Raw genomic sequence first — 57671 nt, 5'->3', positions numbered from 1 at the left:
TAGATCGTCTTTTAACTCTTTAGCCAAACGCTTTTCTTCTAGCAAATTATCGATTAGCCGACGCTTCTCAAGACTACTTAAACGCGTACGTACACTTGTCTCAGCTTCTTCAACCATCTTTGCATCGTCATCGTCGACAAAATCATCATCAAAATCGTCGTCAATATCAGCGTCACTCATGACAAACTCCTATCATTTTTAGGCATGGGTATTAAAAATACATCAATATATATATGCCTTATAAAGTCTCTGTTGAAAGTTGTCAATCCTTTTTCTTAATATGTCACATTTAGCCCAAAGTGCCAAGACGAAGATATGAATTATCTAGCAGACAATTGTAGTATAAATTATCCAAAATAGTATCATTAAAAACAGCACTATTAAATAAGCGATTCATCTTCGTCTTCAATCATAAGAACGGCATTGCGGACATCAGCTAAACGCTGGATGAGCGAGTCATTACCACCATCGAATATCGCACACTCGCGCTCGTAGACAGTGGTTGGACGCATGATGCTGTGTACTTGTACATGGTTACTGATTTGTTTGAGACCAGCAGTTGGCAGTAATATCAACAGTTGCTCTTTTTTACCGATGCTCTGTAGTAGATGGGTCATTGGCTCTGACTGTGCATCATCGCTCACGCCTGCTTTTGCTGGTAGTGCAAAGCGTGATAGCTCGATATGCTTATCATGAATAATTTTATTAAGCATCAAGTACAGCTTGGCAAGCATCACCCCTGCCAGCGCCACTTTTGCATGGCTATTATCTGCTTTTAACACCACGCTTGCACCATCGTCCTCAAAGTGTGCTTCATTGGTCGCACTAACGCCCAGTAGTAATGGCTGTTTGAGTAGTTCAGTCACGGCTTGGTTGAGCAGTTGCGTACATAGGGCTAGATAAGGCAGGCGCTGCGCCGGTGCAAGGCGCTCAAGCATATTGAATTCATCATGAAAGACGATTTGCACTCTCACGCTATCGACTGCGCGTGTGGCAGACAATTTAGACGTCTGACCACCAGATTGCGAACTATGACGCTTCGCAGTACTAACAGCCTTGTCTTCAGTATCGCCTTCAGACGTAGCCGTTAGACTGCCAGTTTCGTCACCAGTTTCTTGATTTTGCTGATTTCTAAGATATTCGTTGACTTCGTTGTGTACATTGAATGTGCGCGCGTTCGTTACTTTATTCTCTGTAACGCTTTCAGAAGCACCACCAGCTAGTTGACCATCAGCCGGGTCGTTAACTGTGCCGCCTGTGCCGCGCTCAAGGTCACGGCTATAGCCGCGCTGATCGCCCTGATTGTACTGCTCACGATACAAGTCCTGAATATTACGGCTCAGCGCACTGATTTGCTCCTTGGTAGGACGAGCAAGATAACCATAGATTAGCCAAAGCAATAAATGCAGCAACATAGTGCCAATCACAAACGGCCACTGCATCGCGATAATTTCACCTTTACTAACGTCTTTTAACGTCAGGGCAACACTACCAATCACCGCATCGCCGTTGGTTGCGATTTGGCGAATCGTATCGCCTTGCTGCATCGGCGCGTTGCCTACAGGCACCAAAATATCGTCGTTGTTATCTTTAATCAGTATCCGTGTCACGTCTTGCTCGCTGGTATAGCGATTGGCAATCACACTGAGACTGACACGGTCTTTGTTTTCTAAAGATAACCTTGCTTCATCAATCAGCTGGGCGACCATCTGCTCGCCTTTTAACGCACGACTCTTGCTCAGCTGTTGGTCGGTACTGATGACCAATAACAGCGTCTGCAAACAAAAACTAACCAGAAGAATAATGGCAAACAACCCTTGCCGCGGCGCTAAATACGTCATGATATGTTAAACTTTTTTGGAGAAAAGAAATTAAAAAACGAGTCTGTTGCTCATTTTTTGGCTAATTTTTAAACAATTGTAATGCGCGAATATTGATCGATATTCACGGAAAATCGATAGTATTTCATTGAAATCAGTCATCATATAAAATGCTACTACGTAGAATGACACTCATTTATTGAGCTAAATTTGAACGATGATACTATCGCGCCCTGCCTCATGATTATCGCTGCTATTTTTGCCACAGCATCATTACCAAGTGGTCAGTTTAGGTCATCTACTATATCACCATAATAAGTCTTATAGCGTTAGTCGGTTTATAAATTTATCATAATAACTTTGTTGCATTTCAGCAGATTTTAGGCGCTGATAAGCATTTTTTGACACCCATGATACTTTGCATGTCATCTATAGGCGCTGCTCAGTAAAACTGTTATTATTCCCAATCTTATATGAGCATACAAGGGACAATTGAGCCATGCCAAAAAATACATCTTATTCGTTACCAAAAGACAGCAAAGCATGGCAACAAGCCGTTGACTCTATTGCAGCATTATTACCCGATGATACCAATCTACAAGATTTTGATGCGCTACAGTCGCTGCCTGTCTTTGCACTCATCGTCGTGCTACCAACCCAAGTATCCGCCATGGATATTCACCAATATGTTCAGTCTTGGGTCGATGAGCAGCCAAGCTGGCATTTGGTGACAGTCGCTGAAGATACAGATGCAAGCTTTGTCGATATTACGGTTTCTGATACAGAGCCGACAGCAGCAGATGCACAGCGTCTCCCCTTTACCAATGTTCAAGTGTACCGCTATCTGTTGGTACCTGTGACGGACACGCTGATGCACCCTGGCAAGAAGACGGCCGCCGCGCACATTATTGACGACCAGCTGACCACTCGTCTACGCCACGACTTGTCTGAAGCATATAACCGCACGCGCAGCGCGGATAGTACAGGCAACCTAGATATCGTCGATTGTCATATCTTGTCGGTCGGTCATATGCTACGTACTCACAAGCTTGCCTGTTTTGACATGGATTCGACGTTGATTGAACAAGAGGTCATTGTAGAACTGGCAAAAACGGCTGGTATTGGTGAGCAAGTCGAGGCCATTACTGAAGCGGCGATGCGCGGTGAAATTGACTTTGATGAATCATTTGCTCAGCGCGTGGCTTTATTAAAGGGTATCTCTACCGATGTGCTTGATGATATTTGCAACCGCTTGACGTTATCAGTCGGTGCCCGTACCACCATCAGTGCGTTAAAAGCATTGGGCTATCATACTGTGCTTGTGTCAGGTGGTTTCACTTACTTTGCCCGTTATATCGCTGAGCAATTGGGGATTGACGAAGTCCATGCCAATGCCTTAGACATCGAAGAAGGCGAAGTGACCGGTCATATACAGTTGCCCATCATAAATGGTGCCAAAAAAGCCGCTATCGTCGAGCACACTGCTGAGCGCTTAGGTATCGAGATGTCTCAAGTGGTCTGTGTCGGTGATGGTGCCAATGACTTGCCGATGATGGCGCTTGCTGATTTAGGAGTGGCTTATCACGCTAAGCCTATCGTGCAAGCACGTGCCGATGCGGCGGTCAATGTGACAGGACTTGAAGGGACGCTTTATGCGCTTGGCTACCCAGCCCTCGCTCCTACTAAGTAATCGTTAAGTATTCTAGATTATCCGCTAAGCTGGGTTAATGTCTGTCTCATTAATCTAGCTTTTATGCGTTAGCGCATGTTTCATAGGATGATGTTGCTTTGATCTTCAAGTACATTCACATTTAGTTGAAATAACGCCAGACATTTAGTTTTAGATAACACTTATTCTCATATATTAAAGGACTGTTCATGACGGCACCACAATCTCCACGGCCAAACCAGCCGTCAGCAGCGCAGCCATTAGACGCAAGCACGAACCCTGTCTCTGTCCCTGCGCATACGGATAACCCAAAAGAGCTGCTAGGAGTTTATGTCAAAGGCATGGCGATGGGCGCTGCTGATATCGTCCCTGGTGTCTCTGGTGGCACTATTGCATTGATTGCAGGGATTTATGAGCGCCTGATTAATGCACTCGGTAGCATTGGCCCCAACCTTTGGCAGATATTTCGACAAGACGGCGGAATCAAAGGACTGATTGCGGTTTGGCGACAGGTTGATGCGACATTTTTATTGTGTTTGATACTTGGTATTGCGACGAGTTTTGCTACCTTAGCTGGTATCATCAAGTACTTGCTGGACAATCAGCCACTGCTCATTTGGTCATTCTTTTTTGGATTGGTCGTCGCAACGGTATTTATCTTATTAAGTGAAATTAAGCGCTGGAATATAGGACGTGTGGCGCTATTTGCTGCGGGACTTATTGCTGCTGTGGTCATTAGTAGTCTGCCATTACTCGCAGCGACACCTAGCTTACCGTATTTATTTTTTGCAGGCGCGATTGCGATTTGCGCCATGATATTGCCTGGGGTCTCAGGATCTTTTATATTGTTGTTACTAGGTGCCTACGATACCGTATTGGAAGCCGTACATACTCTTAACTTTACGGTACTCTTTACTGTGATGGCGGGTATGGCAACTGGATTGTTATTATTTACCCGTGCTCTAAAATGGTTATTAGCCCGCTACTATCAAGCAACCTTGGCACTACTGACCGGTTTTATTGCCGGCTCTTTGGTCAAGGTATGGCCGTGGAAAGTAGATGTATTAGGTGCTCTTAACAGCGAAGCGGTCAATAACGTTATGCCATGGCAGTATCCTACTGGTCCGCACTGGCTGACCACAGTTGGTCTTATGCTACTCGGTGCTATTTTGGTATCGTTACTATCTTGGTGGGGCAGACGGACCAATAAGGCTTAACTGTTGGTCACCCCTGTATAAACATCTGATTAAAAGCTTTTGTTTAAACCATTATAACGGCTCCTACCCTCCCCAATATAAGCGCCCTTTTTTGCGGCGCTTAGCCTACCAGCTAACGATTAAAAATCGTAAAAGCTACCCAAAAAAAAGCAACTTTAATCTAAAAAATCAAACGTCAACGGTTGTCGCAAAGTCGCCTAGCGCCTCTTTAGCTTTGCTCAGCAACCTTTCATAATAGTTTCATTGGAGTTCACCTTATGAATAGCGAGATGAATGATGGCAATGACTATTTTTTCTTTTATTGGCGTAGAGACGTGGAGCAGCTCGGCATGGCTAGGCTATAGCTTGCTAGCAGGTATGATCGTGGCGCTCGCTCTATCATCGCAGCGCTGGCTGTTGCTATATCTGTTTGGTGGTATGGTCTACTGGTTGGCTGTTGAGATGATACAGAATATCTTGGTAGGTCGTCCGATGCTATCTGCGCTTTCAGAATGGCACCGTTATGTCATCGCGATGGGAATCAGCTGGTTACCTTTGGCAGGCTGGGTACTATACCGAGCATTACGCTACGAGGATGTGAGTGATGCAGTTAGTCGGCAGCGCGAGTTGGAAGCGGCTCGCTATGTCGAACATACGCCTGTTTACGATGATGATTATAAGCCGCGCTTTCATTGATACTGCCATACTGATATGAATACCCTACCCATGACAGTGACATGTAATGTTACAAGATACTTAACGCTTTCTACTTAAATCCTAAAGAGTTGAAATCACTCAGTAGTTTATAATCTAGTTATATATTTATTATAAAAACTGGTATAAAGTACGCTTTATTCTTATGCCCTACCTTTAGGAGTTCCACTATGTTCACTATTCCTGTATTAGATATCAAATCTGACCCATTAGACGCGTTGTTGGCCGTGGTTGGCTATCGTCTGTCGATGCTCGCTGATAGCGATAACGAAGACGTCAAAGCACTCTTTGCTGATCGTAATGTCACGATTGAGTTTGCCAGCACCGAATCTGATATCGCGCGTTCTTTTCGCTTTGATAACGGACAGTTTAGTCAACAAAGTGGTCATGCAAAAGAAGCAGATTTGACCATTACTTTCAAAGATTCTATGACAGGCGTCAAGCTATTGACCAAAGGCAGCCTACCTGCATTTATGACTGCCGTGCAAGAAGGCAAATTAAGCATCGAGGGTGACTACAGCCTAATGATGTGGTTTAACAAACTTGCTAAGCATATCGTGCCAGCCGTACCAGAAGAGTGTAAACCATACCTCCAAAAAGCCAAGCCTTATGCGTATAAAGCACAGAAATTTGCTGAGCATTGGGTAGGTTTTGCCAAGCATAAATTGGGCAAGTAAATAGCTGACCCTTTCTTATAAACGAGTAATGAATTGCATGATATTCACTGGTAAAATGGTTGAAATAGGATCAAATAGATAGTTACTATTTATATGCGCTATTGTGACATTTATACATACTCTCTAGCAGTGTTCTGATTTTCTAAAAAGGTTGCGGTATACTATACGGCAACCTTTTTTATTACCTTATAAATGACAATAGACACATACATTGATATTACCTGATACCATTTAATTTTATAAAAGGATTTACCTTATGGCAGGATTGCTTAGCATCTCTGAACCAAACGCCGATAGCACAACTGACCTACTCAACCAGCCTGATACTCACACATACAGTCGTGACGATATCGCTCAGTTGTTTGATTTGCCCTTGATGGACTTGTTGTTAAAAGCCCAGACCATTCATAGAGAGCACTTTGTCGCCAACGAAATACAAATCAGTACGCTACTGTCTATTAAGACCGGTAACTGTCCTGAGGATTGTGGCTATTGCTCACAATCAGGTCATCATCGCGATACGACGAAACTGCAGGCAGAAAAACGTATAGAAGTGGATAAAGTCATCGCTGCGGCCAAACGTGCCAAGGCAACCGGTTCATCTCGCTTCTGTATGGGTGCTGCATGGAAACACCCAAGCGCTAAAGACATGCCTTATGTGGTCGAGCTCATCAAAGAAGTAAAAGCGCTAGGACTTGAGACTTGCATGACGTTAGGTATGCTCGATACCAATCAAGCGACGCAACTCGCGGATGCAGGACTGGATTATTACAATCATAACCTAGACACCTCACGCAGCTATTACGAGCAAGTCGTCAGCACGCGTAGCTATGACGAGCGCTTAGATACCATCGAAAACGTACGCAACTCTGGTATCAATGTTTGTAGTGGTAACATCGTCGGTATGGGTGAGAGCCGTGATGACCGTATTGATTGGGTGCATGAGCTCCTAAAAATGCCTAAAGCCCCTGAGTCGATTCCTGTTAACCTGCTAGTCCCAATTAAAGGCACACCAATCGGCGATAAAGTATTGGCAGAAGGCCAATTATCAGTGCTAGAGTGGATTCGCACCATTGCTGTGGCGCGTATTTGCTGCCCGACTAGTTATGTACGTTTGTCTGCTGGCCGTGAAAGCTTATCAGATTCAGAGCAAGCCTTGGCATTTATGGCGGGTGCTAACTCTTTCTTCTATGGCGATAAGTTATTGACGACGGGGAATGCCAGTCAATCAGGCGATGACAGACTCATGCGTGAGCTTGGTCTGACAAAGCAGTTTGCCGCACCAAGAGCGCCAAAAGTATTGCCTGTGATGGATGCGATGAGTGGTCATCAATCGCAGGTGGTATTGGCCGATTAGTTTGTCTGTGTGCAGCTAACAAAAATGTATGAAAATAGCCTGATATTACACGGCTGATAATAAGAGATTAAGTAATGGCAGATTATTTTAACTGGATTAAAGCTGCACACATCATCTCGATGGTCTGCTGGTTTGCGGCGATATTTTATTTGCCGCGCCTGTTTGTCTATCATGCGATGAGTGACGATAGCATCAGCCAAGAGCGCTTTACTATTATGGAGCGCAAGCTGTATCGCGGTATTATGACGCCATCGATGATTGCGACATGGATATTTGGTCTATGGATGTTGGGACTGGGCTGGGATGTTTACAAAACCCAAGGCTGGCTACATGTAAAACTCCTATTGGTCGTACTGCTATCAGGCTATCATGGCGCTTGCGGCTTTTATCGCAAAAAGCTGATTGATAACCCTCACTATAAATCCCATAAGTTTTGGCGCTGGTTTAATGAAGTGCCTGTTTTTGCCTTAGTGATTATCGTCATTTTAGTGGTCGTTAAACCATTCTAAAATACAGTCGAAATGCTAATGACTGATGATCTACAAATAAAAAGCGTCCGCCACTTCTATAAGTAACGGACGCTTTTTCATTCGTTTTTTGGACTTTCTACCAAATATTATAAATCAAACACTAGGGCGCATGATTTGATAGACATTGCTCAAATCATAAACACGATAACGCGCCGGCTCACGGCGGTTTTCACCAGCATAGCTTAATATCAATGCTTGCTTAGCACGCTCATCGACCCAACCGACAAACAGTCCACTGTGCTCAATGCCATTGTAGCCATGATTGATATAGTAAAGCCAGTCACCTGCCTCAATTTCACTACTATTAGCATAAGGGCCTTGCGCATACGTGCCTTTGTGTATGGTATTGCGCGAAACTCCCGCTCGATTAAACACCGCATTCAAATAATCCCAGCAGCCGCCTTTGATAATCGTCCGCTCGTTCAGTGCCATTTTACGTGCCATGCTGACCACTTCGCGGGCAGCCATACTGCTTTGCGTCTCCGCACTACTCAGCAGCGGTAAATACTCGCTATCGACATTGTCGTAACTCCCTGATAAAAATGCTGGCAACACGGTGGGTGACTGACGCTGCACTTCAGGGTAACGATAGGTGCTGTTCATCGTTGACTGATTGCCATCATTACTTATATTAGAGTAATTGTTATACGTTGGCGAAACTTCTGCATAGCTTCGAGATGAGTTAGCACGTTGAATGGTAGAGTGTGTACTGACTTTGACGGAGGGAACTGCTGGGTAAGCAGACGTATAGCGCGCACTAGAGTCAGACTGTACGGACTTTTGAGCGATGAGTGCGCTCATACTATCTGCATGGGCTTGTCCGATGATGCTACAAGTGAATAATAATAAACTGCACGACGCTGCGACTGACGACATAGGCAAACGCGACATGACTAACTCCTGATCAAAAAAGTATCAATGACAGTATGGATAATAGTGAAGACTGAATTTTGTAATCTTACTTATAAACCATTTAGACAAGCATCTGCAAGAACTATTCACTTCAGATAGGCGATAGACGGTATAAAAATCATGACGAATGGTCATAATAAAGAAGAGCGTTAAGAAGGATCAAATAAGATAAAGCGCGGTGGTGTTAGATAGGATAGAGACTGGAGTGACTTTCTGATGAATCAAGCGACTGGGGCGTAAAAATACTAGTCACTACTCATTTTGATATTTACGTGGCGTTTTGTCAGTGCTTGCCCTTCTAATATGGCTTTAGTCACTTTCGCCTCTTGGGTACTCTCAAAACCAGTAATATAATATTTGCGTGCCTCACTGCTATCGACAATCTGTAGCCCATCACCGATGAGCACAACTTTATCGTCGTCAGTCAAATGAATATGTTCACGTTTGCCTAGATTATCATGTACCAGCTCATCAGCTCGCACCCACAATGTACCACTGCTAATCATGCCACTCATGGCTTTTTTATGCTGCTGACGTTTTTTGTTAAAAATAAAACTACCGACGATAAGCAGTGCCAGCGCACCAATAGCCAATCGCTCAGACAACAAACTCATTGCCATAGCAACTGCCACCGCCCCTATCAGTAATGCAGATCCAAACCAAAACATACCGTTGTCAGCATTATTCGGCTGACCCTGTAAGGTGATTTTAGCGCCATCATCAGTCAGCTTGAGCATGCATTGTTACCTATTGCGAAATGTGAAAAGTGTTTTTTATGAAAAAACTGCCTATCAGAAACCAACAGGCAGTTATTAAAACTGAGAATAAAGACAGCAAGTTTTATCCAAATACCAGACTACCAGCCAAGTGCAGTCTGCTGCATTTTAATCAATTCAGCAATGCCTGTCTCAGCCAATGACAGCATAGCGTCTGCTTGAGCGCGAGTGAATGGCTTTTCTTCAGCAGTACCTTGAAGCTCAATGAACTCACCTTTTTGAGTCATCACAACGTTTAGGTCGGTATCACAGCTAGAGTCTTCTTCGTAGTTCAGATCCAGATAGGCTTCACCATCTTTCATACCAACAGAAACCGCAGCAACCAGTCCAATCAGCGGATCTGCTTTGAGTTTTTTGCTCTTTTGGATAGTCTCTAATGCATCAATCAGCGCAATTGCCGCACCAGTGATACTGGCTGTACGAGTACCACCATCCGCTTGCAACACATCGCAATCAAGATAGATGGTGTTTTCACCAAGCTTACTTAAATCAATCATGGCACGTAAGCTACGACCGATCAGACGCTGGATTTCTTGCGTACGGCCTGACTGCTTGCCGCGAGCCGCTTCGCGTTGATTGCGAGTATTGGTTGCGCGTGGCAGCATGCCGTATTCGGCGGTTATCCAGCCTTTACCTTTACCTTTGAGCCAGCGTGGTACACCAGATTCGACACTGGCCGTACATAGCACTTTGGTATCGCCAAAACTGACCAATACTGACCCTTCAGCATGCTTAGTATAGTGGCGCTCAAAGCTGATAGAGCGAAGTTGGTCAAGCTCACGATTGTCAATACGCATAAAAATTCCTAGTACAATATTATAAAAGCAGTGTCATAAAAGTACGCTATCAGTGGCTAATGAGCAGACCGACAGGTATTTGGTAGACTAAAATCTTAAGATATCCTAACGTGACAGCGGCGCAATAGCAAGATTCACACCCGCCATTGCGCCGTCAGTTAGGCAATAATTGACGATAGAATCTATTCTAAGCCTTCCATCTTACGCAATTCTTTACGTAGGATTTTGCCAACGTTCGACTTTGGTAATTCGTCGACGAACTGTATGTGACGTGGACGCTTATAGCCAGTCAGTTGTTTTTTGCCGTACTCAAGCAGCTCTTTTTCGGTGACATCGCCTTTTTTGACCACAAATAGTTTTGGCTCTTCACCGCGCTCATCATTAGGCACGCCAATGGCACCGCACTCTACCACAGCTGGATGCTCGCTCATGGCTTCTTCGATTTCATTTGGATAGACGTTAAAACCAGATACCAAAATCATGTCTTTTTTACGGTCAACAATTTTGATAAAGCCTTTTTCATCCATGATGCCAATGTCACCCGTTTTTAGGTAGCCACTAGCGGTAAAGGACTCGGTCGTTTCTTCTGGACGGTTTTGATAACCGATCATCACCTGTGGACCTTTAACGCATATCTCACCGCGATCACCCAGCGCTACGACGTTTTCTTCTTCATCGATGAGCACGACATCGGTGCTAGGTGCAGGGATACCAATCTTGCCAGTAAACTCTGCGATGGTCATTGGATTGAAAGCGACGACTGGTGACGTCTCAGATAAACCATAGCCTTCAACGATAGGTAGACCTGTGATCTTATGCCACTCTTTGGCAACGCTCGGCAATACGGACATACCACCGCCGATAGAAGCTTTTAGATTAGAGAAATCTAGGTCTGCAAAGCTGTCTTTGTGTACCAAGCCATTAAATAACGTATTCACAGCTGGGATAAAAGAAGGTTTGTATTTACCCATCTCTTTGATAAGCCCATCGAGATCGCGCGGGTTAGGAATAAGCAAGCCTGTATAACCCTGGTACATGCTACATATACCGCATACCATAAATGAGAACACATGATACAACGGTAGTGCCGTCAAGATGACATCTCTGCTGTCTATATCATCTTCGAACGCACTATTCATCAGTGCACTAACCTGTAGCATATTGGCGACTAAGTTACCATGAGACAGCATTGCCCCTTTCGCCACGCCTGTCGTCCCGCCTGTATATTGTAGTAATGCCACATCACTCAAGTTCAACTCAGGGCGCGCATAATTACTGGCAGAGACTGCGCCCAATGCCTCCTTAAAGCTCACGCTATTTGGGATTCGATAAGGAGGAATCATTTTTTTGATATGACGAGCGACGAGGTTGACCACGACCCCTTTGACCGTACCCAACATATCGCCAATCTTACAGACGACAACATGCTCAATCTGCCCTTTGTCTTCGGCATCTTGATAGGTTTTCGCAAAATTCTCAACGATGAATAAGGCTTTGGCACCACTGTCATGGAGCTGATGGGACAATTCGCGACTGGTATATAAAGGGTTTACATTGACGAGTATCATACCGGCGCGAATGACGCCTAACGCGATGATTGGATACTGCAAGAGGTTGGGCATCATGACCCCAACTTTATCGCCTTTAACCAACCCTAGCGATTGCAAATAACTGGCAATCTGGCGGCTATATAGGTCCAATTGCTTAAAACTAATCGAAGCGCCCATGCAGATATAGGCCGTTTTTTGGCCATAACGGCTAAAATTACGCTCAAACACATCAAGTAAAGAGGTACTGTCCTCTGGCATCTCAATCGTAGCATCAATGCTATAACGCTCATAAGCGCTCAACCATGGACTATCACTGGCGATGGTCGGCATAGTAGGGAATGCATTGTCTTGATAAATGTACTCAGATGCATTGCCTTTATCACTGGTGCCAGCGTTGTTGTCTGTTGTCTCTTTATTGATATTGTCCGTCATAATTTTCCCTAAATATTACTGTTAAAAACATAGAATACTTTATATAAAAACTCTGTTTTTTTGATTGTGTAATGTTTGATGCAGCATAGTGAAATCGTATTAAATGAGCTCACAGGTCAGCGTAGCTATATCGTTTTTATCATAATCGCTTTGCAAGTCATATTGAGTAAAATCATCACTCTATTATAAATAAATGCAAAAACCTCTTGGCTGGCACTATAGCAGTTTTACTAAAAATTCTCTATCTATACTCCTTATGCCGCACTATTCACAACAGGCACAAAGACAAAAAATGATAAGGCAGCACGAGGCAACCTTATCATTTTGGGTATAACAATAACTAAATCTACTTACTCAGCATATTACAAGTACCAATCAATCATAGAGGTATTTATAAATAGCCAGTGATAAAATCCTATCTAAAGATAAACCTTCGTAGATTAACCGTGGTTTTTTTCTTCGAGTGCTCGTAGGTCTTTACGTAAGATTTTACCGACGTTAGATTTTGGTAGCTCGTCAATAAACTCAACATGGCGAGGACGTTTATAGCCAGTTAAGTTTTCTTTACCGTAAGCGATGACTTCATCAGCAGTCAGACTGGCGTCACTACGTACCACGTAAATCTTCGGTACTTCACCGCTCTTCTCATCATCGATACCGATCACACCACATTCCAAAATCTTTGGATGTGTCGACATGGCGTCTTCTACTTCGTTTGGATAGACGTTGAAACCAGATACCAAGATCATGTCTTTTTTGCGATCGACAATCTTAAAGTAACCGTCTTCATCCATCACGCCAATATCGCCAGTACGGAAGTAACCATCCGAAGTCATGACTTCAGCGGTCGCATCTTCACGCTTCCAGTAGCCTTTCATCACCTGCGGGCCACGGATACTAATCTCACCACGCTCACCCAAGGCCACTTCATTGCCTTCTTCATCCAAGATAGCCATATCAGTGGCAGGCATTGGCAGACCGATGTTTCCTGAGAACTCACCCGTACCATGTGGGTTCGCTGAGGCAACTGGCGAGGTCTCTGACAGACCATAACCCTGCACGATGATATTGCCCGTGACCTGCTCCCATTTGGTCGCCGTGTCTTTGAGTACTGCCATACCGCCGCCCATAGACATCTCAAGCTTGCTATGATCTAGCGATTGGAACTCTTCGTTATTGGCAAGCGCGGTAAACAAGGTATTTACTGCTGGGAAAAATGCTGGTGGATAGTCTTTATATGCTTTGATCAAGCTTGGTAGATCACGTGGGTTTGGTACTAGCAGACCGATACAACCACGATATAGGCCAAACATACCGCAGACCGTAAACGAGAAAATATGATATAGCGGCAGAGCCGTCATAATCACTGGCTGCTCATTACTTTTCTCAAACTTGTCAAAAGCATCGCCTAGATAGGTATCGCTTTGGATCAGGTTAGCCACCAAGTTACCATGCGTTAGCATAGCGCCTTTGGCCACCCCTGTCGTACCGCCCGTGTACTGAAGTACAGCGACATCATCGAGGCTGATGTTGTTAGGACGTTTATAGCTCTTAGCAGAAAAACGGTTCATTGCTTTTTTGAACTTAACGCTGCCTTTGATATGATAATCAGGCACCATTTTTTTGACGTGACGTACCACGGCATTGACGATAAAACCCTTGAGCGGGCTCATCATGTCACCCATTGAGGCAACTACGACATGATCGACGAGGTCTTGACCGATATCTTCATAAGTTTTGGCAAAGTTCTCAAGCAGAATCAAAACTTTGGTATCTGAATCTTTTAACTGGTGTGACAGCTCTTTGGTGGTATAAAGTGGGTTGACGTTGACCAATGTCATGCCAGCACGTAGCACCCCTAGCACCGCAACTGGCAGCTGTAAAATATTAGGCATCATCACTGCCACTTTATCGCCTTTTTGTAGTCCTAATGACTGAAGGTAAGCGGCAACTTGCTTACTATAGAGATCCAACTCTTCGAAAGATAGCTTAACATCCATACAGACAAACGCTGTTTTGCCTGCATGATTGATAAAGTTTTGCTCAATGATATCAATCAATGAGGTATTGGCTGGTGGCATATCGATATCATACTGAATGCCAAGTTTTTCGTATGTTTTGAGCCATACTTTGTCGTTGCGACGAATAAGGTTACCTTGATTTTCCATAATCTTTTCTCTCCTAGTAATAATACATTACCGTCAACTCATGCAAATCACAGTGTGATAAACAGACGAAAAATCAGAGCGCAGTCTCACCATCGTAATGGTAAGCAAGGCTGCGATATAATCGTAGGGTGATGAGCAAACAATGTAGTGGTAAATAGCCCTTTGTTCATTAACATACACACTTTATATAGACTACTCAATACAAAAGATTGTTATACGAGTTCTCAAACTGGCTTGACGACTGATATTTTTATTAATATCAATTATTTATATTAATAAAAACTGGCCATGTCACTGAATTTTACCCACGGTATCTCTTTTATTTCAGTCACAACATTTACATAATAAAACTGCCTTCGCGTGTGCTCTCAAGAGCATCAACTGGCCCAGTGAGCGTCATAGAGTTACGGCAAGCTCCCTCTTTGTCCCTGCCCGGTCGAGATGCGCTGACTCTTGTCACCAATTCGGCACTGTCATTCTGAGATATTTATTAAAAATAAAAAAACAAATGTTAGGTTTACTATACTTAACTTTATCTATAAAAGCCACGTACGAGAACATAGTAAGCAAAGTCTATAAAAGCCAGCATAAGCACGTCATGAGCTGTCGTATATTCTGATACATGTCTTTTTAATTGGATCAATATCCTTTACGATAGCACTATCTTATTTTTGCATAAGTATCGCGCCGAACCTAAATGAGCATACGGTGCGGTTCACATTCATACTATGCCTGACTATATAAACCATACTAATTAAAAACTCATAAGCGAAGTCTATTTTATGTCCGATGTTATTGATCCTACTGTTGCCCCAATCATTCCTAATGAGCCGATGGATACTCGCTCAGTGGCAGAGTTCACTGAGCAGGCCTATCTCAATTATGCCATGTACGTCATCATGGATCGGGCATTGCCAAATATCGCTGATGGCCTCAAACCTGTTCAGCGCCGTATTGTCTACGCCATGAGCGAGCTTGGGCTAAAATCCTCTGCCAAGGCGAAAAAATCTGCGCGTACGGTCGGTGATGTACTCGGTAAATACCACCCACATGGTGATAGCGCGTGTTATGAAGCCATGGTGCTGATGGCACAGCCGTTCAGCTATCGTTATCCGCTCATCACGGGTCAAGGTAACTGGGGTAGCCCTGATGATCCTAAGTCCTTTGCAGCCATGCGTTATACCGAAGCAAAAATGTCTGCTTATGCCAATACATTGCTCGCAGAATTAGGACAAGGTACGGTCGATTGGCAAGATAACTTTGACGGTACGATGCAGGAGCCAACCACTCTACCTGCCCGCTTGCCTAATATTTTATTGAACGGTACCACAGGTATCGCGGTCGGCATGGCAACCGATATTCCGCCGCATAATCTCAACGAAGTGGTACGCGCAGCGATTCGTTTATTAAAGAACCCTGAGCTGTCTGTTAAGCAGCTTACCCAATCGATACCAGCACCTGATCTGCCAACGCCAGCGGAAATCATCACTAGCAAAAAAGACTTGCAAGCAATGTATGAGACGGGGCGGGGTAGTTACAAAATGCGCGCGACTTTTCATATCGACCCCAAAGAGAAAAATTTAGTCATTATCGATGCGCTGCCCTATCAAGTCTCAGGCAATAAAATCCAAGAGCAAATCGCCAAGCTCATGACCGACAAAAAACTGCCTTGGATTACCGATATTCATGATGAGTCAGATCATGAGAACGCTTGTCGTATCGTATTGGAATTGCGCTCAACGCGAGTCGATGTTGATCGTGTCATGAGTCATCTATTTGCCAGTACTGACCTAGAAAGCAGTTACCGCGTCAATATGAATATGATTGGCCTAAATGGTAAGCCGCAGGTTAAAAACCTAAAAGAAATCTTAGAAGAATGGCTCATTTGTCGCCGCTCAGTCGTCACTCGCCGTCTGCAATATCGCCTTGATAAAATCGATAAGCGCTTACACATCCTTGCAGGCTTATTGATTGCTTATCTCAATATCGATGAAGTCATTCGCATCATTCGTGAAGAAGACGATCCAAAAGCGACATTGATGCAGGACTATGACCTGACTGACATTCAGGCCAATGCTATCTTGGATATTCGTCTGCGTCAGTTGGCAAAATTAGAGGAGATTGAGCTGCGCCGCGAGCAAGATGAACTTGCTGCCGAACGTGCCATCATTCAAGAGTACTTGGACAATCCAGATAGTCTGACCAACTTGATGATTGAAGAACTCACCGCCGATATGAAAGAGCACGGCAATGAGCGCGTGTCACCATTGGCAGAACGCGAAGAAGCACAAGCACTAAAAGAGTCTGATCTGGTGCCGAGCGAGCCTGTCACCGCTATCCTGTCCAAAGCAGGCTGGATTCGCGCGGCCAAAGGCCATGACGTCGATGCCGCTGGTATGAGCTATCGCTCAGGCGACAGTTATCAAGCGCATGTGCGCGGTAAATCTAATGAAAAAATATACGTACTCGATAGTACGGGACGTAGCTATAGTATCGATGCGCACAATCTTGCCTCCGCGCGTGGTCAAGGCGATCCGCTGACCAGTGTGTTGAAACCGCCAGCAGGCGCTAGCTTTGAGCAGTTATTAACGGGTGACAACAATCAGCGCATTATCCTTGCCAGCTCCGCCGGATATGGTTTTATCAATACACTAGGTAATCTTGATAGCAACCAAAAAGCAGGGAAAAATATCATTAACCTAGCAGCTGATAGTCGTCTACTTCCTGTTGCGCGCATTGATGCTCCAGTAGATACGACTGCTAATGCCGACGGTGAAACGACTAATACAAGTGTAGCGCCTGACCATGTCGCTGTGGTGACCAATGCGGGATATTTACTCATATTTGCCCTCGACGATCTGCCTGAACAGGCTCGCGGTAAAGGGAATAAACTGATTAAGCTAAAAGATAATGAAGAAGTGCTCGCTATCACGCCACTTAGTTTACAAAACAGCCTCGTCATTACTGCTGGCAAACGCCATGTGACGCTAAAGCCAAATGATTTGGCCAACTATACGGGCAGTCGTGGTAATCGCGGTGGGCAGTTGCCACGAGGCTTTCAGAATGTAACGAGTGTTGAAATAGCAGGATAATTCATAAGCTTAGTTCAGTAGAATGAATTAAGGAGTAGCAAAACATGACTTTAAACAACTATTCAGTTGACCCGTTTCATAGGTAAATCAAACACAGCTCACTCTCAGCAAAAAGCCGCCCATACACAATGTATAGGCGGCTTTTTTACGCTAATCAAAATAGACAACTTACTTGAGACTTATTAAATTCAGTATCTTCAAAGATCGTTTTTAGGAAACTTGTGATTTGGGTACTTTTCATGAGGTAAGGATTGAAGTCAGCACCTGCTGAGAAGCTTTTTAAGGTATATTCCTCATCTTCAGCACTTGATGTTGAATATTTGATCAAAAACCCATTCCATCTCCGTACCTCTATCTCCTCAACCCCAGTGATATGAGGCAATAGATGAGGGTAGTCCTTGATCAATATTGCCAAGACTTCATTGATAATAGGCCTTGAGCCTTCAATATTTTGAATTAAGTAGTTATCATTAATAGCAAGTGCAGAGGTTATATCACTTTTCTCATTGTTTCTGCGCCATCGCTCAAGAATTCGAGTTAACTCTATTCCGTTATTTTTTTCGCTATTTCTTCCGATATAAGTGAGACTGAGAAGAATATGCTCGCCATTTCTATTATTTTTTTTGAAGTATGGCTCGTCGTTATATGCATAAACAACCTTATTTGCAAAACACTTTTCTAAACTAGAACAAATTTTAAACTCAAAATATTAATCTCCAAATCTTGCTGATCGATCAGAATTACAACAACAGCTCACTCACATCAATTAAGTGCTTGCTCTATTGCTTAACAAGCTCTTAATTACAGAAAATCAAAGTTAAATAACATCATGAATTTGTGGTTTTTTTTCATCAAAAATTGCTTTCAGAAAATTTTCAATCTGCGCACTTGTCATTAGATATGGATTATAGTCAGAACCTGCTGAGAAGCTCTTCAAAGTATACTCTTCATCTTCAGCGCTTGAAGTAAGATGTTTGATTAAAAAACCACTCCATTGACGCGACTCTATTTCCTCTATGTTAACAATATTAGGAAAGATGGTTGAATGCTCGTCAAATATCTTTGCTAAGGCAGTATTGATAGCAGGCCTTGTCCCTTGAAAACTTTGAACAAAATAACCCTCACTAATAACTAAAGCTGAAACGATATCGTTTTCTTCAAAATATCTGCGCCAATACTCAAGTGCGCGAGTCAGCTCGATTCCTGAATTTAGCTCGACATTTTTGGCGATATATGTCATGTGAATAAGAATATGCTCGCCATTTCTTTTCTTATTTTCTGGAGTATGGCTTGTCGTTATAATATTCATAAGGAACCCTATTTGCAAAATACTTATCTAAATTAAGATACACTTTATTATAAAATATAATCAATGAAATTGTTACGTTTTGACCGAATTTTTACCATCTATTATTATTTTTTAAATTATGACATGACCTTTTTGATGAGATAGGACACCAATATTTACTGCCGCGAATTTTACTACAAATGTTGGTAAAAACTGTGTGATTGTATTATTCTAATAGCTCAAAAGCCTAATCTATATTTGACTATAATTACTATTGTTTAATCCCAAAATAACAATAACTAAGCTTTCCTTGATCGAAAATCTCGAGTTTTCGATGTTTTGAATAAAATAATGATCATTAATGACAAGCGCTGAAGTGATATTGCTTTTTTCGTTATTTTTTCGTGCCATCTCAAAGGTACGAGTCAGCTTTATGCCATTATCTTTCTCACGATTTTTACCGATATATGTGATGCTCACTAGAATATCTGCACCGTCTTTATTTCTCTCCTCTAAAACTTCAGTACCAGATTTTGAGATGTCATCAATAACTTTATGCATAAAGAATTTCAATGATCAAAAGCCGCTTTAAATTAAGATACCCTTTAATCTAAAGTACAATCAACAACATTTTGTATTTTTTAGTAGGTTTTTACCCGTTCTCGCTCTTTTCTAGAGAGACAACGTTGTAGTTTCAATAAGATAGCGTACTGCCCTCTATCGCTACATCGCAGTATTACAGATTCTGGTACATTCAGTGCGGTAGTCTTGTCTGATAAAAAATAAAGCTGAACTATTTTTCCCTATAACACTAATTCAGCCCCAAAATAGGAATCACCAAATCTTCTTCATCAGTGAGGTGTTGCGACAGTAGCTCACTGGCATCCATTAAGCGCTGATGCAATTGCTCACCCAGTGCTTTATCTTCAGTATTGCTTGATGCTAGCCTACTGTTTAGCACTTGCAACTCATTAAGTAGTGCATCCAGATACACATGGTCACGATCTAATATCTCAAAACCTGCTTTTAATTGGGGGTACATGCGAATGAACTGTGGAAAGTAGCCGGTATCTTCAATATTATGGTGTTGGTGTAATTTAAAAATATATTGATTAATCCGTGGTGAGATTTGTGAGCGGTATTCTGACCATTCAATATCACCGGCATGATAGGCGTCACTGATTTGAATAAGAGTGTGTTGACGTTTACGTATATCAGCGTGAATACTTAACCAAAATGATGTCTTATAAATATAGTCTGCATTAAACCATTGATTAGGCGGTAGCTTCTCGTATAAAAACAGCCAATCAGCCTCTAACCGACTGGCAGGATGGCGTGGAGTCGGAGCAAGCCGCCCCTCATCTGCTATATCTTTAGCTTTTGAGTTTTGAGTGGAAGCAGTCATAATATTGTCCCTATAAATTATTTTACTTATTCAGTTTTCTCTATAAATGCTTAAGTCGTTATCAATAAACCCTCTTTCAAGAACTTAGCTCAGAAAACGACATAGTAATTTATTAGATAAAATTCATTAGATAAACTAAAAAATATTTAATTTAAGTGTAGTCTATATATAGACTACACTTAGAATATCAACGGTATCTTCGGTAATACGTTAGCAAGTTTATGAATCATCAAAGTGAATAGCGTAAGACCAATGCGTTACACAATCTAGTCAAAACTCTCATCGTTTTTGGCTAATGAGCCTGTAGGATAAAACGAATAATACAGTCGCTCAGGTATTAGTAATCAGCTACTATTACCTTTAATAGCAGCGCTTAAAATGTAAAGGACAACCATGTTTATCGAAGATAAAATTGCTCAAGAAAGTATGAATACCAAAGTCTCTACACCTAAAATCATCTTTTTCGATATCGATGACACCTTGAGCCGCAGCGGCGTCATTGCCGAACATAATAAAGCAACCCTTGAGCAACTGGCAGACACTGATATCAAGTTGGTGATTTCAACTGGGCGCTCCAAGGCCATATTGCCTGAGGATATTCTAGCATTGCTTGATGCAGATATATTGGATGCCATTATTTGTATGAATGGACAGTATAGCTTTGATAAAAATGGCCGAATCAGCCACTATCCATTGTCTGGTGAGCAAACAGATAAAATCGTGCGTCTGTGCCAGCAGAGCGACTTGATTCATAAGTTTGACTCTGCCACTCATATCGCTTGGTCAGGTGAAAATGATCGTTTGCGTGAATTCAATGCTGTCACACCCAACTCTATTCTTGACCCTGAGTATTACAAGTCAAATATCGTCTATCAATGCTCAGTATTTTTTAATAATCAACAAGAAAAAATGCAAGATATCGACTTTGCGCAGTATGATTTAAAACTGGTGCATTGGCATCAAATCGGTGCAGATATATTGCCAATAGAAGCATCAAAAGCGCGCGGAATCAAAGATGTCTGCGAGTACTATGCGGTAGATGTCAGCGAGTGTATGGCGTTTGGCGATGGTATGAATGACTTAGAAATGTTTGATTTGGTTGGGTTTGCCGTAGCGATGGGGGATGCGCAGCCTGATCTGATAGCGCGTGCTGATTTCGTCACTGGGACGATCGAAGAGTATGGCATACAGACAGTGCTTGAACCGTTCTACGCCACCTCGTCAACCAAATAAAAATCTTATTTGAGCATGTATTACGTACCTATCAATATCCTGTCAAAGCATCGTTGAACTACCATCAACAGTCATTGAATCTTCGGTGATAGCGGCGCTAGGTTATTGCGTCGCATCCTTTGTTTCTATGGTATGGCTAATTATTATGTTAAGTTCTAAGTTCTTGGCGCTATTTGACGCTTGAACCTTCGCTTATCCTTACACTTGTAATAGCATAGGTCTATATGGCTATTATTTGCCCCATCCTTATCAATGCTCTAGAAAACCCACCCAGCATTGACGGTTTTTAAACCAATTTTTATCACTCATTTGATTAGTATTATTAGCGACCTTTATTAGCATAACTAAGCATCGTCTTGATAATAGCCCTTTAAATTGTACAAAGTAATAACCATAATAGTTTTATTAGCGACATGAGGCATTGACTGCCTTATTATTTTTGTCAACTTTTTGATTTGCATTATTTTATTTAGGAGAGATATTTTGACCCATTTATCATCGTTCCATCCAGACAACCCAGCTCGTATCGGCCGTATAGTACCAAAGGCATTATTAGCGACAGCTATTGGCTTAGCGTTAGCTAGCTGTAGCAACTCTGACAATGCGGCAGATGGTAGCGCTGCGGCGAGCAATGAGACGCTCAATTTGTATAACTGGTCAGAATACATGCCACAAGAAATTTTGGATGGTTTTGAAGAAGAAACTGGCATCGCAGTCAATTACACGACGTTTGATTCAAACGAAGCGATGTACGCCAAACTTAAACTACTCGATGATTCGAGCCAGTATGATTTGGCAATTCCATCGACTTATTATGTCGAAAAGATGGCTAAAGAAGGGCTGTTGCAAGAGTTAGATAAGTCTAAATTAAGTAACTTTAAAAACCTCGATACGTCATTTACTAACACCACAGTCGACCCTGACAATAAATACTCAATACCGTACATGTGGGGTAGCACCGGCCTCGCGATCAATGGTGATAGTGTCGATCCTGCAACTGTGAATAGCTGGAACGACCTATGGGATCCTAAGTATAAAGGTCAGGTGATGCTTACCAACGATGTGCGTGAAGTGTTCGGTATGGCGTTACTGACACTAGGCTACTCGGGCAACAGCAGCAATCCTGACGAAATAAAAGCGGCTTATGACAAGCTTACGACGTTAATGCCAAACGTCAAAACGTTCAACTCTGATGCCACCCGTATGCCGTACATCGAAGGTGAGACGTCTCTTGGCATGACGTGGAATGGCGAAGCAGTCATGGCGAATGACGAAGGTCTAACGAGCCTAGCTTATAAATACCCGACTGAAGGCGCTATCTTGTGGATGGACAACTTTGTCATTCCGAAAAATGCCAAACAAGTTGATGCAGCACACAAATTTATTGATTACTTGCTACGTCCTGAAAACGCCAAAATCGTGAGTGAAGAAATTGGTTATGCGTCACCAAACCAGGCAGCACGCGAGCTGATGGATGAAAGCGTTCGCAACAATCCAACGATTTACCCATCTAAAGACGTGTTAGCAAAAGCGGAATTCCAAGAAGATGTGGGCGATGAGGCACTACACGTGTATCAACAATACTGGGATAAGCTAAAAACGGGTCGCTAATAGCCATGGTTTAATACCTTTAAAATAAAGTAAATCTCTAAGAATAAAAACGCTGATCCTAAATGTTCAGCGTTTTTTGTGCGTTATAAATGCAAATCTGTCTCGCCACCCTGCTCTTTCATCCGGCGCTGCTCACGGCGCTGATAACCCAGCCCAGATGCAGCAAACCAGTGTAGCTTAGAGGTTTGTAACAGATCACTTAATTGCTGCAACTGGGTTTGCAACGTTTGTGTTAACCAAAAATACCCCTGCCACTCAAATGCTAAGTGCTGCACAGTTGGATATTCTGACACAGCAATACGAGTAATCGGGCGAAACACTTCATCGCTTGGACTACGGAGTACCGCCGCCATATGCTGCATGGCTTGTGTCAATTCATGCTGATAATGTATCAGTAACACATGGTTTTCTTCATCGATTTCGATATTCGCCAAACGCGGAGCAGCACTTAACAATAAATCAATTGTGCCAATGATATTACGATGGGTACGCTGAATCGTCTCTAGTGTCTCTTTTTCGATTCCTGACTCACTTGCTGTCGCAGCGATGTGTGGTCGCACAGCCAGCAGGCGTTTATTAATCTGTTGTAGCGCTGTTACCAACTTCCTATCAACAGGTACTTCTTTAATAGGAAAGGCGATTGGGTTTGATTTTTGACTAGCGTTTTCCATTACCCCATCCGCTGCATCAATATGATGACCCACGCCAGCATAGAGACTGCTACAAGCGTCAAGATTACTACTCAATAAAAACCGCCACATCAACGTTGATTTGAGCGGTAAAATCAGCGTCACTGCTACCGAAACGCCCGTACCCAGTAAGATATTTAGCGCGCGGTAGATGCCATCTTGACCGATGCTGTTGTGACCCAAATCAGAGACAATCATCAACATAGTGATACCCGTCAGCAGCCCTGTATACCCAAGCTTTCTGACGGCTAAATAGCCAATGATGCCGCTTAATAGACCGATGAGCGCGTAGTCCACCCATGGCCATGCACCTGCATTTTGAATGAACCACAGCACCCCAAGAGCAGTACCTATGCCTAGTAGAGTACCCAAGACACGCTCTTTGGCTTTGGTATAGATAGCGCCTTGATATTGCAGTAATCCCAAGATAATAAAAACCGTAATGGTCGTCCACTCCCCATGTGGCAGGTTGGTGAGTTTATTGACCAGTAGAGCCAGTATGACAGCCGTTCCTAAGCGAATGGCGTGCAAGACATCGGCATGTTGATAGCGAACATAAGGCTCAGTAAATGGAGCAGTAACACGCTGGTAAAGGGTTGATTTCACGCAAGGCTACTCTTTTTGGTTAATAAGCGAGATAAATGGTAACGCACATAGGTTACGCACAAACATGCTAGCAGTCGAGCCTCGATTTACAAAGTATTAATCAAAAAAAACGCCTTTTGTCTATTAAAAGACAAAAGACGTTCAAGCTCAAACCCTGCTGATGAATAGCTAAGTTTGAATTAACCTCACTAAACCTCTAAAAAGTCTAGTATACCTTCTGCTGCTTCGCGGCCTTCCCAAATAGCCGTCACGACCAAATCAGAGCCACGCACCATATCACCACCTGCAAAAATTTTGGGATTCTGGGTTTGGAACTTAAAGGTTTGTTTTTCTGCAGCCAACACACGACCAGAGCTGTCCATTGCCACTTGCTGCGACTCGAACCAATCAGCAGGACTTGGTCTAAAGCCAAATGCCATAATCACGGCATCACATGGGATAATTTCTTCAGAATTAGGAATCGGCTCAGGACGCTGGCGACCGCGGTTATCTGGCGCACCCAAGTGCGTCGTGACGACTTTTACCCCATTGACCTTGCCATTTAAGCCAATGATTTCAGTAGGCTGACGATTGAATAAAAACTCAACTCCTTCCTCACGAGCATTGACTACTTCGCGGCGTGAGCCAGGCATATTTTCTTCATCACGGCGATAAGCACAGACGACTTTTTCAGCACCTTGACGAATACTGGTACGATTACAGTCCATCGCCGTATCGCCACCGCCTAATACGACAACTCTTTTGCCTTTAAAGTCGATATACTCTTCGGTGTCTTTTTCCCAGTCATTGCAACGGTTGACGTTGGCAATCAGGTAATCTAGCGCATCATAGACGCCTGTCAGCTCTTCACCAGCGAAGCCGCCACGCATATAGGTGTATGTACCCATACCCATAAATACCGCATCATAGTCAGCCAACAGCTCATCAATGGTGACGTCTGTACCGATCTCTGTCTCTAGACGGAATTCCATACCCATGTCTTCAAAGATCACACGGCGATTGCGCATGACGTCTTTTTCCATTTTGAACTCGGGGATACCAAATGTTAGTAAGCCACCAATCTCAGGACGTTTGTCAAAGACGACAGGCTTGACACCATTTCTGACCAAGATATCCGCGCAACCTAGACCTGCTGGCCCTGCACCAATGATAGCGACTTTTTTGTCTGTCCAAACGACTTCAGACATATCCGGACGCCAGCCAAGCGCAAACGCGGTATCGTTGATGTACTTTTCAACATTACCAATCGTCACTGCCCCAAAGCCATCGTTCAATGTACAAGCGCCTTCACATAAGCGATCTTGTGGGCAAACTCGTCCACATACTTCAGGTAACGTATTGGTGCGATGGCATAACTCAGCGGCTTGGAATATCTGGCCTTCGGTGGCCAGTTTTAGCCAGTTAGGGATATAGTTGTGTACTGGGCATTTCCACTCGCAGTACGGGTTACCACACTCAAGACAACGATGCGCTTGCTGGGCAACAGCTTCATTTTCAAAAGGCTTATAAATTTCAACAAACTCTGTTGAGCGCGTTGCAATGTCTTTTTTGGTTGGATCAAATCTCGGTACATCTAAAAACTGAAAATTATTTTCTAAGCGTTTTGCCATGGTGCTATCTCTTTTATAGAAGGCTCTTTTGCAGTAGGTGGTGACAGTCAAGCGATGTGTTGTTTGTCTAAAATCTAAGACATATATCGCTGCTGTCACGTACCTGCTGAAAACCTGTGAGTTAAAACGTCTCTAAAAACGGAACGCTGGCTACCCTAATCAAAGTCATTGTCGATTCCTCAATACAATCTCTCAAGACAATCTATTGGCACGACCGACAATGAAAAATCGGCTATTGTGGGTCGGCCATGGTAGTTTTAAGAAGACTTGCAATGTTCGCCGCTTTTGGCTTCACCAAATAGAATTTACGAACATAGTGCTCAAAGTCGTCCAATATCGTCTGACCCCATGCACTGCCTGTTTTATCTACATGAGCTTCAATCACTTGCTGTAAGTGAATGCGATGCTCTTCTGTTTGCTCGCTTGAGATACGGTTGAGATCGATCAGCTCATGGTTGCAACGATCAAAGAAGTCGCCTTCCATGTCGAGTACATAAGCAAAACCACCCGTCATACCAGCACCGAAGTTGAGTCCAGTACGGCCAAGAATCGTGACGATGCCGCCAGTCATATATTCACAGCAATGGTCGCCTGTACCCTCGATGACTGCATGCGCGCCAGAGTTACGAACGCCAAAACGCTCACCCGCTGTACCGGCAGCATATAATTTACCGCCCGTTGCACCATATAGGCAAGTATTACCGATGATAGCGGTTTCTTGTGCCGTAAAGTTTGAGTCTTTAGGTGGATAAATGACAATCTCACCGCCAGCCATACCTTTACCCACATAGTCATTGGCATCGCCTTCAAGCTCGATGTTTAAGCCACCAGCATTCCACACGCCTAAACTTTGCCCTGCAGTACCTGTCAGACGAAGCTTGATCGGCATATCGCTCATGCCAAGGTTGCCCCATACTTGCGCAATCTCACCAGAGATACGAGCACCAATAGAGCGGTCACAGTTGCCAACGAAATAGCTATAATCACCACCTGAGCCTTGGCGAATATTCACGAGCATATCGCTAATCATTTGCTCAGCGAGCAAGCCTTTATCAAACGGCTCGTTACGCTCCACTTGACACGTTTGGGCTTTGCCCACACTGGCTGGGTGACTAAATAACAATGGCGTTAAATCAAGATGACGCTGCTTATCAGTGTTACCTTCTAAGATATCTAGCAAGTCAGTACGACCGACTAGCTCTTCCATACTACGAACACCTAGCGCTGCTAACCATTCACGTGTTTCAGTTGCGACAAATTTGAAGAAATTAATCAGCATTTCTGCTTCGCCAATGAAATGCTCATCGCGTAGCTTGGCTTTTTGGGTAGCAACCCCTGTTGGACAGTTGTTCAAATGGCAGATACGTAGGTACTTACAACCAACCGCAATCATCGGCGTGGTACCAAAGCCAAAGCTTTCTGCACCAAGAATAGCAGCCTTGACGACATCCAGTCCTGTTTTCAGACCACCATCGGTCTGAACACGTACCTTATCACGTAATCCATTCACTCGTAGAGACTGATGGGTTTCAGCCAGACCTAGCTCCCATGGCGAGCCTGCATGATGGATAGACGATAGCGGAGACGCTGCTGTACCACCATCATAACCTGAGATCGTAATCAAATCGGCATAAGCTTTGGCAACGCCAGTTGCAATCGTTCCCACACCTGGACGTGAAACCAATTTAACGGATACCAATGCATCTGGATTGACTTGCTTTAAATCAAAAATCAACTGCGCCAAATCTTCGATAGAGTAAATATCGTGATGCGGCGGCGGTGAAATCAAGGTCACGCCTGGCACCGAATAACGCAAGCGTGCAATCAGCGCGTTGACTTTACCACCAGGTAGCTGCCCACCTTCACCAGGCTTGGCACCTTGGGCTACTTTAATCTGCATCACTTCTGCTGAGCGTAGATACGCAGGCGTCACGCCGAAACGACCAGAGGCCACTTGCTTAATCTTTGAGTTACGCAATGTGCCATAACGTGCAGGATCTTCGCCGCCCTCACCAGAGTTTGAACGGCCACCAATGGTATTCATGGCCATTGCGATCGACTCATGTGCCTCAGGAGACAGTGCGCCTAGCGACATGCCAGCTGAGTCAAAACGCGTCAAAATCTCAGAGATATCCTCAACATCATCGACATCGATACTGTTATCGGTCTTTAGCTGCAACAAGTCACGCAAAGTCGCGACTGGGCGGCTATTGACTAGATTGGCATAATTCTGGTAATTCTCATAATCGCCCGTACGTACGGCCGTATGCAGGCTGTTAATCACGTCAGGGTTAAAGGCATGGTACTCTTTATTGAAGACGAACTTGAGCAAACCACCCTGATCTAATGGCGCACGACGTTTAAACGCGTTGGCAGCCAGTTGCGCTTGGTCAGCGGCAAGATCTGCAAAGGTAGCGCCTTTGATACGGCTTTGTACACCTTTAAAACATAAGCTTACGACTTCTTCTGATAAACCAACTGCTTCAAACAACTGCGCGCCGCGATAAGAAACAATGGTAGAGATACCCATTTTTGATAAGATTTTTAGCAAACCTTTATCTAAGCCTTTGCGGAAATTAACACGGGCCTGAATCGGATCACCAAGTAGCTCACCAGTCGCAACCAAATCATCAATGACATCATATGCTAGATACGGATACACACAAGTTGCACCGAAGCCAATCAATACCGCTATTTGATGCGAGTCACGGGCAAGGCCCGTCTCAATGATTAAGTTAGCATCGGTACGGATACCTTGCGCGATTAGATAATGATGCACAGCGCCAGTAACCATAATGGCGTTGGCTGGTACTTTGTCTGCATCGATATTTTTATCAGACAGTACAATCAAGGTGTTGCCTGAGCGGATGTTATCTGCCACTTGCTCACAAATAGCGACGATAGCATCAGATAGCTCTAGAGTACGGTCATAGTTCAGATCAATGCGAGCCATCTTGAACGCTGGATCATCCAAGGTTTCAAGCTGCTGCATTTTGCTAGCTGACAATACTGGCGATGACAAAATAATACGGTGAGCATCTCTCGCAGATGGTGCAAATACGTTGGTTTCAGCACCTAGGCAGGTCTGCAATGACATCACGATTGATTCACGTAATGGATCGATTGGCGGGTTGGTCACCTGTGCGAATTGCTGACGGAAAAAATCACCGACATGGCGGATTTGCTGTGATAGCACTGCCATTGGCGTGTCATCACCCATCGAACCTACTGGCTCTTGACCGTTTTCAGCATTAGGACGAATAATCTCTGTACGCTCTTCATTGGTGATGTGATACATCTTTTGTAAGGCTTTTAGCTTATCGCCACGACAAGCTTGCGCTGCTAAGGTTTCCTCTAAGCGCTCATCATCACGGACACGTGTCGCTTCTTCACGCAGCCACTTTCGATACGGATGCGCATTTTTCAGCAACGTTGCAACAGCAGTCGTATCCATCACTTGACCTGTCAACGTATCAATAACCAGCATTTGACCTGGGCCGACACGACCTTTTGCCAACACATCTTGTGGTGAGTAGTCCCAAACACCAACCTCTGATGCAACGGTGATATAACCGTTCTTGGTCGTCACCCAACGTGACGGACGCAGACCGTTTCTATCAAGCATACAAACGGCATAGCGTCCATCTTGAATCACAAGCCCTGCAGGACCGTCCCACGCTTCCATATGCTGCGAGTAAAACTCATAAAACGCTCGCAAATCCATATCCATGCTATCGACGTTCTGCCACGCTGGTGGAACCAAAATCGACATCGCATGGAACAAGTTCATGCCGCCAGACATTAGCACTTCAAGCATATTATCTAGACTTGATGAATCAGAACCCGTGCTATTCACAAGCGGCGTCAATTCATTCAAGTTCGGCAGTTTGTCTGACTTAAGCTTTGGCGTGCGTGCTTTAGACCAGTTACGGTTACCTGTGATGGTATTCAATTCACCATTATGAGCCAGATAACGGAACGGCTGTGCCAATGGCCATCGTGGCAAAGTATTGGTGGAGAAACGCTGATGGAAAACCACGATGTGTGACGCCAAGCGCTCGTCTTGTAGATCCAAGAAAAATGCTGGTAAGTCTGATGGCATGACCAGACCTTTATAAATAATGGTCTGACAGCTTAATGAACATACATAAAACAATTCATCATCAACCAGACGCTGCTCTGCTTTTTTGCGTGCAACAAACAGCTTACGGTTAAAATCATCAGCCGCTAAATCATCTGGCGCATTGACAAATACCTGCTTAAAATCTGGTAATGTCTCACGGCCGATCTCACCCACAATACTCAAATCAAGTGGCACATCGCGCCAGCCAGCGACTTCTAATCCTTGGGCGGTAATCTCATCGCTCAATATTTGCTGACTATGCTTGGCTTTATCATCATCCAAATTGACGAACACCATACCAACGGCAAAGTTGTCTGTAATTGCGAATTGGTGCTCATCAGCGATCTGTTTAAAGAAATCGGTAGGGGTCGCTAATAGTAGACCGCAACCATCACCAGTTCTACCATCGGCCGCCACACCACCACGGTGTGTCATGCAACTTAAACTATGAATGGCGGTTTTTACCAAATTATGGCTGGCTTCACCCTTAATATGAGCAATTAGACCAAAACCGCAATTATCAGAAAAATCATCTGGCGTGGCCAGGTGTGTTTGCGAGGAAATCATTGACATAGCTTGTCCTTTTAAGTAGACGGGCAACTTACATCTCCAATGCGGAGCATAAGCTGGTACCCGTAAGCAGAACGGGCTGATAGTGGATATTCGGATAGTTGAATTAGTAAATGGTGCGAGGCTCAATCGACATCATGCTCTAAAAGCAAGTAAACCTTTGACCCTCCTGGTCATCAGATAATGTCGTGACATATGCGTCGTATATTAGAGATAGTAAATGGCAGCCCTTTGAAACAGAGTAATGTATACCCCTAAATGCCAATTGCCTAATCAGTAATACGTTATGTCGTTCGCTTAAGCATCGTGTGTTATGTCGTCATATCTAGCAATGAGAGCTGGACATCCAACCATTTAATAACCGTGCATGTAGTCCTTCTTGAATATCTGACGCTCTGTATTCAAGCGCCTTATTCACTCTAAAAAAAGTGACAATAAGAGAGGTTGCGTCACTTACAAGCACTTTAACATAGCCAGTAAGTAGCCGCGCTTGAGACAACAAACCTTAGCAACACACCTTATAGATCGTTGATTTGTTACTAAATGCTTGTTTAATAATAGTTTTTTACGATAACTATACAGAACGTCGCCCATAGTTATATTAGTTAATGATTCACAAAAAATCTAGTCTTTTCTATCGATTCATCAGCCATAATTTGTATAAGGTCTCATTACTATTAGTTATAGGACGATTAAAAACCCATTAGAAATATAATATAAAGCGCCTACGTAGGGTTGCCTGAGGCAATGGATGAGATGTGTCTACCTTGAACACTTTGCCCCAAAATAGCGACAGTAGCCACTAATATATTAAAAAAACGAAGTATAAAAAACCCCACTAACCAATTAGCTAGTGGGGTTTTCGATGACAGAAAATGCGTATCAGTTGCTTTTATCTTCTATGAGCGTCTTTATACTATCACCATTATTGTTTTTAGGAGTGTTTGCATTATTGCTAGCACCATTGTTACTTGTGCTTGGCGGTTTTGGCGCAGGTACGACGGGTGGTTTTTTGATACTGCTATTGTTATCCGTTCCTGATGCTACTGGTTTTTTATTATCCTGCTTAGGCTTGTTGGCATTGCCTTCGTTTTGAGTTGGCGCTTCAGGGACTGACTGTGACTCATTACCAACCGTCCGCTCTTCAGTAACGGATAACGTTTCAGAAGTATCAGCTGACTGGCGAATACTCTCATCTGAAATACTTTCGTTAAAGCCTCCTTGACTATCGCGACTGGTATTATTATTGGTGGCTTGGTCATTGTTAGTATTGTTGACTGCTTGGGCTTGCTGACGTGCTGGTATTTCACGCTTAGTCGGTTTTAGATTGACAGCGCGCGTGCGCTTCGTGCTTAAGTCTTTTACTGGATCAGGACGCTCGTAGTTATCAATAATACTGACGTATCGATTGATCTCTTCCGGTAGCACACGCACATTGGCAGGCAGTTTAAAATCTATGAGCTTTGCTGCCCCAACGGCCTCCTGTGGACTACTCATGATTCCATAAGTCAGCATATAACGAACTTGATTTTCACTATCAAGATAGCGGAAATAAGCAAATTTATCACGATCTTCACGGCCCTCTAAATAACTGACAATCACGTCATTTTCAGCGACATTCATCACCTGCACGGTCCACTTACCCTTGTTGGCAAGTAGGTAACGCTTGTCTTTAAACTCGTCAGGATAATTACGCAAGTCACGGACAGTCGTATCAAAACTAATCGGCTGTACATCGGTATCAAGCTCGTGAAGTGACTCGATTTTTAATGGTTGCTCAAACTCATCAGCCAACATTTGCGGTGCTGATACTGGTTCGTTTTCAATTTTGGCACCCATCGCTGGCGTTTGGCTTAGCATCCAGACTAACGCTGTCACAACACCTAATAGTAACGTCGCGACCAGCCAAATCAGGGCTTGACGACTGTATGATTGGCCAGCGGTACGCGTCTTCGATTTTGATGCTGCCATGGGGAGGTCCTTGGTAAAAACATATTTAAGAGCATTACATCAATGCTCATTCAAATAGAAGTGCAGTTAGTGAATCTGCTGTACATATCAATTTTTAGTACGAATACTCACTAAAATTTTGATACATTATGCGCTGTGTTGTGACAATACTTCGAGCAACAGATCGTCATCGAAATCATTGGTCAATACTGCACTCCCTATTGATTTTAACAAAATCAGCCGGATTTGTCCGTGTTTCACTTTTTTATCGTGCCCCATCAAGTCCAGAGCCGTTTGTACATCAATGGCAGGCGGTTTGATTGGCAGGTTACCTAGCATCAACACACGCTTAATGCGCTCAACCTCATCAAGGGTCAACCAACCAATTTTTTGGGACAGTTCAGCCGCTTGCATCATGCCCGCCGCTACCGCCTCACCATGCAACCAATTGCCGTAGCCTTGATGGGTCTCGATCACATGACCAAAAGTATGCCCAAAGTTCAATAGAGCACGCACACCTGACTCTCTTTCATCTTGAGCGACCACATCTGCTTTGTATTGACAGCAGCGCTTCACCGCTTCGCCAAGTACTGCCAAATCCAACGCCATCATTGCAGGTAAATTCTCTTCAAGCCATGTCAGGAATGCTTCATCCATGATAAGCGCATATTTGATAATTTCAGCGATTCCTGCTGACAGCTCACGTGCAGGCAACGTTTTGAGCGTACTCATATCAGCGAGCACCATTTGTGGCTGCCAGAATGCGCCAATCATATTTTTGCCTTGCGCATGATTGATGCCCGTTTTGCCGCCAACGCTAGAATCGACTTGCGATAATAAGGTCGTTGGAATTTGGATAAAGTCGACCCCGCGCATAAAACTTGCCGCAGCAAAACCTGTCATATCACCCACCACGCCGCCACCAAGTGCGATAAGCGTGACATCACGATTGAAATGCTCTGCCATTAGCGCATCATATATTTGGTCAATGCTTGTCTGGTTCTTATATTGCTCACCATCTGGTAACACGCAAACTTTTACCGTAAACTGCTCTGCTAGCTCGTCTTCTAGAGCTTGCAAGTACAGAGGTGCCACGGTGTCGTTAGTCACAATCAATACTTGGCAACCCTTAATGTAAGGTGCGACTTGCTTTGCCATACTGCTATCTTTTGACGTCGCATCTTCAGTAATAATGATTGGATAATCATGACTTTGCGTACGAACTGTCAAGCTATCATGAAACAGTGACGTTGCCATGAGACACTCCTTAAGCATTTATAATTGGGTAAAAGTAGCTGAGTATACCTACCTATCATATCAATAGATAATATAGGTCTACTCTTTATTTTCTTTTGGTGTTGTGTCAGTACAATCAAAAAATGCGTTCAGCTGCTGCATTAATTGGCTGACCATATGACGCGGATAAGTGTGACCAGTGGGCATAATAATATGCGCGACCTGACGATATAATGGATCGCGAATACTATATAGATCTTGCAGTATTTTTCTAGGATTAGGCTGTTGTAAAAGAGGCCGTGACTTGTCTTTAGAGGTGCGGGCCATTTGCACATCGACTGGGGCATTGAGATAAACCACGATGCCACGCTGTCTTAAGAACTCTCGGTTTTCAGCAGCCAATACTGCGCCACCGCCAGTTGCTAATACAATTTGGGGGGCTTGAGTCAGCTCATCAATGGCACGCGTTTCACGCTCACGAAAACCCGCTTCACCTTCTTTGGCGAATATCCAAGCAATGTCAGCACCGGTCTGCGATTCGATATACCAATCACTATCTACAAAAGTGCGACCTAACTGCTTGGCCAGTAACTTACCGATCGTCGTCTTCCCCGCTCCCATCGGACCCACTAAAAACACCGACGGCAATTCCTGCACCATAATACTCACTCAGCTAAATTAGCTATCATACAACGTCATTGATATTCTGGCTAGTAATGCGCTGTGATTATTGTTAGTAATATTTAGAGCTTATCGTCCATTAATCCATGCATATAGCTCGCAATATTAAAGGTGCTAAGTTTATGCACAAAAAAAAGTAAGCACTAAGGCTTACTTTTTTAGTGAATAATCAACAGATTTATGATTAATTCAAGCGACTTGTGCCATCATTGATCAATTTTGGTGTTACAAAGATAAGTAACTCCTCTTTATCATTACTACGCACATCTCGGCGGAATGCGCGACCAATATACGGTAAATCGCCTAAAAACGGTACTTTGTCCACGCCATTATTGGTACGGTTTTTAAAGACACCACCTAATACCACTGTTTGACCATCTTCAACGATCACATTGGTTGAGATAGAATCCTCAGAGATAGCCACCTGATTGTTGATAATAGTCGGCGTACCGTTAGTAATAAGTAATTGCAAACCAATCTTGCCATCAGGCGTGATGTTTGGTGTCGCCTCTAAACTCAGTGCCGCTTCTCTAAAGCTAGTCGTCGTTGCACCGCTAGCTGAGGCTTCCTGATAAGGGATCTGGGTACCAGAAGAAACTTTTGCGGTTTGCTTGTCAGCCGTCAACACTTTCGGGGTCGAGATGACTTCACCGCGGTTATCTGCTTGCAATGCTGACAATTCAAGATCAAGCATCACATCAGATAAACTTAATAGGCCAAAGGCGATACTACCAGCTGCTGGATTAGTAACACCCAAATCAACGTTTAGGTTATCAGGACGGCTGATGTCATATGAAGGATAAGAAACCGTTTGTCCATTGACAGTCGTGGTCTCTACGTCAAAATCTTTTAAGTCCCATAAAGTTTGATCACTACCACCAACCAACAAGCTACGATTATTGGCTGCACCATTTGATAAGATTCCCCAGCGAACCCCAATCTCTTTACTAAAGCTGTCAGTTGCACTCACGATACGCGCTTCAATCATAACCTGACGTACAGGAATATCAATCTTTCCAATTAAGGTACGAATATTTTCAATACTATTCGCCACATCTTTGATGATTAAAGTATTGGTACGCTCATCAATCGTTACAGTTCCACGATCCGACAATAACGTATTATTGTCATTTCCACGATTTGTAAGTCCGCTCGTGCCCCCTATACCGCTACTACCAGATGAACCACTTCCTTGAGAAATCAAAGTCAGGACATCTTGTGCTTTTGCATAGCTCAAACGTATATATTCGGTACGTAAGGGTGCATAAGATTGAACGGCTTGCTGCGCCTCAAGCTCACGTGCTTCTTGTTCAGCGAGTTCAGTAGAAGGCGCAACCAAAATCACATTACCATTTTCGCGCTTGCCTAGATTTTTACTTTTCAGAATAATATCGAGTGCTTGATCCCAAGGCACATTGATCAAACGCAAGGTGATGTTACCAGCGACTGAATCACTCGCAACGATATTCATCTCGGTAAACTGCGCTAAAATATCTAACACGCTGCGAATTTCAACGTCTTGGAATTCCATGGATAGCGGTTCTCCACTATATACTTTCTCCTCAAGAGTCGGTTCACGTAGCAGTTCAGGCTTGTTGATACTAATATTTAACTGATTGCCCGATTGGTAAGCTTGATACTCGTAATCATCAGACATGTTAATGGTGATGACACCATTTTGTCCTTGGTTTTTAGTATCGATGCTACTCACCAGACCACTATTAATATTTAATCGACGTAGCAAGTTTCTTGGGACCGTACTGCCTGTTAAACGTACGACAAGCTTATTACCTTGGCGTTGTACATCCACCGGAATGGCTTCGTTAGCAAGTACCATGCTGACGTTACCGCCACCATCATTACCTGCCGAAAAATTGACTGCACTGAGACCATCATAGCTGTACTGTTTACTTACTTGTGCAGAAGCAAGCTGTGGGTTCAACAATGGATTAACTCTCACCACCATCGTGTCAGCTGGCACGTCGTTTTTTACGACTGTCGTACTAGTGGTGCGAACAGTCGCAACAGGAACCGTACTAGTCTCGACGATTGGCGTGACGACTGCAGTGGTGGTGAGACCGCTAGAGTTATTAAGGACATCTTGTATGGGGTCACTGGTGATCACTGGACGATCAGGATCTGTAATGGTCAGTAGCAGATCGTTACCCTCAATCGCTGTTGTATAATTGCCCGATTGTTTTAGACCAACGATAAGACGTGTCGTACTATCGCTACTCAACGTGGTGACATCATTGACCATACCAATATTGTATTCGTTAAAACGACTGGCAAGACCGTTTTGCACTTGTTCAAAGTCTAATACCAAGCGGCTAGGATCATCAAGCTGGTAGGCTGCAGGCAATACTGGTAAACCTGTGAACCCCAAACGCATTTGTGTCACTGCTGGTGCAGTTTGTACTACAGACACATTATTGATGCGCTGTGCAGCGTGGGCGCTACTACTTACTGCCACCATGCTGACTGCCAGTGCTGAAATGGCAAAAGCAGAAGAAACGCGGTTGCTCATCATCATTACCTTGTTATTGCGTACTGTCATTATTTATTCCTCAAAAAATCTGCCGACTTAGCTTATAGGGGATACCAGCGACTGGGGTTTTTCAATAAACCCAGCGCGGCTGTCTGGCACAATTTCAATCAAGTTAATCTGGGTCGGCGTGATTTCAACAATACGGCCGTCATTCAATCCAAGATAATCACCCACCTTCACACTAGCAACTGAACCATCAGGACGTTGTACCAGTGCGTATCGCTGACCTTCAGGCGACACTACCACACCTCGAAAAACCAGTTGCGATAACTCGTATTGTTCAAGTGGTTCTTTTACACGTGTAATGTCTGGGCGCACGCCATCAATAGAAGTAGTAGGACCCTCTACATTCACCAAGCTCGGTGGTAAAAACGGGCTGCGCTGTGAGCTTGCACTATAGACGAAGTCTTCTACCAGTTCAGCTTTGGGTGGTGGTTCGATAGGCTGCGCTGGCTGGTTACGGATATCAGTCATCGCTTGCTCTGCCATACCGATACGATCCGTACAGCCAGTCATAGCTAGCGCTGCGATACTTAAAGTCAACAGCATGGGTAGTTTTTGCATACTCATTAGTTACCTCCTGCATTTGCATCAGTAGCGGCGGCATCACCTGCAGGAGCCGTTTCATCTTCAGGAGTCGCTTCTTTTGAACGATAGGTTTTGGTTTGCAAGACTAGATTAAGCTCAGGTAAAACATCTAAGCTCGGTTGTGGATTACTCACCTCAAAATCATGCATGGTGATGATACGAGGCAGTGCTGCAAGGCCACTGATAAAACTACCAAACTGATGATATTCACCTAAAGCCGCAATGCGAATCGGCTGCTCAATGAAAAATTCATTTTCAATTTCAGGTTCGACAGAGATGTCTTGAAAACGAATATTACTGCCGACACCTGTCATATTGATACCTTCTACCAGCTCTGACACACGCGTATCTTTTGGCAACTGGTCTAACAAGGTATTAAACTCCGTTTCCATCTGAATGACCTGTGCTTGATAGGCTTCTAGGTGACGCGCACGCGATTCCTTTTCGCGATAGCTTTCAAGCAAGGTCTGTTGCTGACTTTCAGCAGCATTAATCTCATCGATTTTGCTACTAATCGGTAGCGCCCATGATAGGGCCGCTATAAAGGTAATAATAAGACCGATCACCGTCACCTTCACTGGTAGCGGCCAGCTGCCATAGTTTTCAGAGTCTAGTGACTCAAAACTGCGACGAAATTCATTAAGATCAAACTGCTTCTTTGGTTTTGAAGCACTTTTTTTGGTCTTAATTAGGCTTTTTTTACGGACAAGCTTCATAACTCCCCTCCCACACTATCTTCCGCAGGGACAGGCGTCTCTGATTGTACTTTAGTCGTCACCACGAACTGTACATAACTGTCTTCAGGATAAACTGGACGCGGTGGCTCACCAGCCGTAGTGACTGTATTATTCAGTACAGGGGCCGCTTCATAAGCGCTAATGTTCTGTTGAATATTGCTAACTGCTGAGTTACCCATCCATTTACTACTGTCCAAATTACGAATCAGGCTAGATACAATATTTGGGTTATCAGCCAGACCAGTCAACGTTAATACATCGCCTTCGCGTTTGAGATTGGTTAGATAAAGCGCTGGTGGAATTGCTCTTGCCAGATCATCCCACAAACGTACTGGTACGGGACGCCGACCTTGCAAATCTTGAATGACCTGCATACGTGAGATAATATCTTCACGGCGCTGCTCTAAACTATCAATCTCAGTCAATGCAGTGTCTAATCGTGCATTTTCTTGTTCAATTAAGGCATTAGCATCAAGCTGTTCATCAAGCTCATTGTTAAAATAGCTCCATGAAGCAAAAGCTGCCAATAAAGTGAGCAAAGTCACCGCAACTATCAGAGTCATAAACTCTTTGTTGCGACGTTCACGCTCTTCTTGTCGCCATGGTAAAAGGTTAATACGAGCCATTAGTCAAAGCTCCTTAACGCAAGACCGCATGCGGCCATTAAGCCTGGCGCATCAATGGTCAGTTGCTCATTATCAATGTTAGGCGCAATGGTCATATTGGTAAATGGATTGGCAACACTAACGCTCACACCGAGTTTTTGTTGTGCCATCCCAGCGAGACCTGCAATGGAGCTACTACCACCCGCAAGTACCATGTGGTCAATACTACTATACTGACTTGATGAGAAGTAAAACTGTAAGGAACGAGTGATTTGCTGAATGGTATTTTCTATAAAAGGGGTCAAAACTTCAGGATAGTAGTCATCAGGCAATGTGCGCTCACGTTTGCTCAGCGTTGCTTCTTCAGCTGACAGCCCATAACGGTTTTGAATCGCTTCTGTTAACTGAACACCGCCAAACAATTGCTCGCGACTATAAATAAACTCACCATTTTTTGCGATATACAAAGTGGTTTGATTATGGCCGATATCAACCAAAGCGACCAGTTCTGGCATATTGGGCAGATTGTCTGCCATTAGTCCAAAAGCACGCTCTATTGCATGTGATTCGATATCCATAACCTTGGTTTGCATACCACCAAAGGCCAACGCATCAACACGCTGATCAACGTTTTCTGAGCGAGAGGCCGCAAGTAGTACTTGTACCATATCCTCACTCACTAAAGATGGACCTAGCACCTCAAAATCTAAATTGACATCTTCTAATGGATAAGGCACATATTGATCAGCATCCAAACGTATTTGTGCTTCACGCTCAACATCGCTTAGCATCATATCCATATCAATAATTTTGGTAATGACGGCAGATCCTGATACGGCCGTTGCTGCATTGCTGCCCGCAACTTGGCAACGTCTTGCTAAACTCGCTATAATGTTGCCAACCGCTTCTGTATCAACTAGGAGTTTGTCGACGACTACACCTTCCGGTAGTCTCTCAATACCGTAGGATTTTAGGTGGAACATGCCTTGTTGACGCTGTATGTCCACTATTTTTACTGAAGTGGCACAAATATCCACACCAATCAAATGTCGACTTTTTGAAGTAAATAGCCTCACAAACTCTATACCTTATATTAAGTGTACAATCTGATAGTTATTTGTAATAATTGAATACAATACTTTACTTAATTGGTAGATTCAAGCGTTTAAAAATATATTAAGGCCTACTTACACATTTATTATGACCTGTTGATTTTGTTCAAGGTATAATAAGTTATCCGCTACAAATTCTAATTAATAAGTCTTATTATGGCCAAAAAAAATGCTACCGCTCGTCTCATTCATTTCTTGGTGGGACTTTTTGTCGCTTGCCTAGCATTGGCAGTTATCTTAGCGCTTGCTGTACCTATTGGTTTTTATGGTATGGCGATGTATTTATCGCCAACTTTGCCAAGTATTCAAGAGATAAAAACTGCCAATTTAGAAATGCCATTGCAGATTTATAGTAGCGATGACAAATTAATCGGCCAATACGGCAATCGTTTATCGTTACCAGTCACATTTGATGAAATTCCTGAAGATTTGACTCACGCTTTTTTAGCGGCAGAAGATGCTTCTTTCTTTCAGCATAGTGGCATCAGTATTAAAGGTCTTGGGCGAGCGGTCACTGAAGTGGTGACTGATGATGACAGTCAGACTGGTGGCTCAACTATTACGATGCAGGTCGCCAAAAATTACTTTTTAAGTCCTGAGCGTACTCTAAACCGCAAACTAACAGAGCTGTTTGTGGCGCGAAAAATGGAAGATGAGCTGAGCAAAAATGAGATCCTTACTCTCTATGTCAATAAGATTTATTTGGGTGAAGGCGCTTATGGTATTCGCGCTGCTGCCAAAAAATACTATAGTAAATCACTAGATAATCTTACTATTGCTGAAATGGCAATGCTTGCCGGTTTACCAAAAGCCCCTTCTAAATATAATCCTGTTGCCAATCCTAGCCGCGCGTTGACTCGGCGTAACTGGATTATTGGCCGTATGCATGAGTTGGGCTATATCACAAAAGCTCAGTATGATGAGGCCGTTAACTCCCCCGTTGGCATTAAGCTATATCAAGAAAAACTCGACGTTAATATGCCCTATTTGGCAGAAATGACGCGTGCGACTCTAGTCGAGCGTTACGGTGAGCAGGTGATGCATGGTGGTTGGCGTGTTCGCCTGACTGTTGATAGTAAGGCACAAACCGATGCAGAAGCGGCCATATTAACAGGCTTAGTAGCTTATGAGCATCGTCATGGCTGGCGCGGTGCGGAAGCAAATGACGAGCCTCTCGAAAACTTTCAACGCTATAGCAATATGTCTCCTGCCAAAGTCACCAAGGTCAACTCTCGTAGTTTTGAAGCGACATTACAGTCTGGTGAAAGCGTAACGGTCAATTGGTCTGGCATGAGCTGGGCACGCAAATACATCTCTGCCAATCGTATCGGTTATTATCCTAATAATGCTAGCCAAATAGTGAGCAAAAACGATATTGTTCGCGTGATACCTACCGCAAATGGTAATTGGCAGCTAGGACAGATACCCAAAATACAAGGTAGTCTGGTTTCATTGAATCCAGAAACTGGCGCGGTTAATGCATTAGTAGGCGGTTTTGATTTCAAACATAGTAAGTTCAATCGAGCCTTACAAGGATGGCGCCAACCTGGCTCAACTATCAAACCATTGGTCTATACCGCCGCCTTGGAAAAAGGCTATCATCCAGACAGTATTGTTTCAGATCGCCCTATTCAAGTAGGCGACTGGAAACCTAAAAACTCTGATGAACGCTTCTTAGGTGACATTACCTTACGTCGTGGTTTGTATTTATCGCGCAACTTGGTTTCTATCCGTCTCCTACAAGCTATTGGTATTTCTGACGTGCGCAATCTGTTAGATGAGTTCGGCCTAGATAAAGAAAAACTGCCAACAACTTTATCATTGGCTCTAGGGGCAGGACAAGCAACCCCATTGCAAATGGCAACGGCGTATTCAACCTTTGCCAATGGTGGTCACCGCATACAACCTTACTTTATTGAGCAAATTTATAACTATAAAAATGAGTTATTATTTCAGGCCAATCCACTTCAGGCTTGCGCCTTATGCTTTAATGAGCAACTTGAAGCGGTTAATAAAAACCTGATAGAAGAATATAACAAATCATTAGAAAATGAAAACAGTACTACTGAAGAATCAGCTACCGAAAGCGCAGAGCTAGAAAATAGTGAAAATGTAGAAGAAACTGATGAAGGGATCGACCTTACTGTCTATGACGCGGGTCCACAATCAGATCGCCTAAAAGCACCTGTCGTACAGTACATAGCAGCCAAACAAGCACCAAGAATATTAAAGCCTAGAGTAGCATTTGAAATGGCAGATATTTTACGTGATGTGGTGCAGCGTGGTACTGCAGTACGAGCAAAAGCCTTGGGCCGTGATGATATTGGCGGCAAAACCGGTACAACCAACGAAGCCAAAGATGCTTGGTTTGCAGGATTTCATCCTACCAATGCAACGGTTGTATGGATGGGTTTTGATCAGCCAACATCTATGGGTCGCCGAGAGTATGGTGGTGTGGCTGCCCTGCCCGTCTGGATGGACTTTATGAAAGCTCAGCTCAAAGACACGCCAAACCAATGGGTGTCTATCAATAACCGCTCAAAATCTAAAAAGCAGCAGCAGCAAATTATAGAAATGACTGATGATGGTATTATAACTGATGATAACGACATCTCTGATACCAACGCACCAGCAAAACCAGTCAAGACTCAAACTCAGCAGCGCAAACCGGCAGCCCCCGAACCCACTGCAGACGCTAGCAGCTCATCAGTAGCTCAAACAAGTAGCAGCCGTAGCAATGATAGTGTGCCGCAAAACCCTTTATCGGTCACACCGGTCCAGCGTATGCCCCCGATGCCAGAATAATCTACCAGTATCTCTAATTACCGATATAAAAAAAGGCTTGTTCAGTCATCACTGAGCAAGCCTTTTTTGCAGATATTATATTTCGGATAGGCTCATCCTGCTAAAACTCAACCATCCCTGCACGTAGCTGCTCGATCAGCTCTAAAAGCTGATTACGCCATTCTCTTATCGTTGCCTCATCAGGTAACCATTGATTTGACAAAGTAACGACATTTACAATAAGGTCGGGCGCAGATAAATCGCTACTTGGTTTTTCATCCACAACCGTATCTGGTGGTACCGCATAGAGACAACGCTCATAAGCGCGCTCTATATTTGCAATAAAGCCTTGCTGCTGTAATTGCTGCAAGCGCTGGATCTCAGGAGATACCTGCGTGCGCTCGCTTAGTGCTTGCTCAATATCTGACAAAGTTGGTGCGGTCATATTTAAACTATAAAAATGACCTAGCTCTTGAGTGAATGCCAGCAACGCACCATATAAATGAAAAATAGCGGTTTCGCAATGGGCTTGATATAACTGCTTATCGCTAGTATTGCCTGCTGTTTGGCAGGATAGACGACAAAAATACAGTTTTTGATTGGTACGATCTGCTTGATATTTGGCAACGCGAGTTTTACCTGCCATTTGTGACTTATCCTTCTATAGATAGTAAATTGAGGCTTGTTTTCCAGTGTACTATTTTTTTAGATAATAGCACCATGTCTTTCTCAGTTTTTATACACACAAAAAAGCCAGCGACTTAGGCTGGCTTTTTCTTAAATTGGGAATGAATCAAAATACTCAATACGATTAATTATTTTGATTTAACTCTTGAGCAAAGGCTTCATCAAAACTTGCAAAGTCTTTGCTATCAGTGCTTGCAGTCATATCAAACGCTGCATTAAGATCATTGTCTTGTAACTTCTGATCCGCTTTCTCTTTGCGTGCCTTGTGATAAGCAAGACCCGTACCTGCAGGAATCAAGCGACCAACGACCACGTTTTCTTTCAGACCACGTAGCTCATCCACTTTACCAGTCACAGCAGCCGCCGTTAGTACACGGGTGGTTTCCTGGAAAGAAGCCGCTGAGATAAAGCTTTCAGTTGCCAGACTTGCTTTAGTGATACCTAGTAATTGACGCTCAAACTGTACTGGGAATTTGTCTTCCGCTTCTAGTTTCGCATTCAACGCTTTGATATCTGCATACTCGACCTGATCACCTTTGAAGTGGCTTGAATCGCCGCCGTCAGTGATTTCAACTTTACGCAACATCTGACGAATGATAACTTCGATGTGCTTGTCGTTGATTTTTACACCCTGCAAGCGATAAACGTCCTGTACTTCGTTGACGATATAATCAGCAAGTGCAGTCTGACCTTTCAAACGCAAGATATCATGTGGGTTCTGTGGACCATCAGCGATCACTTCACCACGTGCTACCGTCTCGTTTTCAAAGACGTTGATTTGACGCCATTTTGGAATCAGCTCTTCATGTACTTCACCGTCTTCATTGGTAATAATGAAGCGGTTCTTACCTTTAGTCTCTTTACCAAAGCTTACGACACCAGTCATTTCTGCCATGATGGCGTGATCTTTTGGACGACGTGCTTCGAATAGATCAGCAACACGTGGTAGACCACCGGTAATATCTTTTGTACCAGAAGATGCTTGTGGTACGCGGCCTAGAATCGAACCTGCTGCTACTTTTTCACCATCGCTCACGCGGATGATGGTTTCAGCTGGTAAGAAGTAAACCACTTCTTTGCCTTCGTCAGTGTTCAAGATAATCGCAGGACGTAAGTCTTTTGCTGAGCTTGAACGGTCACGCGTGGCTAGAATCTCAAATGAGCTCATACCAGTCGCATCATCAACCTTCACTGTGGCAGTCATACCATCAGTGATATCACTGAAGCGTGCTGTACCAGCAAATTCTGTGATGATTGGATGCGTATGCGGATCCCATTTAGCGATAGTTTGACCGCCTTCTACTTGCTCTTCGTCTTTCACAAGTACGCTTGAACCATATGGTACTTTATAGCGCTCACGCTCACGGCCAAGCTCATCGGTCAATGCGATTTCAGCTGAACGCGATACGATGACTAAGTGACCATCGGTATGCTGTACTGTTTTCATGTTTTCAAAGTGCGCTTGACCAGCATTACGTACAGAGATGCTGTTGTCTACAGAGGCTGAACTCGCAGCCCCACCTACGTGGAACGTACGCATGGTCAACTGAGTACCTGGCTCACCGATAGACTGAGCGGCCATAACACCGACTGATTCGCCGATATTCACTTTATGACCACGTGCAAGGTCACGACCATAACACTGTGAACAAACACCATGCTCAACATCACAAGTAATAACTGAGCGTACCCAGATATCATCAATTGCATTGCTGTCAAGGACGTTAACCCAATACTCATCAATCAAAGTACCAGCTGGAACCAATACTTTATCAGCATCATCGTTATACGTCACATCACGTGCAGTCACACGACCAAGTACTAACTCACCTAGTTTCTCAATGATTTCACCACCTTGGATATGTGGCTTCATGAGTAGGCCTTCTTCAGTACCACAGTCATCACTCGTGATAACCAAATCTTGTGCCACGTCAACCAGACGACGAGTTAAGTAACCCGAGTTAGCTGTTTTTAGTGCTGTATCTGCTAGACCTTTACGTGCACCGTGAGTTGAGATGAAGTACTGTAGTACCGTCAAACCTTCACGGAAGTTCGCTTTAATCGGAGTTTCAATGATTGAGCCATCTGGTTTCGCCATTAGGCCACGCATACCGGCCAACTGACGAATCTGTGCTGCACTACCACGAGCACCAGAATCCGACATGATAAAGATCGAGTTGAATGATTTCTGCTCGTCTTCCTCACCTTGCGCATTGATGACTTTATCTGTTGCCAAGTTATCCATCATCGCCTTAGCGACTTTGTCATTGGTACGTGACCAGATATCAACGACTTTGTTATAACGCTCACCAGCAGTTACGAAACCTTGCTCGAACTGATCTTCGATTTCGCGAACTTCGCCTTCTGCCACTTCGATAATTTGCTTTTTCAGTGGTGGAATAACCATGTCATCGATACCGATAGACACGCCAGATAGCGTCGCTTGTGCGAAACCAAGATACATCAATTGGTCAGCAAACATAACGCTTTCTTTGACGCCAACTTTACGGTAGCAAGAGTTGATCAAACGAGAGATATTTTTCTTCGTCATCTCTTGGTTACACTCATCAAACGTCATACCTTTAGGCATGATGTTCCAGATAAGCAAACGACCAGCAACCGTATCTTTAATACTGGTTTCTTTGGTCTCGTTACCGTCTTCATCAATTTGCGTCTCAGTGACACGCACTTTGATCTTCGCGTTTACATGTAGGTCGTTTGAACCAATTGCACGCAATGCTTCATTAACGGTCGCAAAAATCATGCTCTCGCCTTTGGCATTGATAGACGAGCGACTGATGTAATATAGACCTAGTACAACATCCTGTGATGGTACAATGATCGGATCACCGTTCGCAGGTGACAAGATGTTGTTGGTAGACATCATCAAGGCACGTGATTCAAGCTGTGCTTCTAGGGTCAATGGCACGTGAACGGCCATTTGGTCACCATCGAAATCGGCGTTGAATGCAGTACAAACAAGTGGATGCAACTGGATTGCTTTACCTTCGATCAATACTGGCTCAAATGCTTGCAAGCCCAAACGGTGAAGGGTTGGCGCACGGTTAAGAAGTACTGGATGCTCACGGATAACCATGGCCAGCATATCCCACACTTGTGGCTCTTCACGCTCTACCATCTTTTTGGCAGCTTTAATCGTAGTCGCTAAGCCATGAGACAATAGTTTGTTATAAGTAAATGGCTTGAATAATTCTAGTGCCATTTTTTTAGGTAGACCACACTGATGTAGACGTAGCGTTGGGCCTACAACGATAACCGAACGACCAGAGTAATCGACACGCTTACCAAGTAAGTTCTGACGGAAACGACCTTGCTTACCCTTGATCATATCTGCCAAAGATTTCAATGGACGCTTGTTACTACCAGTGATGGCACGACCGCGACGACCGTTATCAAGCAACGCATCCACTGACTCTTGCAACATACGTTTTTCGTTACGTACGATGATATCAGGTGCGCTTAGCTCAAGCAGACGCTTAAGACGGTTGTTACGGTTGATCACACGGCGATATAGATCGTTTAGATCTGACGTCGCAAAACGGCCACCTTCTAGCGGTACTAGCGGGCGCAAATCTGGTGGTAGTACTGGCAAGATGTTCATTACCATCCACTCAGGCTTATTATTAGAATCACGGAATGCTTCTAATAATTTAAGACGCTTAGACATCTTCTTAAGCTTGGTCTCAGAACCTGTTTGCGGAATCGCTTCACGCAGCTCGTCAATCTCAAGATCCATATCGATATCTTTCAATAGGTCTTGGACAGCCTCAGCACCCATCTTGGCAGTGAATTCATCGCCAAACTCTTCAAGTGCTTTGTAATAATCTTCGTCGTCAAGCAACTGATACTTCTCTAAAGAAGTCAGACCAGGCTCAGTCACGATATAGCTTTCAAAATATAGAACGCGCTCAATGTCACGCAATGTCATATCTAGCAATAGACCGATGCGGCTTGGTAGTGATTTTAGGAACCAAATATGCGCCACAGGACTGGCTAGGTCGATATGACCCATGCGATCACGACGGACTTTAGCAGTGGTAACTTCAACACCACATTTTTCGCAGATAACACCTTGGAACTTACGGCGCTTATATTTACCACATAAACATTCGAAATCTTTTACTGGACCAAAGATTTTGGCACAAAAAAGACCATCACGCTCAGGCTTGAACGTGCGATAGTTGATGGTTTCAGGTTTTTTTACTTCGCCATGTGACCATGACTTGATGACGTCAGGTGAGGCTAAGGTAATTTGAATGCTATCAAACTCTGTATTACCGTTGCCGGTAGGGCTTTGCATGATATCGAGTAAATCTTTCAAGTTGCTTCTCCGTTATCTTTATAATCATCTGACAGCGTACCATTGACGCAGATAAGATGAATGAAGGCAATGAATAGGGTTGAGACAAATCACTAAAAGCAGCAGCAATAAAGCAGACTGCCTTTAGTGGACAACTAAGTTAAACAACGGGCTAGTTGCTTTGTTTTAACTCAATATTAATACCCAGTGATTTGATTTCTTTGGTCAGTACGTTGAACGACTCAGGCATGCCTGGATCCATATACTGCTCACCATCAACGATGTTTTTGTACATACGAGTACGGCCTTCAACGTCATCCGACTTCACCGTTAGCATTTCCTGCAACGTGTAAGTCGCGCCGTATGCTTCTAGTGCCCATACTTCCATCTCACCGAAGCGCTGACCACCAAACTGAGCTTTACCGCCGAGTGGCTGCTGCGTCACTAGAGAATAAGAACCCGTTGAACGCGCATGCATTTTGTCATCAACCAAATGGTTAAGCTTGAGCATGTACATGTAGCCGACGGTTACTTTACGGTCAAACTTCTGACCTGTACGACCATCATATAATGTCTGCTGACCATCACGATCCATACCAGCAAGCTCAAGCAAATCTTTAACTTGGCTTTCTCTTGCGCCGTCGAATACTGCTGTGCCCATCGGTACACCGCCACGTAAGTTGTCTGCTAGCGCCATGATGTCATCATCACTTAAGCTATCAAGGTCAACTTGCTCGCCGCCAACTTGGTTATAAATTTTGTCCAAGAAGTCACGTAGCTCTTTGATCGCTGCTTGAGATTTGAGCATACCGTCAATCTTCTCGCCCAAACCTTTTGCTGCCATACCCAAATGCGTCTCTAGAACCTGACCGATGTTCATACGAGATGGTACACCAAGTGGGTTCAACACGATGTCAACGGTATTACCATTTTCATCATAAGGCATATCTTCAACTGGCATGATGCGCGATACAACACCTTTGTTACCATGACGACCAGCCATCTTATCACCAGGCTGAATACGACGCTTAACCGCTAGATATACTTTAACGATTTTTTGTACGCCATGTTGCAAGTCATCACCAGCAGTCAATTTGCGTTTTTTCTCAGCAAACTTCACATCGATGTCTTTTTGCTTATCAACCAAATAATCAGCGATTTGCGTTAGACGCTCAGAGATTTCTTCTTCTACTGGCTGGATATCAAGCAAGGTCTCGAGGCTCATATCTTTCATATCAGCCAAAGCCATAACCGTACCAGCTTTTAGACCAGCACCGCCGCTGACTTTTTGGCCATCTAATAGATTACCGATACGACCACGTGCTGCTTCTTCAAAGATACGTAGCTCTTCTTTCAAATCTTTGCGATAGCTATCAAGCTGCGATTTTTCGATCGCTCTTGCGCGTGCGTCTTTTTCAACGCCATCACGAGTGAAGACCTGTACATCAATAACCGTACCTTTACTTGAAGTCGGTACGCGTAGTGAAGTGTCTTTCACATCCGCCGCTTTTTCACCAAAGATAGCCCGTAGTAGTTTCTCTTCTGGCGTTAGTTGTGTTTCACCTTTTGGCGTCACTTTACCAACTAGGATATCACCAGCGTCAACTTCAGCACCTATATAGACGATACCTGCTTCATCAAGACTTGATAGTGCTGCTTCACCAACGTTTGGAATATCAGCCGTGATCTCTTCTGTACCTAGCTTGGTATCACGAGCCACACAAGTCAATTCTTGGATATGAATCGTAGTGAAACGATCTTCTTTCACGACTTTTTCAGATAGCAAGATTGAATCTTCGAAGTTGTAACCATTCCACGGCATAAATGCGATGCGAATGTTCTGACCAAGTGCTAGCTCACCAAGATCCGTTGATGGACCATCAGCCAAGATATCACCCAAAGCAATTTCGTCACCTTGGTTAACGATGATACGTTGGTTGATACAAGTGTTTTGGTTAGAGCGCGTGTATTTGATCAAGTTATAGATATCGATACCCGCTTCACCAGCAGTCATCTCGTCTTCGTTTACACGAACAACGATACGCGATGCATCAACATCTTCAATCACACCGCCACGCTTAGCGATCACACAAACACCAGAGTCACGAGCAACGTGACGCTCCATACCCGTACCTACTAACGGCTTATCAGCACGTAGCGTAGGAACAGCCTGACGCTGCATATTCGAGCCCATCAAGGCGCGGTTAGCATCATCATGCTCTAGGAACGGAATCAGACCGGCTGCAACCGATACTACCTGACTTGGTGATACATCCATATGCGTTACTTTTTCTGGCGGCATACGAACAAATTCACCATAGCTACGTACACTGACCATCTCGTCAGATAACGCGCCATCTTCAGTCATCGGAGAGTCAGCCTGTGCAATCACAGTACCTACTTCTTCGATTGCTGATAGATACTCAATAACGTCAGTCACTTTACCATCAACCACACGGCGATAAGGCGTTTCTAAGAAGCCAAAGCTGTTGGTTTTAGCAAATGTGGCTAGTGAGTTGATCAAACCAATGTTTGGACCTTCAGGAGTCTCAATAGGACATACACGGCCATAATGAGTATCATGTACGTCACGTACTTCAAAGCCTGCACGTTCACGAGTTAGACCACCAGGTCCTAATGCTGATACACGGCGCTTATGGGTAACTTCAGACAACGGGTTGTTCTGATCCATAAACTGTGATAACTGGCTCGAACCAAAGAATTCTTTCACTGCAGCGGCAACTGGCTTAGAGTTAATCAAATCTTGTGGCGATAAGTTGTCTGATTCAGCTGAGCTCAAACGCTCTTTTACTGCACGCTCAACACGTACTAGACCAACACGGAATTGGTTTTCTGCCATCTCGCCCACTGAACGAATACGGCGGTTACCTAAATGGTCAATATCATCGACATCGCCACGACCGTTACGAATTTCGATAAGCTCTTTTAGAACATTAACGATGTCATCGTTAGTCAATACACTGCGTTCGCGCTGTACATCTGGATCATCGGTGTTTTCAAATGGCAAACCAAGACGACGGTTGAACTTCATACGACCGACGTTAGATAAGTCATAACGATCTGCGTTGAAGAACATGCTTTCAAATAGTTTTTCAGCAGTTTCAACCGTTGGTGGCTCACCTGGACGCATGACTTTGTAGATTTCGATCAATGCTTCTTCACGGCTTGAGGTACTATCAGCACGTAGCGTATCGGCAATATAACTACCTTGGTCGATATCGTTCGTGAATAGAATGCTGAACTCTTTGATGGCACCACTGGCTTCAAATGAGTTCAATTTTACCAATAACTCGTGGTCGATTGGCGTGTTCGCTTTAGCGATGATTTCATCATTAACAACGATGTCTTCAGCTAAAATACGCTCATATAGATACTCATCAGGCACAGCAATTTTCGTCATTCCTGCTTCTTCAAGCTGACGGATACGGCGTGCGTTGATACGTTTGCCCTGCTCTACGATAACGTCACCTTCAGGTGATACGATATCAAACTGAGCCATCTCGCCACGTAGGCGATCAGCAACGAGATCAATTTCAAACGTCTCTTCAGCTTTATAAACAGCCACTTTATCAAAGAACAAATCTAGAATTTCAGATGTGGTCAGACCAAGTGCACGTAAGATGATAGAAGCCAATAGTTTACGGCGACGGTCAATACGAGCAAAGACCAAGTCTTTTGCATCAAATTCAAAGTCTAACCATGAACCACGGTAAGGGATGATACGTGCGTTATAAAGCACTTTACCACTTGAATGCGACTTACCTTTATCATGGTCAAAGAACACACCAGGTGAACGATGTAGCTGAGATACGATAACACGCTCAGTACCATTAATGATAAAAGTACCGTTAGCTGTCATCAGAGGCATCTCGCCCATGTAAACGCTTTGCTCACGGATATCTTTGATAGCGGCTTTACTATCTTTGTCTTTGCTGTCTTTGTCTTTGATGATCAAACGGATTTTGACACGCATTGGCGCCGCAAACGTTGAACCACGTAAGATACACTCACGCTCATCAAATTCAGGCGTACCTAAATAGTACTCAACAAATTGTAACTCGGCGTTACCAGAGTGACTCTCAATTGGGAAAATAGAGGAATACGCAGCTTGCAAACCAGTATTCTCACGAGCTTTTGGCTTTTTGTGCTCTTGCAAAAATTGCTCATAAGAATCTACTTGAATAGACAGTAAATAGGGAACGTCCATCACAGTGGGCAATTCAGCAAAACTTTTGCGAATACGCTTTTTTTCAGTATAAGAATATGCCATCGAGAGTCCTTACAGTAAACGTGGAAACAAATTAAAAGCGTGGCCAGTATGCATAAATACGATGCAAACATGGCGACGTAAACGATAATATAAAACGGGTTTTCGTGTTCAGTTCATGTCTTTTGTGTCAATTACTACTTTACTCATCAGTGCTTACCTAGCACACTTCACTTAATCTCGTCGTTGCTTGCTAAATTCATGGTAAGTGAATCAATCTATATGACTGTTGCAACCAAAAAATTCAATATTATATAATCTATAATGCATTGCCTATGAGGCTTAATTTACAAATACATTGCTGGAAAATAACGTCTATTAAGATTGCATATAAACCACTTGCCATCTAGACTACTTATTACCGAACTATGTTTCCTACACATACGAACTGTCTATAAAACTAAATATCGACAGTCATGCCACACCAAGTAGGCAACTTATGATCAACAGCTTTTTCAGAATACCGCTTTTTTCAGGATTAATAATCGGGGTAACTATAACTTTAAGAATCAGTATAAACTATAGTGTTGATAGGAAAGCATGCAGACACAAAAAAATGCCAAACATCTACAGACGTTTAGCTGATATTAACTGATTTTAAAAACTGGTATGTGTACTTGCATGTATATCGTCTGTCCTTTTGATGGGTATCCACCGTTAATGCATACGTATGTTGGCAGACACAAAAGGTCAAGCTACGAATTATAATAAAAAAAAGCTGGCAATGCAAGGCATTACCAGCTTTTTTTCTGTACAGTGTTAAACTTATTTTAGTTCAACAGTTGCACCAGCTTCTTCAAGTTTCTTTTTCAACTCTTCAGCTTCAGCTTTAGATGCGCCTTCTTTGATTGGAGCTGGAGCGCTTTCAACCAAATCTTTCGCTTCTTTTAGGCCAAGACCAGTTGCTTCACGTACGGCTTTAATTACGCCAACTTTCTTCTCGCCAAAGCTAGCAAGAACTACGTCAAACTCGTCTTTTTCTTCAGCAGCAGCAGCAGCAGGACCAGCAGCAGCAGGTGCAGCAGCAACAGCAGCTGTTACGCCGAATTTTTCTTCCATGTCGCTGATTAACTCAACGATATCCATTACTGACATTTCAGCGATTGCATTTAACACGTCATCTTTAGATAGTGCCATGAGAACTCTCCGTTATCTGATAAAAATTAATTGATTCTAATATCGCTTTGATTGATTGCCGAATATGGCAATAAAATTCAACCAAAATTAGCGATGTTAAAGTTACGTTAAAACAAGCAATTAAGCAGCTTCTTTTGCGTCTTTGATTGCCGCTACAGTGCGAACGAACTTGCCAGGAACAGCGTTCATAGTCTGGACAAGCTTGGTCACTGGTGCATTCATAGTAGCCATCAAGATAGAGATTGCTTCGTCGCGAGTTGGTAGCTTCGATACGCGCTCTAGCTCTTCTGGACCATAAACTTCACCACCGACTGATACTAATTTGGTCTCTAAAGCTTTGTTATCTTTGCTAAAGTCGAAAACGACTCGTGCTGCAGATCCCAAATCTTCCATAGAGAAAGCCAAAAGTAGTGGACCAGTCATACGGTCTGACATGCTCTCAAACTTAGTGCCTTCAAAAGCGCGTTTTGCAAGGGTATTTTTTACCACTTTCAAAACAACACCTTTATCACGAGCTTGTTCGCGAAGCTGAGTAAGCTTAGCAACACCAATTCCGTGATACTCGGCAGCTACTGCTGAGTAAGCATTAGCAGCAACTTCAGACACTTCAGCCACAACTTGTTGTTTTTGCTCTAGCGTTAATGCCATAAGTTGACTCCTTTAATCTTATCAATCTGCTTATCATAAAAGCGCTAAAAATCGAAATTTTCGCAGGCTTAAATTTTAAGCTAGGACTGACTTGATACGACACATTACCAGCGGATTCGATTAATAAAAAAAGCATCTACTGGTAACGACTGATTACGGCACCGTTATCAGAATGACGTTGAGTAATAGTTTGAAGATTATATAAATAATCTTACCGCCCTATTCGCTCGTGTCTTAAACTGTGTGGGCCACCGTCTGCGTAGGACAACTAAGATTTTCATCTGTCGTCGATTAACAAAAGTGACTCAGTATCATATTTAACCATTCGAAAATTGTTACTTATGACACTAAACCGCTCTCTACCTACGGTCTTAGACAGCGTAGCAAATACTACGCTGACCTAATTTTTAAATATAGTATGTGCTCATCATTCAAAATACTTGAAGTTCAAGTACTCAAAGATAGAGACTTTAATTATTTTGCAGTACGATAAGGAACAGCGTCAATCGTTAGACCAGGGCCCATCGTGCTAGACAAGGTAATTTTCTTGATGAAAGTACCTTTAGAAGTAGCAGGCTTAGCACGCTTTAGATCAGAAAGAATCGCTTGCGCGTTCTGCTCGATTTGCTCAGCAGTGAAACCAACTTGGCCGATAGTTGCATGGATGATACCAGCTTTATCAACACGGTACTGTGCTTGACCTGCTTTCGCGTTAGTCACAGCTTCAGCAACGTTTGGCGTTACCGTACCAACTTTTGGGTTAGGCATTAGGCCACGTGGACCTAGGATCGTACCCAATTGACCAACAACACGCATCGCATCTGGAGCTGCGATAACAACATCAAAGTCCATGTTACCAGCTTTGATTTGCTCTGCTAGGTCTTCAAAACCAACGATGTCTGCACCAGCTTCTTTAGCGGCTTCAGCAGCAGCACCTTGAGCAAATACAGCAACGCGTTTGGTTTTACCAGTACCAGCAGGTAGATTGGTTGCACCACGAACCACTTGATCAGATTTACGTGGGTCAACGCCCAAGTTTACTGCGATATCAATAGACTCTTTGAATTTTAGCGCTGGCAAATCGTTTAGGATTTGAACGGCTTCTTCAAGAGTGTATTGCTTTTCGTTATCAATACGGCTTTGGATTTCTTTTTGACGTTTGGTTAGCTTAGACATTATACACCCTCCACGGTAATACCCATTGAACGTGCAGTACCAGCGATGGTACGAACAGCAGCGTCAAGATCAGCTGCAGTTAAGTCTGCATTCTTAGTTTTAACGATTTCTTCTAGCTGTGCACGGTCAACTTTACCGACTTTAGCAGTGTTCGGTGTACCTGAACCTTTAGCAATGCCAGCAGCTTTACGTAGTAAGTACGCAGCTGGTGGTGATTTCATGATGAAGGTAAAAGATTTATCGCTATATACTGTGATCTCAGTTGGGATCGGTAGACCTGGCTCTTGGCCTGAGGTCGCAGCGTTAAATTCTTTACAGAACGCCATGATGTTCACGCCTTTTTGACCCAAAGCTGGACCAATAGGTGGTGAAGGATTTGCTTTGCCTGCAGGCACTTGCAGTTTGATGTAACCATCAATCTTCTTAGCCATGATACTCTCCTAAATGGGTAATAGCGCCAAATCAATGTGGTATATACCTAATTGACTAACAGCTCCCCGGTTGATGAACTTTTTGCTGATTTAGTCTAGCTTTTCAACTTTACTAAACTCAAGCTCAACCTGTGTAGGTCGATTAAATACGTTTACCGTTAGATGTAGCTTAGACTTCTCATAATCCACTTTTTCTACCAACCCTTTAAAGTCAGTGAATGGACCATCAATAACCAACAACTCTTCGCCTGGCTCAAATAGCGTCTTAGGACGTGGGTCAGTTTCAGTCTGGTTCAAACGGTTTAAAATGCGATCAGCTTCTACTTGCGTAATTGGCGCAGGCATCTCAGGCGTACCGCCGATGAAGCCCATAATACGCGGACAGTCTTTTACGATGTGCCAAGTATTGTCGTTCATTTCCATCTGGATCAATACGTATCCAGGAAAGAACTTACGCTCACTCTTACGTTTTTTGCCGTCTTTCATTTCGACGACTTCTTCAGTAGGAACCAACACATCACCGAACGACTCAGTGAAGTCACTACGGTTAATACGATCAGTTAATGAACGTTGTACTTGTTTTTCATATCCTGAAAACGCTTGGACAATATACCAACGCATATCACGCTCCTGATCATTATAAATAAGTCGTTATAAGTAAATCTCTCGTTAATAGTCACTAATACGCGCCATTAACCGATAAAGATACCAACGAACCAATTAAAAAAGTTATCTAATAGCCAAACAAAGAACCCAGCAATCGCAATCACAACAATTACTTGCCATGTGTACTGAAAGGTTTCATCTTTACCTGGCCATGTTACTCGGCGAAGCTCAACACCTGCGTCTCTTAATAATATTTTAAAAGCACGGCCTTGATGCGTCAGCGCCAAGCAAATTAATGCAAATACAATAAGTGCGACAATGATACCAATACGCACCCAGATATCGTTGGCTGGTTGCCAATAGCCTGGTAGATATTGATTAACGAGAGTCGCACCGATCAAAACAATTGCGGCAAGTAGCCACAAAATCAAATCTTTGATTGAGCCAGTCTTAGCAACTTCAACAGCAGAAGTACCGTTCGCTGAGATGTGCTTATCTTTAGACAGCATTCCACCAGCAACCGCCTTGGCATCAGATAACTTAGTCTCGAGGTTATCTTGATTATTGCTCATAAAGAACTCGCTTCGGAGATGGTGGGGTACAACAAAGATGAGATAAGAAGATGGCAGGCGATGTAGGACTCGAACCTACAACCCTCGGTTTTGGAGACCGATGCTCTACCAATTGAGCCAATCGCCTATGGGTGTAAAGGACAGCATTATACAATATTTAGCATAGAATGCAAGCCTTTGGCGGTAAAATTGTTAATTTTTACCTGATATTGCATTTACCAAAAGTCACTATATTAATTATAGGCTTTCTCATTATGGTTTAGATTAACCATACACGTTAAATGCAGCGCTAATATAGCAAGCTATGCGGCAAATTACAACACTGTGTATTATAAATAAATAGCCCGTATCAAAAGCCATGCTATCAAAAGAACCATTTTGCTAAAGCTTAGATCTAATTCTGTAAATACCCTTATTCAACACCCAAAAAAGAGCCACCCTAGATAGGATGGCTTTTTTATGACTAATTCATAATCTCATTACTGAGACTTAAGTCTTAGTTCAATACGTTAGCAACAACACCAGCGCCTACAGTACGGCCGCCTTCACGAATAGCGAAGCGAAGACCTTTGTCCATAGCGATTGGGTGGATAAGCTCTACGCCCATCTCAACGTTATCACCAGGCATTACCATTTCAGTACCGTCTTGTAATTGGATTGCACCAGTTACGTCAGTGGTACGGAAGTAGAACTGTGGACGATAGCCGTTTAGGAATGGTGTGTGACGACCACCCTCTTC

At 43.6% G+C, this 57671-nt stretch carries 42 protein-coding genes and 1 tRNA gene (1 of these 43 running past the window's edge); 10 read left to right on the top strand and 33 right to left on the bottom strand.

The features are described 5' to 3' along the window. Positions 1–180: the 5' portion of a PA3496 family putative envelope integrity protein gene (locus tag ACHUET_RS07250; protein ID WP_057761656.1), read on the bottom strand. The gene continues 57 nt to the left of window position 1, outside the view; the window shows 180 of its 237 coding nt (coding positions 1–180); its start codon is at positions 178–180; the stop codon falls past the left edge of the window. Between the two features lie 200 nt (positions 181–380). Further along, complete coding sequence (locus ACHUET_RS07245) at positions 381–1841, bottom strand: hypothetical protein (RefSeq protein ID WP_394211779.1); 1461 nt, start codon at positions 1839–1841, stop codon at positions 381–383. Between the two features lie 478 nt (positions 1842–2319). On the opposite strand from ACHUET_RS07245, the gene serB reads away from it, so the two are divergent. The 6 genes from serB (at position 2320) to hemJ (ending at position 7942) form a co-directional block, all read left to right on the top strand. Further along, a complete protein-coding gene (gene serB / locus ACHUET_RS07240) occupies positions 2320–3510 on the top strand; it encodes a phosphoserine phosphatase SerB (RefSeq protein WP_394211777.1) in 1191 nt (396 codons plus the stop codon). 188 nt (positions 3511–3698) lie between these two features. Next, entirely contained in the window at positions 3699–4706 is a 1008-nt protein-coding gene (locus ACHUET_RS07235) for a DUF368 domain-containing protein (RefSeq protein WP_394211775.1), read from the top strand. A gap of 282 nt (positions 4707–4988) precedes the next feature. Beyond that, positions 4989–5381, top strand: coding sequence for an AciT family ciprofloxacin tolerance protein (gene aciT / locus ACHUET_RS07230; RefSeq protein ID WP_394211774.1), 393 nt, complete (start codon positions 4989–4991; stop codon positions 5379–5381). 188 nt (positions 5382–5569) lie between these two features. Further along, the gene (locus ACHUET_RS07225) at positions 5570–6076 is read left to right on the top strand and encodes an SCP2 sterol-binding domain-containing protein (protein ID WP_075106708.1); all 507 of its coding nucleotides are present in this window, start codon (positions 5570–5572) and stop codon (positions 6074–6076) included. Positions 6077–6332: 256 nt separating this feature from the next. Next, complete coding sequence (gene bioB, locus ACHUET_RS07220) at positions 6333–7433, top strand: biotin synthase BioB (protein ID WP_394211772.1); 1101 nt, start codon at positions 6333–6335, stop codon at positions 7431–7433. A gap of 74 nt (positions 7434–7507) precedes the next feature. Then, positions 7508–7942, top strand: coding sequence for a protoporphyrinogen oxidase HemJ (gene hemJ / locus ACHUET_RS07215; RefSeq protein ID WP_201602341.1), 435 nt, complete (start codon positions 7508–7510; stop codon positions 7940–7942). A 114-nt stretch (positions 7943–8056) separates the two neighbouring features. Here the strand turns inward: hemJ and ACHUET_RS07210 are convergent, their stop codons facing one another. The 5 genes from ACHUET_RS07210 to ACHUET_RS07190 form a co-directional block, all read right to left on the bottom strand. Beyond that, a complete protein-coding gene (locus tag ACHUET_RS07210) occupies positions 8057–8854 on the bottom strand; it encodes a hypothetical protein (protein ID WP_394211770.1) in 798 nt (265 codons plus the stop codon). Between the two features lie 266 nt (positions 8855–9120). Continuing rightward, positions 9121–9612: a hypothetical protein gene (locus ACHUET_RS07205; RefSeq protein ID WP_394211768.1), complete on the bottom strand. Its 492-nt coding sequence runs from the start codon at positions 9610–9612 to the stop codon at positions 9121–9123. 119 nt (positions 9613–9731) lie between these two features. Next, positions 9732–10448 (bottom strand): ribonuclease PH, encoded by a 717-nt coding sequence (rph, locus tag ACHUET_RS07200; protein ID WP_201602350.1) that lies wholly within the window; start codon positions 10446–10448, stop codon positions 9732–9734. 182 nt (positions 10449–10630) lie between these two features. Further along, positions 10631–12430 carry an AMP-binding protein gene (locus ACHUET_RS07195; protein WP_394211766.1) on the bottom strand — a complete coding sequence of 600 codons (1800 nt, stop codon included), beginning with the start codon at positions 12428–12430 and terminating at the stop codon, positions 10631–10633. A 440-nt stretch (positions 12431–12870) separates the two neighbouring features. Then, positions 12871–14598, bottom strand: coding sequence for an AMP-binding protein (locus tag ACHUET_RS07190; RefSeq protein ID WP_238038816.1), 1728 nt, complete (start codon positions 14596–14598; stop codon positions 12871–12873). Between the two features lie 782 nt (positions 14599–15380). Between ACHUET_RS07190 and parC the strand changes: the two genes are divergently transcribed. Further along, positions 15381–17690 (top strand): DNA topoisomerase IV subunit A, encoded by a 2310-nt coding sequence (parC, locus tag ACHUET_RS07185; protein WP_394211764.1) that lies wholly within the window; start codon positions 15381–15383, stop codon positions 17688–17690. Positions 17691–17844: 154 nt separating this feature from the next. Here parC and ACHUET_RS07180 read toward each other — a convergent pair whose 3' ends face one another. The 4 genes from ACHUET_RS07180 to ACHUET_RS07165 all read right to left on the bottom strand — a co-directional run bounded on the left by ACHUET_RS07180 (position 17845) and on the right by ACHUET_RS07165 (position 20383). Then, on the bottom strand, positions 17845–18288 hold the full coding sequence (locus ACHUET_RS07180) for a BLUF domain-containing protein (RefSeq protein ID WP_394211941.1): 444 nt from the start codon (positions 18286–18288) through the stop codon (positions 17845–17847). Positions 18289–18507: 219 nt separating this feature from the next. Beyond that, positions 18508–18999, bottom strand: coding sequence for a BLUF domain-containing protein (locus tag ACHUET_RS07175; RefSeq protein ID WP_394211762.1), 492 nt, complete (start codon positions 18997–18999; stop codon positions 18508–18510). Positions 19000–19230: 231 nt separating this feature from the next. Continuing rightward, positions 19231–19539 (bottom strand): BLUF domain-containing protein, encoded by a 309-nt coding sequence (locus ACHUET_RS07170; RefSeq protein WP_394211760.1) that lies wholly within the window; start codon positions 19537–19539, stop codon positions 19231–19233. A 250-nt stretch (positions 19540–19789) separates the two neighbouring features. Next, entirely contained in the window at positions 19790–20383 is a 594-nt protein-coding gene (locus ACHUET_RS07165) for a hemerythrin domain-containing protein (protein WP_394211758.1), read from the bottom strand. Between the two features lie 393 nt (positions 20384–20776). Here ACHUET_RS07165 and ACHUET_RS07160 point away from each other — a divergent pair, with 393 nt between their 5' ends. Both ACHUET_RS07160 and ACHUET_RS07155 read left to right on the top strand, forming a co-directional pair. Next, on the top strand, positions 20777–21616 hold the full coding sequence (locus ACHUET_RS07160; RefSeq protein ID WP_394211756.1) for a Cof-type HAD-IIB family hydrolase: 840 nt from the start codon (positions 20777–20779) through the stop codon (positions 21614–21616). 483 nt (positions 21617–22099) lie between these two features. Continuing rightward, the gene (locus ACHUET_RS07155; protein ID WP_394211754.1) at positions 22100–23227 is read left to right on the top strand and encodes an ABC transporter substrate-binding protein; all 1128 of its coding nucleotides are present in this window, start codon (positions 22100–22102) and stop codon (positions 23225–23227) included. A gap of 83 nt (positions 23228–23310) precedes the next feature. Here ACHUET_RS07155 and ACHUET_RS07150 read toward each other — a convergent pair whose 3' ends face one another. The 11 genes from ACHUET_RS07150 to pilM form a co-directional block, all read right to left on the bottom strand. Then, the gene (locus ACHUET_RS07150; protein WP_394211752.1) at positions 23311–24522 is read right to left on the bottom strand and encodes an FUSC family protein; all 1212 of its coding nucleotides are present in this window, start codon (positions 24520–24522) and stop codon (positions 23311–23313) included. Between the two features lie 188 nt (positions 24523–24710). Then, on the bottom strand, positions 24711–26132 hold the full coding sequence (locus ACHUET_RS07145; protein WP_394211751.1) for a glutamate synthase subunit beta: 1422 nt from the start codon (positions 26130–26132) through the stop codon (positions 24711–24713). 232 nt (positions 26133–26364) lie between these two features. Continuing rightward, on the bottom strand, positions 26365–30828 hold the full coding sequence (gene gltB, locus ACHUET_RS07140; RefSeq protein WP_394211749.1) for a glutamate synthase large subunit: 4464 nt from the start codon (positions 30826–30828) through the stop codon (positions 26365–26367). Positions 30829–31707: 879 nt separating this feature from the next. Continuing rightward, complete coding sequence (locus ACHUET_RS07135; protein ID WP_394211747.1) at positions 31708–32796, bottom strand: hypothetical protein; 1089 nt, start codon at positions 32794–32796, stop codon at positions 31708–31710. A gap of 126 nt (positions 32797–32922) precedes the next feature. Further along, positions 32923–34032: a 3-dehydroquinate synthase gene (gene aroB / locus ACHUET_RS07130; protein ID WP_394211745.1), complete on the bottom strand. Its 1110-nt coding sequence runs from the start codon at positions 34030–34032 to the stop codon at positions 32923–32925. A gap of 78 nt (positions 34033–34110) precedes the next feature. After that, positions 34111–34671: a shikimate kinase AroK gene (aroK, locus tag ACHUET_RS07125; protein WP_394211743.1), complete on the bottom strand. Its 561-nt coding sequence runs from the start codon at positions 34669–34671 to the stop codon at positions 34111–34113. A gap of 205 nt (positions 34672–34876) precedes the next feature. Then, positions 34877–37249 (bottom strand): type IV pilus secretin PilQ, encoded by a 2373-nt coding sequence (pilQ, locus tag ACHUET_RS07120; protein ID WP_394211741.1) that lies wholly within the window; start codon positions 37247–37249, stop codon positions 34877–34879. A 27-nt stretch (positions 37250–37276) separates the two neighbouring features. Continuing rightward, entirely contained in the window at positions 37277–37810 is a 534-nt protein-coding gene (locus tag ACHUET_RS07115; RefSeq protein WP_371532942.1) for a pilus assembly protein PilP, read from the bottom strand. Beyond that, positions 37810–38544, bottom strand: a complete 735-nt coding sequence (locus tag ACHUET_RS07110) for a type IV pilus inner membrane component PilO (RefSeq protein ID WP_372863410.1) — start codon at positions 38542–38544, stop codon at positions 37810–37812. The genes ACHUET_RS07115 and ACHUET_RS07110 overlap by 1 nt, the downstream gene beginning before the upstream one ends. Continuing rightward, entirely contained in the window at positions 38541–39191 is a 651-nt protein-coding gene (locus ACHUET_RS07105; protein WP_394211738.1) for a PilN domain-containing protein, read from the bottom strand. Before ACHUET_RS07105 ends, ACHUET_RS07110 begins: the two co-directional genes overlap by 4 nt. Beyond that, positions 39191–40246 (bottom strand): type IV pilus assembly protein PilM, encoded by a 1056-nt coding sequence (gene pilM / locus ACHUET_RS07100; protein ID WP_371532945.1) that lies wholly within the window; start codon positions 40244–40246, stop codon positions 39191–39193. The genes ACHUET_RS07105 and pilM overlap by 1 nt, the downstream gene beginning before the upstream one ends. Positions 40247–40438: 192 nt before the next feature. Here pilM and ACHUET_RS07095 point away from each other — a divergent pair, with 192 nt between their 5' ends. After that, positions 40439–43087 carry a penicillin-binding protein 1A gene (locus ACHUET_RS07095; protein ID WP_394211736.1) on the top strand — a complete coding sequence of 883 codons (2649 nt, stop codon included), beginning with the start codon at positions 40439–40441 and terminating at the stop codon, positions 43085–43087. Positions 43088–43187: 100 nt separating this feature from the next. Here ACHUET_RS07095 and ACHUET_RS07090 read toward each other — a convergent pair whose 3' ends face one another. The 11 genes from ACHUET_RS07090 to ACHUET_RS07040 all read right to left on the bottom strand — a co-directional run. After that, positions 43188–43712 carry a DUF6586 family protein gene (locus ACHUET_RS07090; protein WP_394211734.1) on the bottom strand — a complete coding sequence of 175 codons (525 nt, stop codon included), beginning with the start codon at positions 43710–43712 and terminating at the stop codon, positions 43188–43190. Between the two features lie 165 nt (positions 43713–43877). After that, positions 43878–48095 (bottom strand): DNA-directed RNA polymerase subunit beta', encoded by a 4218-nt coding sequence (rpoC, locus tag ACHUET_RS07085; RefSeq protein WP_371532948.1) that lies wholly within the window; start codon positions 48093–48095, stop codon positions 43878–43880. A 151-nt stretch (positions 48096–48246) separates the two neighbouring features. Then, entirely contained in the window at positions 48247–52365 is a 4119-nt protein-coding gene (rpoB, locus tag ACHUET_RS07080) for a DNA-directed RNA polymerase subunit beta (RefSeq protein WP_238038795.1), read from the bottom strand. 762 nt (positions 52366–53127) lie between these two features. Further along, positions 53128–53499 carry a 50S ribosomal protein L7/L12 gene (gene rplL, locus ACHUET_RS07075; protein WP_057761722.1) on the bottom strand — a complete coding sequence of 124 codons (372 nt, stop codon included), beginning with the start codon at positions 53497–53499 and terminating at the stop codon, positions 53128–53130. A gap of 120 nt (positions 53500–53619) precedes the next feature. Then, positions 53620–54147 carry a 50S ribosomal protein L10 gene (rplJ, locus tag ACHUET_RS07070; protein WP_025652244.1) on the bottom strand — a complete coding sequence of 176 codons (528 nt, stop codon included), beginning with the start codon at positions 54145–54147 and terminating at the stop codon, positions 53620–53622. A gap of 474 nt (positions 54148–54621) precedes the next feature. Then, positions 54622–55323, bottom strand: coding sequence for a 50S ribosomal protein L1 (gene rplA / locus ACHUET_RS07065; RefSeq protein WP_087039615.1), 702 nt, complete (start codon positions 55321–55323; stop codon positions 54622–54624). After that, positions 55323–55754 carry a 50S ribosomal protein L11 gene (gene rplK, locus ACHUET_RS07060; RefSeq protein WP_058025423.1) on the bottom strand — a complete coding sequence of 144 codons (432 nt, stop codon included), beginning with the start codon at positions 55752–55754 and terminating at the stop codon, positions 55323–55325. The genes rplA and rplK overlap by 1 nt, the downstream gene beginning before the upstream one ends. Positions 55755–55844: 90 nt before the next feature. Beyond that, entirely contained in the window at positions 55845–56375 is a 531-nt protein-coding gene (gene nusG, locus ACHUET_RS07055) for a transcription termination/antitermination protein NusG (RefSeq protein ID WP_201599900.1), read from the bottom strand. A gap of 71 nt (positions 56376–56446) precedes the next feature. Then, on the bottom strand, positions 56447–56932 hold the full coding sequence (secE, locus tag ACHUET_RS07050; RefSeq protein ID WP_394211730.1) for a preprotein translocase subunit SecE: 486 nt from the start codon (positions 56930–56932) through the stop codon (positions 56447–56449). A 51-nt stretch (positions 56933–56983) separates the two neighbouring features. Next, positions 56984–57059: transfer RNA gene (locus ACHUET_RS07045), tRNA-Trp, on the bottom strand. Between the two features lie 369 nt (positions 57060–57428). Beyond that, on the bottom strand, positions 57429–57671 hold a 243-nt coding region (locus ACHUET_RS07040; protein ID WP_463556186.1), incomplete at its 5' end, for an EF-Tu C-terminal domain-related protein.

The sequence above is a fragment of the Psychrobacter piscatorii genome, from assembly GCF_043641605.1.
Lineage (GTDB): Bacteria > Pseudomonadota > Gammaproteobacteria > Pseudomonadales > Moraxellaceae > Psychrobacter > Psychrobacter piscatorii_C.
This window is presented reverse-complemented; position numbering and strand designations above follow the sequence as displayed.

What these genes read in the sequence shown, in the direction of transcription:
- ACHUET_RS07190 (WP_238038816.1), bottom strand. Translation starts at nt 14,598, where the DNA reads ATGGAAAATCAAGGTAACCTTATTCGTCGCAACGACAAAGTATGGCTC.
- hemJ (WP_201602341.1), top strand. Translation starts at nt 7,508, where the DNA reads ATGGCAGATTATTTTAACTGGATTAAAGCTGCACACATCATCTCGATG.
- ACHUET_RS07245 (WP_394211779.1), bottom strand. Translation starts at nt 1,841, where the DNA reads ATGACGTATTTAGCGCCGCGGCAAGGGTTGTTTGCCATTATTCTTCTG.
- rplL (WP_057761722.1), bottom strand. Translation starts at nt 53,499, where the DNA reads ATGGCACTATCTAAAGATGACGTGTTAAATGCAATCGCTGAAATGTCA.
- aciT (WP_394211774.1), top strand. Translation starts at nt 4,989, where the DNA reads ATGACTATTTTTTCTTTTATTGGCGTAGAGACGTGGAGCAGCTCGGCA.
- aroB (WP_394211745.1), bottom strand. Translation starts at nt 34,032, where the DNA reads ATGGCAACGTCACTGTTTCATGATAGCTTGACAGTTCGTACGCAAAGT.
- ACHUET_RS07210 (WP_394211770.1), bottom strand. Translation starts at nt 8,854, where the DNA reads ATGTCGCGTTTGCCTATGTCGTCAGTCGCAGCGTCGTGCAGTTTATTA.
- ACHUET_RS07160 (WP_394211756.1), top strand. Translation starts at nt 20,777, where the DNA reads ATGTTTATCGAAGATAAAATTGCTCAAGAAAGTATGAATACCAAAGTC.
- ACHUET_RS07195 (WP_394211766.1), bottom strand. Translation starts at nt 12,430, where the DNA reads ATGACGGACAATATCAATAAAGAGACAACAGACAACAACGCTGGCACC.
- parC (WP_394211764.1), top strand. Translation starts at nt 15,381, where the DNA reads ATGTCCGATGTTATTGATCCTACTGTTGCCCCAATCATTCCTAATGAG.
- ACHUET_RS07090 (WP_394211734.1), bottom strand. Translation starts at nt 43,712, where the DNA reads ATGGCAGGTAAAACTCGCGTTGCCAAATATCAAGCAGATCGTACCAAT.
- ACHUET_RS07175 (WP_394211762.1), bottom strand. Translation starts at nt 18,999, where the DNA reads ATGAATATTATAACGACAAGCCATACTCCAGAAAATAAGAAAAGAAAT.
- rplK (WP_058025423.1), bottom strand. Translation starts at nt 55,754, where the DNA reads ATGGCTAAGAAGATTGATGGTTACATCAAACTGCAAGTGCCTGCAGGC.
- ACHUET_RS07095 (WP_394211736.1), top strand. Translation starts at nt 40,439, where the DNA reads ATGGCCAAAAAAAATGCTACCGCTCGTCTCATTCATTTCTTGGTGGGA.
- ACHUET_RS07165 (WP_394211758.1), bottom strand. Translation starts at nt 20,383, where the DNA reads ATGACTGCTTCCACTCAAAACTCAAAAGCTAAAGATATAGCAGATGAG.
- gltB (WP_394211749.1), bottom strand. Translation starts at nt 30,828, where the DNA reads ATGTCAATGATTTCCTCGCAAACACACCTGGCCACGCCAGATGATTTT.
- bioB (WP_394211772.1), top strand. Translation starts at nt 6,333, where the DNA reads ATGGCAGGATTGCTTAGCATCTCTGAACCAAACGCCGATAGCACAACT.
- ACHUET_RS07115 (WP_371532942.1), bottom strand. Translation starts at nt 37,810, where the DNA reads ATGAGTATGCAAAAACTACCCATGCTGTTGACTTTAAGTATCGCAGCG.
- rplJ (WP_025652244.1), bottom strand. Translation starts at nt 54,147, where the DNA reads ATGGCATTAACGCTAGAGCAAAAACAACAAGTTGTGGCTGAAGTGTCT.
- serB (WP_394211777.1), top strand. Translation starts at nt 2,320, where the DNA reads ATGCCAAAAAATACATCTTATTCGTTACCAAAAGACAGCAAAGCATGG.
- rpoB (WP_238038795.1), bottom strand. Translation starts at nt 52,365, where the DNA reads ATGGCATATTCTTATACTGAAAAAAAGCGTATTCGCAAAAGTTTTGCT.
- aroK (WP_394211743.1), bottom strand. Translation starts at nt 34,671, where the DNA reads ATGGTGCAGGAATTGCCGTCGGTGTTTTTAGTGGGTCCGATGGGAGCG.
- pilQ (WP_394211741.1), bottom strand. Translation starts at nt 37,249, where the DNA reads ATGACAGTACGCAATAACAAGGTAATGATGATGAGCAACCGCGTTTCT.
- ACHUET_RS07205 (WP_394211768.1), bottom strand. Translation starts at nt 9,612, where the DNA reads ATGCTCAAGCTGACTGATGATGGCGCTAAAATCACCTTACAGGGTCAG.
- ACHUET_RS07225 (WP_075106708.1), top strand. Translation starts at nt 5,570, where the DNA reads ATGTTCACTATTCCTGTATTAGATATCAAATCTGACCCATTAGACGCG.
- ACHUET_RS07105 (WP_394211738.1), bottom strand. Translation starts at nt 39,191, where the DNA reads ATGGCTCGTATTAACCTTTTACCATGGCGACAAGAAGAGCGTGAACGT.
- nusG (WP_201599900.1), bottom strand. Translation starts at nt 56,375, where the DNA reads ATGCGTTGGTATATTGTCCAAGCGTTTTCAGGATATGAAAAACAAGTA.
- secE (WP_394211730.1), bottom strand. Translation starts at nt 56,932, where the DNA reads ATGAGCAATAATCAAGATAACCTCGAGACTAAGTTATCTGATGCCAAG.
- ACHUET_RS07110 (WP_372863410.1), bottom strand. Translation starts at nt 38,544, where the DNA reads ATGAAGCTTGTCCGTAAAAAAAGCCTAATTAAGACCAAAAAAAGTGCT.
- ACHUET_RS07170 (WP_394211760.1), bottom strand. Translation starts at nt 19,539, where the DNA reads ATGCATAAAGTTATTGATGACATCTCAAAATCTGGTACTGAAGTTTTA.
- ACHUET_RS07135 (WP_394211747.1), bottom strand. Translation starts at nt 32,796, where the DNA reads ATGGCAGCATCAAAATCGAAGACGCGTACCGCTGGCCAATCATACAGT.
- rplA (WP_087039615.1), bottom strand. Translation starts at nt 55,323, where the DNA reads ATGTCTAAGCTAACCAAACGTCAAAAAGAAATCCAAAGCCGTATTGAT.
- ACHUET_RS07145 (WP_394211751.1), bottom strand. Translation starts at nt 26,132, where the DNA reads ATGGCAAAACGCTTAGAAAATAATTTTCAGTTTTTAGATGTACCGAGA.
- rph (WP_201602350.1), bottom strand. Translation starts at nt 10,448, where the DNA reads ATGCGTATTGACAATCGTGAGCTTGACCAACTTCGCTCTATCAGCTTT.
- ACHUET_RS07235 (WP_394211775.1), top strand. Translation starts at nt 3,699, where the DNA reads ATGACGGCACCACAATCTCCACGGCCAAACCAGCCGTCAGCAGCGCAG.